The sequence below is a fragment of the Microcoleus sp. S28C3 genome (assembly GCF_036700785.1).
Taxonomy (GTDB): Bacteria; Cyanobacteriota; Cyanobacteriia; order Cyanobacteriales; family Microcoleaceae; genus Microcoleus; species Microcoleus asticus.
Window position 1 is genome coordinate 1 of the sequence record NZ_JAUBPO010000055.1, and the last position, 50284, is coordinate 50284.

41 protein-coding genes, 3 pseudogenes and 1 riboswitch are annotated in these 50284 nt (G+C 44.6%); of the genes and pseudogenes, 23 read left to right on the forward strand and 21 right to left on the reverse strand.

Annotated elements, in window-relative coordinates; genetic code table 11:
• Positions 1–688, forward strand: a 688-nt coding sequence (locus QUA13_RS17355) for a hypothetical protein (protein WP_333200417.1), incomplete at its 5' end; no start/stop codon positions are given.
• Positions 689–920: 232 nt separating this feature from the next.
• On the opposite strand, the gene hpsL is transcribed toward QUA13_RS17355, so the two are convergent.
• Positions 921–2585: a hormogonium polysaccharide biosynthesis protein HpsL gene (gene hpsL, locus QUA13_RS17360; RefSeq protein ID WP_333200481.1), complete on the reverse strand. Its 1665-nt coding sequence runs from the start codon at positions 2583–2585 to the stop codon at positions 921–923.
• Positions 2586–2829: 244 nt separating this feature from the next.
• On the opposite strand from hpsL, the gene QUA13_RS17365 reads away from it, so the two are divergent.
• The gene (locus QUA13_RS17365) at positions 2830–3537 is read left to right on the forward strand and encodes an alpha/beta hydrolase (protein WP_333200419.1); all 708 of its coding nucleotides are present in this window, start codon (positions 2830–2832) and stop codon (positions 3535–3537) included.
• A gap of 125 nt (positions 3538–3662) precedes the next feature.
• Here QUA13_RS17365 and QUA13_RS17370 read toward each other — a convergent pair whose 3' ends face one another.
• The 3 genes from QUA13_RS17370 to QUA13_RS17380 form a co-directional block, all read right to left on the reverse strand.
• Positions 3663–4559, reverse strand: coding sequence for a CoA-binding protein (locus QUA13_RS17370; protein ID WP_333200421.1), 897 nt, complete (start codon positions 4557–4559; stop codon positions 3663–3665).
• Positions 4560–4642: 83 nt separating this feature from the next.
• Positions 4643–5872 carry a succinate--CoA ligase subunit beta gene (locus tag QUA13_RS17375; RefSeq protein WP_333200423.1) on the reverse strand — a complete coding sequence of 410 codons (1230 nt, stop codon included), beginning with the start codon at positions 5870–5872 and terminating at the stop codon, positions 4643–4645.
• Between the two features lie 337 nt (positions 5873–6209).
• The gene (locus QUA13_RS17380) at positions 6210–7727 is read right to left on the reverse strand and encodes a glycosyltransferase family 2 protein (protein ID WP_333200425.1); all 1518 of its coding nucleotides are present in this window, start codon (positions 7725–7727) and stop codon (positions 6210–6212) included.
• Between the two features lie 245 nt (positions 7728–7972).
• On the opposite strand from QUA13_RS17380, the gene ebsA reads away from it, so the two are divergent.
• From ebsA to QUA13_RS17445, 13 genes are all read left to right on the forward strand, one after another.
• A complete protein-coding gene (gene ebsA, locus QUA13_RS17385; protein ID WP_172192244.1) occupies positions 7973–8347 on the forward strand; it encodes a type IV pilus biogenesis protein EbsA in 375 nt (124 codons plus the stop codon).
• A gap of 427 nt (positions 8348–8774) precedes the next feature.
• Positions 8775–9113, forward strand: coding sequence for a hypothetical protein (locus QUA13_RS17390; RefSeq protein WP_333200428.1), 339 nt, complete (start codon positions 8775–8777; stop codon positions 9111–9113).
• Positions 9114–9603: 490 nt separating this feature from the next.
• A complete protein-coding gene (locus tag QUA13_RS17395) occupies positions 9604–10701 on the forward strand; it encodes a phosphotransacetylase family protein (RefSeq protein WP_333200430.1) in 1098 nt (365 codons plus the stop codon).
• Between the two features lie 292 nt (positions 10702–10993).
• Complete coding sequence (locus QUA13_RS17400; RefSeq protein WP_039887610.1) at positions 10994–11497, forward strand: hypothetical protein; 504 nt, start codon at positions 10994–10996, stop codon at positions 11495–11497.
• Between the two features lie 15 nt (positions 11498–11512).
• A complete protein-coding gene (locus QUA13_RS17405; protein ID WP_333200483.1) occupies positions 11513–11929 on the forward strand; it encodes an MAPEG family protein in 417 nt (138 codons plus the stop codon).
• A 123-nt stretch (positions 11930–12052) separates the two neighbouring features.
• Entirely contained in the window at positions 12053–12544 is a 492-nt protein-coding gene (locus tag QUA13_RS17410) for a YajQ family cyclic di-GMP-binding protein (protein ID WP_172192240.1), read from the forward strand.
• Between the two features lie 4 nt (positions 12545–12548).
• Positions 12549–12671 (forward strand): hypothetical protein, encoded by a 123-nt coding sequence (locus QUA13_RS17415; RefSeq protein WP_333200432.1) that lies wholly within the window; start codon positions 12549–12551, stop codon positions 12669–12671.
• Positions 12672–12850: 179 nt separating this feature from the next.
• Positions 12851–13525: a hypothetical protein gene (locus QUA13_RS17420; protein WP_333200434.1), complete on the forward strand. Its 675-nt coding sequence runs from the start codon at positions 12851–12853 to the stop codon at positions 13523–13525.
• Positions 13526–13988: 463 nt separating this feature from the next.
• The gene (locus QUA13_RS17425) at positions 13989–14261 is read left to right on the forward strand and encodes a hypothetical protein (protein ID WP_333200436.1); all 273 of its coding nucleotides are present in this window, start codon (positions 13989–13991) and stop codon (positions 14259–14261) included.
• Between the two features lie 145 nt (positions 14262–14406).
• On the forward strand, positions 14407–14559 hold the full coding sequence (locus QUA13_RS17430; protein ID WP_333200438.1) for a hypothetical protein: 153 nt from the start codon (positions 14407–14409) through the stop codon (positions 14557–14559).
• Positions 14560–14597: 38 nt separating this feature from the next.
• On the forward strand, positions 14598–17060 hold the full coding sequence (locus QUA13_RS17435) for an ATP-binding protein (RefSeq protein ID WP_333200440.1): 2463 nt from the start codon (positions 14598–14600) through the stop codon (positions 17058–17060).
• On the forward strand, positions 17050–18747 hold the full coding sequence (locus QUA13_RS17440; protein WP_333200443.1) for a response regulator: 1698 nt from the start codon (positions 17050–17052) through the stop codon (positions 18745–18747). Before QUA13_RS17435 ends, QUA13_RS17440 begins: the two co-directional genes overlap by 11 nt.
• A gap of 59 nt (positions 18748–18806) precedes the next feature.
• Complete coding sequence (locus QUA13_RS17445) at positions 18807–20177, forward strand: diguanylate cyclase domain-containing protein (RefSeq protein ID WP_333200445.1); 1371 nt, start codon at positions 18807–18809, stop codon at positions 20175–20177.
• 306 nt (positions 20178–20483) lie between these two features.
• Here QUA13_RS17445 and QUA13_RS17450 read toward each other — a convergent pair whose 3' ends face one another.
• From QUA13_RS17450 to QUA13_RS17475, 6 genes are all read right to left on the reverse strand, one after another.
• On the reverse strand, positions 20484–22148 hold the full coding sequence (locus QUA13_RS17450; protein ID WP_333200447.1) for a mucoidy inhibitor MuiA family protein: 1665 nt from the start codon (positions 22146–22148) through the stop codon (positions 20484–20486).
• 63 nt (positions 22149–22211) lie between these two features.
• A complete protein-coding gene (locus QUA13_RS17455) occupies positions 22212–22616 on the reverse strand; it encodes a Uma2 family endonuclease (RefSeq protein WP_333200449.1) in 405 nt (134 codons plus the stop codon).
• On the reverse strand, positions 22616–22810 hold the full coding sequence (locus QUA13_RS17460) for a hypothetical protein (protein WP_246277014.1): 195 nt from the start codon (positions 22808–22810) through the stop codon (positions 22616–22618). Before QUA13_RS17460 ends, QUA13_RS17455 begins: the two co-directional genes overlap by 1 nt.
• A gap of 113 nt (positions 22811–22923) precedes the next feature.
• Positions 22924–23814, reverse strand: a complete 891-nt coding sequence (locus QUA13_RS17465; RefSeq protein WP_333200451.1) for a methylenetetrahydrofolate reductase — start codon at positions 23812–23814, stop codon at positions 22924–22926.
• A gap of 124 nt (positions 23815–23938) precedes the next feature.
• Positions 23939–24949, reverse strand: a complete 1011-nt coding sequence (gene trpS / locus QUA13_RS17470) for a tryptophan--tRNA ligase (RefSeq protein WP_333200453.1) — start codon at positions 24947–24949, stop codon at positions 23939–23941.
• 141 nt (positions 24950–25090) lie between these two features.
• The gene (locus QUA13_RS17475) at positions 25091–26206 is read right to left on the reverse strand and encodes an HlyD family efflux transporter periplasmic adaptor subunit (protein ID WP_333200455.1); all 1116 of its coding nucleotides are present in this window, start codon (positions 26204–26206) and stop codon (positions 25091–25093) included.
• 339 nt (positions 26207–26545) lie between these two features.
• Between QUA13_RS17475 and QUA13_RS17480 the strand changes: the two genes are divergently transcribed.
• On the forward strand, positions 26546–26773 hold the full coding sequence (locus QUA13_RS17480; protein ID WP_333200457.1) for a secretion protein HlyD: 228 nt from the start codon (positions 26546–26548) through the stop codon (positions 26771–26773).
• Positions 26774–27262: 489 nt separating this feature from the next.
• Complete coding sequence (locus QUA13_RS17485; protein ID WP_333200459.1) at positions 27263–29473, forward strand: peptidase domain-containing ABC transporter; 2211 nt, start codon at positions 27263–27265, stop codon at positions 29471–29473.
• Between the two features lie 100 nt (positions 29474–29573).
• Here QUA13_RS17485 and cimA read toward each other — a convergent pair whose 3' ends face one another.
• Positions 29574–31187 carry a citramalate synthase gene (gene cimA / locus QUA13_RS17490; protein ID WP_333200461.1) on the reverse strand — a complete coding sequence of 538 codons (1614 nt, stop codon included), beginning with the start codon at positions 31185–31187 and terminating at the stop codon, positions 29574–29576.
• A gap of 117 nt (positions 31188–31304) precedes the next feature.
• Here cimA and QUA13_RS17495 point away from each other — a divergent pair, with 117 nt between their 5' ends.
• The 4 genes from QUA13_RS17495 (at position 31305) to QUA13_RS17510 (ending at position 33493) form a co-directional block, all read left to right on the forward strand.
• The gene (locus QUA13_RS17495) at positions 31305–31643 is read left to right on the forward strand and encodes a 2Fe-2S iron-sulfur cluster-binding protein (protein WP_333200462.1); all 339 of its coding nucleotides are present in this window, start codon (positions 31305–31307) and stop codon (positions 31641–31643) included.
• Positions 31644–31794: 151 nt separating this feature from the next.
• A complete protein-coding gene (gene thiO / locus QUA13_RS17500) occupies positions 31795–32892 on the forward strand; it encodes a glycine oxidase ThiO (RefSeq protein WP_333200464.1) in 1098 nt (365 codons plus the stop codon).
• A gap of 125 nt (positions 32893–33017) precedes the next feature.
• Positions 33018–33224, forward strand: coding sequence for a hypothetical protein (locus QUA13_RS17505; protein WP_333189676.1), 207 nt, complete (start codon positions 33018–33020; stop codon positions 33222–33224).
• Between the two features lie 2 nt (positions 33225–33226).
• A complete protein-coding gene (locus QUA13_RS17510) occupies positions 33227–33493 on the forward strand; it encodes a type II toxin-antitoxin system YafQ family toxin (protein ID WP_333200466.1) in 267 nt (88 codons plus the stop codon).
• A 100-nt stretch (positions 33494–33593) separates the two neighbouring features.
• Here the strand turns inward: QUA13_RS17510 and QUA13_RS17515 are convergent, their stop codons facing one another.
• Together QUA13_RS17515 and QUA13_RS17520 are read right to left on the reverse strand one after the other, a co-directional pair.
• Positions 33594–34061 carry a hypothetical protein gene (locus tag QUA13_RS17515; RefSeq protein ID WP_333189678.1) on the reverse strand — a complete coding sequence of 156 codons (468 nt, stop codon included), beginning with the start codon at positions 34059–34061 and terminating at the stop codon, positions 33594–33596.
• An 87-nt stretch (positions 34062–34148) separates the two neighbouring features.
• Positions 34149–34340 carry a hypothetical protein gene (locus QUA13_RS17520; protein WP_333189679.1) on the reverse strand — a complete coding sequence of 64 codons (192 nt, stop codon included), beginning with the start codon at positions 34338–34340 and terminating at the stop codon, positions 34149–34151.
• A gap of 150 nt (positions 34341–34490) precedes the next feature.
• Positions 34491–34635, forward strand: a riboswitch (cobalamin riboswitch).
• A 796-nt stretch (positions 34636–35431) separates the two neighbouring features.
• Here QUA13_RS17520 and QUA13_RS17525 point away from each other — a divergent pair.
• On the forward strand, positions 35432–36547 hold the full coding sequence (locus QUA13_RS17525) for a fatty acid desaturase (RefSeq protein ID WP_333200468.1): 1116 nt from the start codon (positions 35432–35434) through the stop codon (positions 36545–36547).
• Positions 36548–36976: 429 nt separating this feature from the next.
• Here QUA13_RS17525 and QUA13_RS17530 read toward each other — a convergent pair.
• The 6 genes and pseudogenes from QUA13_RS17530 to QUA13_RS17555 form a co-directional block, all read right to left on the reverse strand.
• A pseudogene (locus tag QUA13_RS17530) lies at positions 36977–37249 on the reverse strand (helix-turn-helix domain-containing protein); the annotation flags it as partial.
• Between the two features lie 409 nt (positions 37250–37658).
• Positions 37659–42998, reverse strand: coding sequence for an AAA family ATPase (locus QUA13_RS17535; RefSeq protein WP_333200470.1), 5340 nt, complete (start codon positions 42996–42998; stop codon positions 37659–37661).
• A gap of 154 nt (positions 42999–43152) precedes the next feature.
• On the reverse strand, positions 43153–44247 hold the full coding sequence (locus tag QUA13_RS17540) for an amidohydrolase family protein (protein ID WP_333200472.1): 1095 nt from the start codon (positions 44245–44247) through the stop codon (positions 43153–43155).
• A 34-nt stretch (positions 44248–44281) separates the two neighbouring features.
• On the reverse strand, positions 44282–46537 hold the full coding sequence (locus QUA13_RS17545; protein WP_333200474.1) for a TOMM precursor leader peptide-binding protein: 2256 nt from the start codon (positions 46535–46537) through the stop codon (positions 44282–44284).
• Positions 46538–46873: 336 nt separating this feature from the next.
• Positions 46874–47200, reverse strand: coding sequence for a hypothetical protein (locus QUA13_RS17550; RefSeq protein ID WP_333200476.1), 327 nt, complete (start codon positions 47198–47200; stop codon positions 46874–46876).
• Between the two features lie 46 nt (positions 47201–47246).
• Positions 47247–47570: a hypothetical protein gene (locus tag QUA13_RS17555; protein ID WP_333107349.1), complete on the reverse strand. Its 324-nt coding sequence runs from the start codon at positions 47568–47570 to the stop codon at positions 47247–47249.
• A gap of 476 nt (positions 47571–48046) precedes the next feature.
• On the opposite strand from QUA13_RS17555, the gene QUA13_RS17560 reads away from it, so the two are divergent.
• Positions 48047–49519, forward strand: a complete 1473-nt coding sequence (locus QUA13_RS17560) for a Dyp-type peroxidase (RefSeq protein ID WP_333200478.1) — start codon at positions 48047–48049, stop codon at positions 49517–49519.
• A gap of 135 nt (positions 49520–49654) precedes the next feature.
• Here QUA13_RS17560 and QUA13_RS17565 read toward each other — a convergent pair.
• Positions 49655–49942: pseudogene (locus QUA13_RS17565) on the reverse strand (HNH endonuclease); the annotation flags it as partial.
• Between the two features lie 57 nt (positions 49943–49999).
• Positions 50000–50284, reverse strand: a pseudogene (locus QUA13_RS17570) (IS630 family transposase); the annotation flags it as partial.

The following is a 50284-nucleotide window of genomic DNA, read 5'->3' on the forward strand; positions in this document are numbered from 1 at the left end:
TGTTCCATGTCATTTAATTTACCAGATTTTGAACACCATTTTTTGCGTTCACTCTCCTACCCCCCCTGAACGGTTACAATATATCTCCGGCGGCAGTCAACTTGTTTGGTCGCCCGATCGCACAAAAATTGCTTTCCTATTCGGCGCTTATCCGAAACAGCAAATTTACACAATTAATGCCGAGGGAACAAACCTCAAAAATTTGACAAAAAACCCGCAACATGAGGTTTACAACGTCAAACTATTTTGGTCGCCCGACAGCAGCCGCATTGCTTACTATTACAATAAACCTGGCGATTCATCAGGCGAACAGCAAGATATCTACCTGCTCGACATTAAGCGGGGGACAGCCAAGAACCTCACCCAAAAACCCAGAAACTACGACGAACTTTCATGGTCGCCGGATGGCAAACTTATTGCCTTCGTCGCCGGAGACTTCAACAATCAAAAACTATACACAATTAATGCTGACGGGAACCAGCTAAATCAACTAGCTACCCGGCTAAAACCGTCGGGAATTTCAGAATTAGCTTGGTCTACTGACAGCCAGCAAATTGCTTTTATATATAATGAAATCCAAGGAGACAAAAGCAACTTGTATGTAATTAATCGGGACGGTTCGGTATTAACTAAATTAACAAATGACCAGGATTTGAATGCTAGCAATCCGGTTTGGCAACCGCAGTAAAGTTACGGGTTAATTAATACAGTCGTGGATACAAAAAGCAACGGAGGAGGACACGGCAATGCCGTTTCCCTACCCGAAAAAAATCGTAGCACGGGCGAAGACCCGCCCGCGATCGCGAGAGATGTAACTATCGCCTGATTAATTAATTGTAGGGAAACGGCACTGCCGTGTCCTGACTGTGGGTAATATTAATTCCCATGCCACCGGATTTAATATTCTGCATCCAAGACTGTCAAATTGGGGAAGATGCAATAATTTTTTTCTCCTTTAATTGCTGGTTAACTTGCAACTCATTTGACTCAAGTTCCTCATGTTTTTCATCCTGCACCTGTTTGTCAATTTTGGGCAACTTTAAAATCGCCCCAGCTAAAACCCAATAATACACGGACACTGGATCTACATCCAGTGGATAGTATTGAGGATTGATCGTAATAAATCCCACAAACACCCAAAAACTAGCTCCGTAACTCCGCAAACTTTTGTCTTTCACAGAACGGTAAGCTCTAAAACCTAGAAAAGCTAAGTGTAAAACCATGAGTTGAAAAGCAATCATTCCGGGATAACCTAGTTCGTACATCAACTTAGGTTGGAAAGTTTCAATTAGTTGCGGGTTGCCAAATATCCGCGTTGAATTAGTCGCTCGTCCCACACCTCTACCGAAAGGTCTGTCAATGATAAAATTGTTGCTCTGCTCGAACTGATTAAAAAGAAACTGCTGGGGCGGTGCAGCATTCCAGCGGCTAACAAAACTCTCCCACCGCTGCTCGATAATTCCCGGGTTAATTGCTGCACCGACAAACAGCAGAATCGCCAGTCCTGCACCGATGGGAATAAATCGTTTTAAATTAACTAATTGACCGGTGAGAACTAGCAGGATTGCCGTGGCAACTGGAACCATAACTAAAGCAGCTCTTTGACCGGAAATAACTGCATTGGCAAATACTAATGCCATGCCAAATAAACCGATAACTCGCCACCAGAATGAAGGGTCGCAAAAGGCAGAGGCAAAGGTTAGAAAAGCATTAGAAATTAAAAACCACGCCCACTGCCAAGGCGCTACAAAAGTTCCCGGTAAGCGGATAAACTTAACTTCTGGACTGAACACCAAAGAACCGCCGACAAAACATCTAGCTTGCAGTGTTGCTTTATATAATTCTTCTCCGGTCATTCCTCGGGTACCCGCGCATCTTCCACTTTGCAGCAACAGGTACTGAATCAAACCGAGAAGGCAGCAAACGATCGCCAAAATTAGGTGCATTCGACTAAAAAATACCAAATCCTTCTTAGTGCGGAGCAGATAATAGGTGCAAGCAATCAGCGGTATGTAACCTATCAATACTTTTAAGCCGAGAATTCCTTGGAGAATGGGTTTTTCGCCCTTCATAGGGTTGAGCTGCATTTCCCCGTTGACAAAAATTAAAGTCAGCATTGCCATCATCAACAGGATACTGAAGGTAGAAAGCATTTGTTTGGGAATGAACAGGGGCAACTGTTTCTTTTTGCAGCTTTGAATTAGGGCGATGAGAGCTGGTATGTAGAAAGCATCTTTGGCTACTTGAAATGCAGCATTCCCGCCGCCAATTGCGTAAGTAATTGTACCGCTGAAAGGCAGGTAAATTAGAAAAGCCCATAAAGCTTGACGGGGGTATTTGTAGGAAAGCAGCAAGATGGCTGCGGCTGCGCCTCCTGAAATAGCAATCTTAGGGCGGGCTACGAACAACAGGGGGATGCTGACAGCAAGGCTGACTAAGCAGCTTATGGCGATCGCCTGCACCAATTCATTGCGCTTTTGTGAAGTTTTGCGTTTTTGTGCTGCTACTTCTTTTTTGCTTAGCGCTGTTGTTTTTTCGCTATGCTTGTGTTTGGATTTCTTGGCTTTACGTTTGGTTTTCAACATAACTTCTAGAAGGCACTCAGATGTAGAAGGCACTCAGATGTAGAAGGTAGAAGGCAGAATGAATAGAAGCAAAAATATTGTTGCAGATGTGGTTACTTATTCTTAAAGTCAAGAACGAGAAAAAGTCTCGGTCGAGATTGTGGGTGTGACGCGGGCAAAAATTAGACAGGCGACCTTGTAGAATATAACTGCTGGATCTATAATGTACAAATCTCGAAAAAATAATTTTAATCGAGCGGTAAAAATGAATATGAAATTAACAAAATTTGTATCGATCGGCTTTGCCCTTCTTTTAGGAGCAAGCGCGAGCATATTATCTAGCAGCAGTACAGCATTAGCGGCCGAAAAAATTGTCCTTACATTTGGCCCGATCAGACAAACCATCAATATCACTGACTTAGAAGACTTTGCTAAAGATGGCACGACGACCCCAACCCTCCAACAAATTATCCGGTTTTCCAAAATGGACGCGCAAGTATTGCGCGGGTTCATGGGTCTAGAAATCGGTTTAAAGCCTGCTAATCTGGCCAGGGTAGTTTACAGCACCCCGGGAGAGAAAATTACTGACGAAATCGGTCAAGCAATTCGGACTCAGCGCCGCACAGAAAGCGGCAAAGCTCTGCGGGCGGCGATGATGCTGGCGGCCGGGGACGACGGTAAGGTTTCGCTGCTGGAAATCCTGAAAAAGTATCCTCTGACCGAGGTTTACGTAGATGTTGCCAGCATTAGCGCCGCTGTTGGGAAAGTTCAGAGTTTAGCCGGAAATATGCAAAGCCTGCTTCAAGATGTGATGCGATCGACAAGTCGCACAACTGAAACAACTCGCACCGAAAGTCCGATCGAACCTCGACGCAGCGTGCAGCCAACAACTCCGCCTCCAGCGCCGCGCCGCGCCGCCCCCTTGCCAGCACCAGCACCGCAGCCTGTGACGCCGGTGAGAGGGCTTTGGTAAAAAAATCATAAATGTGTCTTAGGGGCGGGTTTAGCCCGCATTTGTGGCATTCTGCAGACAATTTTGAGACAAAACCCGCCCTACCCCTATCCTAACCGCCAAGAGGGTTAGGACTCCCGAAGCAATCAATTTTTCTTGAGCAATTTTTTGAGCAACTTCGGAACCTCCGAAGGCCGAGCCGCCACAGGTATGCCCGCCTCTTCAAAAGCCGCCATTTTGTTTGGGGCCGTAACTCCAAAGGCTTTCTGGGCAGCAGCGCGAGAACTGATCAGGATGCCGGCATGGCCCAAAGACGGCCCTTTGGGAGCGTAGCGGCCCGCCAGATAAGCAACCACGGGTTTGTCGATCGCCGAGGCGATGTAAGAAGCAGCAGCTTGTTCGCTCCACCCGTCAACTTCCCCCACCAAAACCATCGCTTCCGTACTGTCGTCTTCGTCCAAAATTTGCAGCCACTGCATAAAAGAAGAACCGACAATCGCGTCGCAACCAATACAAACCGCCATCGACTGTCCCAACCCAGCCTCAGTCAGTTCTAGGGCAACTTCGTAAGTCAAAGTGCTGCTGCGGCTGATCACCCCCACCGAGCCGGGAGTGTAAAATTCCTTGGGGTGAGTTCCCAGCAGCAGTTTGTCGGGCACAATTATTCCCGGACCGTTAGGCCCGATTACCAAAGTTTCAGTAGCCTCTGCTTTTCTGACTAAGCGCACCATATCCAGAGGAGGCACTCCCCCTGTGACGATCGCGATTTGCCGAATTCCTCCCGCGATCGCTTCTAGAGCCGCATCCAGCACCGAGTAAGCGTCTACAAAAATTACCGCAGTGTCAACGTGACCCACTGCCGCCACTGCTTGTTCTACCAAATCAAAAATTGGAATTCCCTCCATTTCCAGCCCACCCCGACCGGGACTGACACCGGCGACTACATTTGTGCCGTATGCTTTCATCATCAGGGCGGCGCGGGTTGACGCGGGAGATTCTGTAATGCCCTGTACAAGGACTTTGCTTTCAGGAGTTAAATTCATTTTTTCCCACTTGACACTCGATCTGTAAAAAGCAGAAGGCCTTCATCTGTAGAGAAATCTCGTTTTTTGCCGATCGACTGCCGCTACTTGACGGAGGATACAGAAGCGGCTGCGGCCTCATCCAAAGTGCTAGCTAGCTGCACCGGCAACTGTCCCAAACGCTTTTTAACAGCATCAGCATCGATCTCTACCAGCCGCAGCACAACCTGGATGTGGCGGTTAGCGCGAGCTTTCCGTTCCAAATAGCCGGCTACTGCGGCGATTATTTCCTCGCTCTTGGAGGCGCTGCCCAAAATATTTACAAGTATCACCTTAACGCTTTTATCCTGAGCGACTAACTCCAGACCCAAATCTGCGCGATCGCGCAGGGCATTTGCTGCATCGTAGCGCTCTAGGGAACCCATATTCACAAAATTAGCTGGTTTTCCTCCTTGGTGGGTTACAGCATCCAGAGTTGCCATTGTCAGGCCCACTCCGTTGCATAAAATCCCGATATTCCCGTCTAGTTCGATTAATTGCAGGGATTCGGAATTCGAGATTGGGGATTGAGATTTGGGGTCAAACTCCGGCGATTGCTGAACCTTCGAGTTGGAATTAAGGCGATCGCCAGGGACATGGGGACTTCTCCTTTCCCGTGCCAGCCCGCCCAAGAGCCTATTCTCCGAGAGTGCTGCCAAATCTGGATGTCGCCCCAAGGCCTCGTTGTTGGCAGTGACTTTACCGTCTAAAGCCATTACCTCTCCCGTCGGACTGATGCCGAGAGGATTGATTTCTACTAAATCTAAATCTTTTTCGACAAACAGCCGGTACATTTTCTCGACAATGGTGCTCACGGATTGAATCAAGCCTCCCTGCAATCCCATTTTCAGCGTGAGACGCCTCGCGTAGAATGGGGAAAATTCCTGGTCTACAGCAACTTGCTGCATTTGCTCGATCGACCCTTCGACATCCATGCCTCCTTGTCTCGAACCCAGAAGAACCGGGCGTCGCGCTACGGGGTCTAGGAGTACCGCTAAGTACAATTCTTGGTCGGCGTTGTACTTTGCTTCTGCCAACAGGACTTGGGGATATTCATTCTCGATCGGCAAATTAAAAATTGTTTGGGCGGCAGCTACTGCATCGATCGTATTTTCCACAAACTTGATACCGCCCGCCCTGCCCCGTCCCCCAGCCCGCACTTGCGATTTGAGTACAACGGGGTAGGGAATTTTTAGTCCTTTGAGGTCGGCGGGATTGTCAATCCGCTGCGACGGCAAAATTGGAATTGCCATCTGGCGAAATAAAGATTTAGCTTGGTACTCTAACAAATCCATTATCAATTACGGGTGACGGGTAGTTGGCAACAAGCAATTCGTCCTAATTGGCAATTCATAATTAATAGATAGTAATTGGTTTTTTGTCAAGTTAAAAGTTAAAAAGTTTCGCTTTTATCTTTTAATTTTCGACTTTTGTATTGCCCATTACTTATTCGCTATTACCGCTCGCCGATTACCTATTACCTAAGCTGTTTCAAAGTGTTTTTTTCTCGGAATTGCCAAATTTTACTCTTAGGCTCTGGTGGGGACATATTTGGCGAGTTTTGGTGTTTTTTTGTCTCCGAAAATCTTCGGACTTTGGGCAATACTGTGCCGAGATATTTCTGCTAATTGTTTACTTGATGCTACTAGCAGCGCCTTGATGGACGGTTTTAACCCATTTGAGCCGCTTGGGCCGCACCGCAATCCGAGCCGTCACAGTCCCTACCAACAGCCAGTGGAACATATACACAGTACCCCGCAGCGTTTGCAGCAAGGTGACAAAAACTCGCCTTACCTCAAATTTGGTCTCTTTGCGAGTGCGGCGCAAACCGACAAACATTCCCACCACCGACAAAGTAAGGGTCATCACAGTTAGGGGACTGGCGATGGGCATCCGGCGCAGCACAATTGACATCAAAAAGTCGGGTAGCGCTACTGTGGGCAAGAAATATTGAGATACCCAAAATCCAAATAAATCCCAAGTTTTCCGAGTTCCCATGCGGTTGCGCACAATTAGCCGCCAGTAGTCAAGATAACGCTGATAGCCGCCTTCTGCCCAGCGATTGCGCTGATGCCACAGAGCGCGAGCGTTAGTGACTCCTTCTTCTGACACGGCTGGGAAAGCGAGAAATTCAATGTCCCATTGGTCTAGGTGCAGCCTCACCGTCAAATCCAGGTCGTCGGTAATCGTTTCCTCGTTCCAGCCGCCGCAGCGTTCCAAGGCGTTGCGACGCATGAATTGGCCGTTACCGCGCAATTCTCCAATGCCGCCGATCGCAATCCGCTGCTGTTGGAAAAAACTGTCGAGAGCCATTTCTGCTTCTTGGCCGCGAGTCCACAAATTTACCGCAGCATTGGCGATGGCTTTTCTGACTTGCACAGCCCCTACCTGTTCTCGATCGAACACCGGCAGCACGCGGCGCAGCAAATCCGGCGTTACTGTCGCGTCGGCGTCAAATATCCCCACAAATTCTCCGCGAGTCAGCGGCAACACTTGATTCAGGGCTCCCGACTTGCCGCCGCTGGCATTTGCTCCTCTGCGAAATACTTTGAGCTGGGGGTACTTTTTGGTGAGCTGTTCCAATACTAGCGGCGTGCCGTCGCTGCTGTGATCGTCGATCGCCCAAACTTCGTAGCGGTCGATCGGATAGTCTACATTGCAGATTGATTCTACGAATCTGGCAATCACCGCTTCCTCATTTTTCGCCGCCACCAGCAGCGACACGTAGGGCCAATCCTCTCGACTTTCATCGGCAAGAGGCGGCAGTGCGGGCTTGGGCGAAGCAAACAAAACTCGAAATGCGTGCATCCACAGCAGTCCTGTCAACCCCCACACTAACCACGCACCCCAAGAAATCAAGTGCAGGGCGATCGTGCCGCCCCAAATCGCAGTCAGCACCGCAGCGGCTTTTCCCCGGCGTCCCCGGTACAGATTTTGAGGAAAAGAGGGAGTTCCCGGCACAGACACCGCAACCGGGAGCTTTGCTTTTGTTTCCGCGTCAAACACCCTGTCGCCAATGTCTGGTATCGCAAATACTTTGCCGAGCTTCGAGTTCGAGGTCAAACTCTTGAGCTCTTCTTGAGCTAAATCAGAGATGTCCAAGTTAAGCTCGCTGCGAGCGTCGTTTTCTGGCCAAGAACTCTGCTGCATAGGTTACTTGATTCAACCACCAATAGTTTTTGATTTTAGAGATAAGTATTTACTGTACCAGTTTCTGGTCTTTTGTCGAAAGCACACGGGAGGACAAGCAGCGGCCTGGCTGCTTGTCCTCCCGTGTAAACGGGCATTGCAGAGATTATTTGGGATGACTTTTACTTGCGATCGACCAGGAATATCTGCTAGTTTTTTCTGGGGATCTCAACTATCTGTTAGTAATAATTGTCTGAGGTGGAAATATGTCTATTCCTCAACTCAAGCCAGCCGACGACAAAGAAGTGAAAGTCTACGCGCCTTTCTGTCAAGAGCCCAGGCGCAAGTTTTTACCGCACGCTATTGGCCTCTACAAGCTCAAAAGCTTGGAGGGGGCAAGAAAAATTGACGGCGGCGACGATGTGCCGTTTGTCGCTAGTTGGAATATCTCGTCGCTGCCGATCGACTTAACCCGCTGTCGGGTGTTGTTTGACGGCAATGCTGAACTCAGCTACGAAGTGACTATGCAAAGCTCTGAGTTTGTCAGTTGCTTAATTGAGGTACTCCTGACTTTTCAGCGGACTCGTACCGTCGATTTTTCTAAAACGTTTTACCGCAAGCTGATGCGCATGGATGAATAACTTTCACCGCAGCCGCCCTGCCGAAAGTTCGCAATTGACAATCAAGCAATTTAATCCGGGGCCCCCGGATTGATTCGTGGATCGAGAAAAAAGCTCCGAATCCCGATCGCCAGCCCCTGGATTTATCAGTGGGGTCGCTTTCTTCAATCTAAAATCTAAAATCTAAAATCTAAAATCGATTGACGGGCGCCATAACTGGCGTACCAATAGTGTAATGCCACCGGGACATTACATGATTGGTGCGCCAGTCCTATTTGAGAAGCCCAATAGTAACTGAGTTCTTGACATTATTTTCAAGAATCCCTTTGGGCGCGAACACTTATCCCCACCGCTTGCAGCAAATCTACAGCAGTTTTCCGTTGAGCGCGATACAGATTTCGCGTAGGGACTCAGGCTTTGTCTGAGTCCCTACCTGTATTTCATCCAATTGAAAACTGCTGTATTTGTTGTCGAACAAGCTCAAGAGCCTATTTCGGACATTCATTATTTGTGCAAGCAAGTGCGATCGCGCAATCTGATTTCGTTCAAATTTTGCGGCTCGGTAGCTGAGAGGAAAGCGCTGTATATCCGCCCAAGGAAACTCAATCTACAGCCCTTGAACTGCGATCGGGCTGGGATCGCAATCAGCCTTTGGACTGCTACCGAAATGCCAGCCCACCGCACCCGACAATTTATGTGTTTAGAAGCTAGAAGCCCGCTCCTAAACAGCTTATCGCTTGCAGTGCAAGATATCAGTTTGAACGAGGGCGATCGCACTAATAATTAATAACTAATAATAAATATCCCTTTTCAATTGTATGCAAAACTGACTAGGACACAGGCTATGCTCTCTCCCTACCGAATACTTGTATTTTATAGATATAAAACAGCCCTCAATTCCCCGGTAAAGGCTTTTGTAGGGATAAAAATTCCCACTTATACCGTGCTGCTTTTCTTTGATACGGCTCGTACTCACTGTTTAAAAAACGCAATTAAGTTTGCTGAATACTGTCATAGAATAAACATTTGACAAGGGTATTATTATCTCTCATAGAGTTATCAAACACTGCTAAAACAATCTGATAAAAGCGATTTTTACAAAAAAAATAGGTAAAAAAATCCCAAGAGAAGGGGTATCAACAGGTGAATAAAAGTTTCAATCAAAAAAACATTCTGCGCAAAAGCGACAAAATCGAGTATAATAGCATTGCCAAATTGAGTCGCAGTGCAGAAATACTGTTGAATAAACTAAAATTCTTGAAATAGACAGGTGCAAATTGAGGAGTGAAGGCGTACCCAAATTGACTAAATATTTGCTGATCGGTTCCACAAAAGCTTACAGCGGCAAGTCCGCGATCGCCCTGGGGATGGCACTCGGACTCCGGGCAAAAGGACTGGGCGTCGCCTACGGCAAACCTCTGGGAACCAGTTTCAGCTCCGAGGGAGCTGGGATCGAGGACGAAGACGTGCGGTTCGCGGTAGAGACGCTGAAGCTCTCAGAAAGTCAGATGCCGTCCACACTGCTGTATTTGGACGAAGAGACGGTTCACAAGCGTTTGCGGGGAGAAGACGAGACAGATTACCGCCAGTCTTTAGCGCAATATTTGCAAGCTCCCAGTGGAGATTTGGTGCTGTTAGAAGGCCCAGCTAATTTGGAGGAAGGCAGTCTGTTTGACTTGTCTTTAGCTCAAGTCGCTGAGGCAGTTGATGCCTCTGTGCTCTTGGTAGCCCGCCCGATCGATCTGTATATAGACGATTTGCTGTCGGCTAAGGGGCGTTTGGGTTCGCGCTTGGCTGGCGTGGTACTCAACGACGTTCCCTCGGACAAACTCGAAGCGGTAACGGCGACTGTGCGGCCTTTTCTGGAGGCACAGGGCATTCCTGTTTTGGGAATGCTGCCGAGAAGCGCTTTGCTGCGAAGTGTCAGTGTCAAAGAATTGGTACACCAATTGAAAGCTGACGTGCTCTGCCGTCGAGACCGTTTGGACTTGATGGTGGAAACCTTGACAATTGGCGCGATGAATGTTAGCTCTGCTCTTAAGTATTTCCGCAAAGCGAGAAATATGGCGGTGGTGACGGGGGGCGATCGCACGGACATTCAGTTAGCGGCTCTGGAAAGCTCGACTCAGTGCTTAATTTTGACAGGCCACTTGCCTCCTTCTCCCCTAGTGATCGGCAGGGCAGAAGAAATGGAAATTCCAGTTTTGTCTGTTGATTTGGATACTTTAACCACGGTAGAAATTATCGACAGCACCTTTGGCAGCGTGCGACTGCACGAACCGATCAAGGTGGAATGCGTTACTCAGCTAATGGCAGAACATTTTGACCTGGAGCGTCTGATGGCATCTTTGAGCCTGGGCGATCGAGTCCATTAATAAGGCTGCCGGATCTCAGGCAAGAAGGTATTCGGCAGTAGGCATTCGGCAGAGAGAATTTTTTGTTTAAATAAATAAAAAGCCAAAATTCTTAAATTCTCAATTTTTCTTGAATTCTACTTTGAGCTCCGGCTGCCGAATGCCTTCAGACATTCTGCCTTCTGGCTTCCTCAAATCTCCCCATCTTCTCGTCAAATCTCGTCAATCAGCAATTCTTAACTTCTTTTTGGCGGCAATGGCTAGTGAGTCTGCTAAAATCCACAACGTAGTTTTATTTAATTTAATAAATTCTTTGAGTCAATCAATTGAGCTACCCAGAGTAGATGATTTTTTACAAGAACTTGCGGCGATCCAGCAAACCAGCTCCAAGCGGATTGCTCTTTTGGGTTCTCGCCACGTTCCTATTACCCACCAGCAGCTAATTGAGATGCTGAGCTACGCCATAGTTCTGGGAGGCAATCAGCTCATCACTTCTGGCGCTACAGGCACCAATTCAGCCGCAATTCGGGGGGCAATGCGAGCAGATCCTAATCTGCTGACGGTGATTTTGCCGCAAAGCATGAGCCGCCAGCCCCGGGAGTCTCGCGACCAACTCGAACAAGTGATACATTTGGTAGAAAATCCCAAAAATGACAGTTTGTCTCTCCCGGAAGCAAGCGCCATGTGCAATCAGGAGATTATTTCTCGGTGTCAGCAACTGATCTGTTTTGCTTTTCACGAAAGCCACACTTTGCTGAAAACTTGCCAGGATGCGGAGGAACAGCGCAAAGTGGTTACTCTGTTCTATTTTGATTGAACTGCGAGGCGGATGATGCTGTTGGGATTGCCTGTGCCTGTTATTCTGCTTGATTGTATTGCTGCTGCTGCTGCGCTGGTTTACGCACCGTTTTTGGTGGTTGCGTTCGCCCGCTTGCAGCTAGGCTACGACCAAGCAGCCCCTCGCGCTATGTTTGAGAAGTTGCCTGCTTACGCTCAGCGGGCAACTTGGGCTCACCAAAATTCGTTTGAGACGTTTATGCTGTTTTCAGCGGCGGCTTTGATGGCTTTTGTGACGGGGGTAGATTCAGAGGCGGCGGGCTGGGCTGCGATCGCTTTTACGATCGCCCGGTTGTTGTTTTCGGTTTTCTATATTCTGAATGTGCCGCTGGGGCGATCGCTCATGTTTGCGATTAGTTCTTCTTGCACAGCTACTTTATTCTATTTCAGTTTAATGGCTGTTAATGGCTAATTGTTATTAGTCACTGGTAATTAGTCATTAGTCATTAGTTAAGAGACACTTAATTAATGACTAATTACCAACTACCAATTACCCATTACCAACTACCAATTACCCATTACCAATTACTAATTTATGGCTGCTAGTTATTCATTTGATATTGTCAGCGATTTCGATCGGCAAGAGTTAGTTAATGCTGTTGACCAAACAGTGCGGGAAATTCAAAGCCGATACGACTTGAAAGATACCAAAACAACCGTGGAATTGGGCGCTGAATCCATTACTGTCAATACGGACAGCGAATTTACTCTCGACGCGATTCACACTGTTTTGCAAACTAAAGCCGCCAAGCGGAATTTATCTTTGAAAATTTTTGATTACGGCAAAGCTGAACCGGCTAGTGGCAGTCGGGTGCGCCAAGAAATCAAACTCAAAAAAGGGATTGACCAGGAAATTGCCAAAAAAATCACTAAATTAATTCGAGATGAGTTTAAAAAGATTCAAGGATCGATTCAAGGTGATGCAGTGCGCGTTTCTGCCAAGGATAAAGATGATTTGCAGTTGGTGATTCAACGCTTGAAGCAAGAAGATTATCCGGTGGCTTTGCAGTTTACAAATTACAGGTAAATTTTTGAAAGCTAAGTATGGGATTCCCAGTTGTGCGATCGCCTCTTTGAGTGCGATAGAAATTGCGTTGCGCTTGCTGGAATTCGGAAATTTTGCTTTGTTGCAAGCTGATGCTGATGCTGACTAGATATTTGCACCAAATCAACTTGTATATCGGTTTGGCAATAGACTTCAGTACAATCAGTTTTCTCAACGGTCTGAACAAATCGATTCAGCCAAGCCTGAAGCTACTATGAGAATTTTGATGACAGGAGATTCGGTGCTCAATGGGAATAATACGGCGGATCGGATAGAAACTTTACAGAATTGTTCGCACCGCGTTTGTTGGGCATCAAAAAGCAGGTTCAGGTGCTAAATGCTTCTGCGGGCTTTTGGGAAATTGGCAATCAATTGGGATATATTTGCAAGTTTGGCACTTTTGAAAGCGATGCTGTGATATTGCAAATTGGTAGTCACGATTTGCAACAACATCCAACTAGCAGCGCGGGGTTGAAAAATAACCCCCTGATGCCGAATCGCCAACCGTTATTGGCAATGCAAGAAGAGTTTGACAGATACGTTATGCTCCGATTTTCCAGTGTTTTTGTGCCGAATTCCCCTGTGGCTAATGTGCCGGTGGCCGAAGCGCAACGGTTTAGGGAAAATATGCAGCGATCGCAAATAGTGGCTTTGGTTCGAGAGCGGAATATTCCGTTGTTTGTGTTGTATACTTGCGATCGCTCCGATTTACTGCCGATACCGAATCAGCCAAGGTTTAAATCTGAGCTTGTCGATCGGCTAAAAGCTTTGAAAATTCCAGTCACAGACACTCACGCAGCCTGGTCAAAATTGCCGAAAACCACGGTAGAAAGTTATTTTCGGGATGGCGTACACTCGACAGCCCCAGCCTATGAATCAATCGCAGATTTAGTCTTTCAGCAGTTGCGTACTGAGAAAAAATTAGCTGCTTGCTCATTAACTAATACCAACTCTGAAAGGTAGTGCCACACATATATTTTACGCGATCGTCTGTAAGGAAACGGTATTGCCCTTTCCCGATCCGGCTCGGCGAATTTCAATAATTGGTAGAAAATTTAATTGTGTAGCAATATCCGATCGAAATTGATATTAAATATCTAAACTCATGACAAGAATTTCTTGATGATACAAGCCCCCGGATTTATCCGTGGAATCAATCCAAAATCTCAAATCTAAAATCCTCAAGCCCCGAATTTGTCCGTGGGGTAAATCCAAAATCCAAAATCTAAAATATAAAATCGAATGACTCTTTTAGTCTCAATTTTATCGGCACTTGCTGCAAGTTGGTCACACTTAACCGACGTAAATCCTGCGGCGCTGACTGCTGATGGAAAACCCGGTTTCTGCATCCACGACTATATTTTACGTTGTTTTAACTGGATCTATTTAGCTGCCGAAAGATGGGATGGACATCAGGATGTCTGTGATGGATGGCGGCGAAGCCACAAAATATGTCAAATATATCACCAAAGCCAATGCTACAGCTTTAATTGCTTTAACGACGAGTGTTGTGGAAGAAGAAAGAGCGATTCCTCTTTCAGCAGGTTGTAAAGAACATATAATTTTTGCAACATTAACTAAACATTTAGGGGGAAAATATATTTATGAGGCAATGCAATCCCATAATGGTGATAATCTAACGAAAGCAGAAGCAACATCAGAAACATTTAAAGTAAGTAGGTCGGCGGGATTAAACTGAACTATGTAACTTTATGTAAACAGGGTCTCCTAGTGCTGCTTTCTTGGGATTTTGATACTTGACGATCGTTTACATAGTTGCGTTTTGTTTTACAGCGCCGACCTAGTTAAGGCCCCATGAATGGATGATAAGCTTATCTAAAGCTGTGTTAGAAGCTAACACACAAAATGTGATGAAAGTAATGCAGGAAATTCCTGAAACTGAACTATTTTTAATCAAAAGCCTGACTGAATTAGCACGTGAATTTCAATTTGAGCAAATTCTTGATTTAATTGAACCTTTAATGGTTCATAATTGAGATTTGACAGTTTTTGTAAAGCAAGTTGATACTAAAAAATGATCGCAAAAAAACAGTTTTTTAACCTTTTAAATGGTCTCGGATTAGAAATAAAAAATCCCCACTGGTGGCTTCAAGTTCTGATTATTTCCATTGTTTATCCTTTGATTTGTTGGCTGCTCACGAATAATCATAAAATATCCAGTATTACGATTATTCCACCATATCTTTCACCTGTTTGGCCCGGAACAGGATGGATGTTCGCCACTTTATTGGAGTGGGGTTATTCTCGTTGGTTAGGTATCTTTATGGGTCAATTGATTGCGACCTTAATCATGTGGCCGATATCCCCAAGCTTATTATGGAGTGCTATTTTCAATAGTATTAGTGTAACGATTTGGAATTTATTGGCAGTATTTGTGATTAGACGGTTAACTCGCACAAAATTTCCTTTTAATGAAGTCAGTCATGTAGTAATTTTTATCGCCGTTAGTTTTTTGGGAGTTAGTTTACCCAACGCTTTTATCGGGACTTGTTCATTCACTTATCAAAAATTTGTCCCTTTGTCTGACTTTATAAAAACTTTCACTGGTTGGTGGATTGGTGATAGTATAGGTATCTTACTTTTGACCCCTTTCTTGTTAATTTGTTGTTTAAAAAAACAGAAGTTTTATGCCCCGCAGTCTTGGCTTAGTGGAGAATTTATGATTATTGCTATTCTTTTGGGAATAGTCATTAAATTTGCTTTATTTGAGAGTCAACCTGTAGAATATTTACTTTTACCCCCTCTATTATGGTCTGTTTTTCGTTTTAGTCAGAAAGTTACTACTATTTTAGTCACCGCCATTTGTAGTATGGCTTTTATCACTACGGCTTATAAAATTAGTGTTTTTTATAAGGCGGCCTTGGCTAGTAATTCCCTTTTGTTACTACTTTTATTTGTGGGGGTACTTTCCCTTACGACGATGGTGACATCTGCGATTGTTTCGGAAAATCGTCAAGCGGCTTTGAAATTACAACAAGCTAATGCGGAATTAGAAGAAAGAGTGATTCAGCGTACTATGGCTTTGCAGGAAAGTGAGAAGATTTCCCGAGAGTTGGCAGTGAAAGCAGAAACCGCTAATCAAGCCAAAAGTACATTTATTGCCAATATGAGCCACGAATTGCGATCGCCCCTCAATGCTATTCTCGGCTTTTCGCAATTGATGGTACGCGCCACAAATATGCCCCCTGAACAATACGAGAATGCCGGAATTATCTATCGCAGCGGTGATTATCTGTTAACGCTAATTAATAATGTACTCGATTTATCAAAAATCGAAGCAGGTAAAACCACGCTTAATCTTACAGACTTTGACCTACATATCTTGCTGAATGATTTAGAAGATATGTTGCATCTGCGGGCTAATAATGCCGGAGTGAATTTGGTATTCCAGCGAACAGAAAATGTGCCGCGCTATATCTGTACCGATCAAGTAAAACTGCGTCAGGTTTTAATTAATTTACTCAGCAATGCCATCAAATTTACTTCCCAGGGTCAAATCACTTTGAATGTCTTTCTGGGAGAACAAGAAACCACAGATGTTTTTAATTTGCATTTCCGTATTCGCGATACTGGGGTGGGTATTGCAGCAGCAGAACTGCCAAAACTATTTGATGCCTTTAGTCAAGCTCAAGCTGGAAAAGATCTGCAGGAAGGAACGGGTTTAGGTTTAGCAATTAGCCGGAAATTTGTGCAATTGATGGGTGGGGATATTTCTGTAGAAAGCGAATTAGGAAAAGGTACAAGTTTCCAATTGTATATTCAGACCAAGTTGGGTCAAAAAACAAACATCGAGAGTACAGGAGAATATCCAATAGTTCTGGGACTGATGCCCGGTCAACTTAGCTACAAAATTCTCACAGTCGATGATAAATCTATTAATCGACAATTACTAATTAAGTTGTTGACTCCCTTGGGATTTGAGGTGAAAGAAGCTAGTAACGGACAAGAGGCGATCGCCATTTGGGATGAATGGGAACCCCACCTAATCTGGATGGATATGAGGATGCCAGTTATGGATGGCTACGAAGCGACAAAATACATCAAATCTACCACCAAAGGCAATGCTACGGCTGTAATCGCATTAACGGCGAGTGTGTTGGAAGAAGAAAAGGCGATCGTGCTTTCGGCTGGATGTGATGACTTTGTTCGCAAACCCTTCGTTGAACACACCATTTTTGACGCACTAGCTAAGCATTTGGGAGTCAAATATATCTATGCAGAAACAATATCTCCTGTCTTGGATGATACAGAAACACGTCCCTTGACATCGGAAGATTTAACCTGTATGACTCAAGAATGGATTACTCAATTATACGAAGCTGCACTTGAGGCAAATACTAACCTCGTGTTACAAGTCGTAGGAGAAATTCCCCAAACAGAAACTCGTTTGATAAAATCCCTTACAAAACTTGCCAGTCAATTTAAGTTTGAGCAGATTCTTGATTTAGTAGAACCCCGGAGTGGCAATGAATCTTAATTCTCAAATCGAAAATAAAGGTAATATTTTAATTGTAGACGATCTTCTAGAAAATCTACAATTACTAAGCGAGGCGCTCCTCAAACTCGGCTACACTGTTCGCAGCGTTACCAGTGGGCGGATGGCACTGAAAACGGTGAAGGTAAAGCGACCAGATGTGATTCTTTTAGATGTTAAGATGCCGGAAATGGATGGTTATCAAGTCTGTAGAACTCTCAAAGCGGATGCAGATTTTAGCCACATTCCAGTAATTTTCATTAGTGCTTTAGATGATGTCTTCGACAAAGTAACCGCTTTTAATTCAGGGGCTATAGACTACATCACCAAACCATTTCAAATCGAAGAAGTAGTGGCGCGTCTGGAAAATCAGTTAACCATTCAACGGCAGCAACAGCTTCTGGAACAAGAAAACATTAAGCGCCGGGAAGCAGAAGAGGTACTTTATCAATCGAGGGCTTTACTGGCTAGTGTTTTGAATAGTTCCCTTGATGGTATTGCAGCAATGCAGGCTGTTCGTAACACCGAAACAGGCGAGATTGAGGATTTTCGGTGTTTAGTCGTCAACCCCGTGATTGCTAGAGCTTTTAAAAGCAGTCGTGAAGAGATGATTGGCAAATTGGTACTAAAAAAGTTGTTGACTAATATCGATCCAAAACTATTTAATTGCTTCGTTAATATTGTCGAGACGGGAAAATCTTTAGAACAGGATTTTTACTATGAATCAGAAAAATCTTGCTGGTTGCACTTCGCAGCAGTCAAGCTAGGAGATGGTTTCTCCGTTACTATCCGTGATATCACCGCCCGCAAACAAGCCGAATTTGAATTACAACAACAAGCTAAAAATTTAGAACTTACTCTGCGCGAACTAAAGCGCACCCAAGCCCAACTCATCCAGAGTGAGAAAATGTCTTCTATTGGGAATCTGGTTGCAGGGGTAGCCCATGAAATTAACAATCCGGTGAATTTTATTCACGCCAATCTGATTCCTGCTACTGAATATTTCAAAGATTTATTGTATTTGGTAAAACTATATCAACAACACTTTCCCGATCCCCCGATACAAATTAAAGTAGAAATTGAGGCTATTAACCTAGATTTTATGCAAGAAGACTTGCTCAAACTTCTGAATTCTATGCAGCTAGGAACCGATCGCATTCAGCGAATAGTTTTGTCCTTGCGGAATTTCTCCCATCACGATGAGGCTGAATACAAACGAGTGGATATTCATCAAGGTATCGACAGTACGCTGATGCTCCTCCAAAATCGCCTGAAAGGCACAGCAGAACATCCAGAAATTATCGTGATTAAAGATTATGCTCAATTGCCCAGAATTCAGTGTTATTCTGGTCAACTAAATCAGGTATTTATGAATCTTCTGGATAATGCTATTGATTCTATTTACACCCTATGTATCGGCGCTCAAGGACAAATAAAAATTAAAACTATGTTTGTGAACAAAAATCAAATATTAATTAAAATATCCGATAATGGTGTAGGAGTTTCTGAGGAATTACAATCACAATTATTCGATCCATTTTTTACTACTAAACCCGTGGGAAAAGGTACGGGACTAGGACTGTTTATCTGTCACAAAATTGTGGTAGAGCAACATGGTGGCAATTTATATTGTAACTCGAATTTCGGAAAAGGAGCCGAATTTGTCGTTGAAATTCCCATTGCCAAATAATTGTGAATTGAGGATGCTGAATAAGCACTTACAACTAACTAACTAAAATTGAGAAAGATATGAATAATGATTGTCAAGTTGAAAATAAAGGTAATATTTTAATTGTAGACGATCTTCTAGAAAATCTACAATTACTAAGCGAGGCGCTCCTCAAACTCGGCTACACTGTTCGCAGCGTTACCAGTGGGCGGATGGCACTGAAAACGGTGAAGGTAAAGCGACCAGATGTGATTCTTTTAGATGTTAAGATGCCGGAAATGGATGGTTATCAAGTCTGTAGAACTCTCAAAGCGGATGCAAATTTTAGCCACATTCCAGTAATTTTCATTAGTGCTTTAGATGATCTCTTCGACAAAGTAACCGCCTTTGAGTCTGGGGCTATAGACTACATCACTAAACCATTTCAAATCGAAGAAGTAGTGGCGCGTCTGGAAAATCAGTTAACCATTCAACGGCAGCAACAGCTTCTGGAACAAGAAAACATTAAGCGCCGGGAAGCAGAAGAGGTACTTTATCAATCGAGGGCTTTACTGGCTAGTGTTTTGAATAGTTCCCTTGATGGTATTGCGGCAATGCAGGCTGTTCATAACACCGAAACAGGGGAGATTGAGGATTTTCGGTGTTTAGTCGTCAACCCCGTGATTGCTAGAGCTTTTAAAAGCAGTCGTGAAGAGATAATTGGCAAATTGGTACTAAAAAAGTTGTTGACTAATATTGATCCAAAACTATTTAATTGCTTCGTTAATATTGTCGAGACGGGGGAATCTTTAGAACAGGATTTTTACTATGAATCAGAAAAATCTTGCTGGTTGCACTTCGCAGCAGTCAAGCTAGGAGATGGTTTTTCCGTTACTATCCGTGATATTACCGCCCGCAAACAAATAGAATTGGCTCTCCAAGATGCCAATCAAAAATTAAACGAACTGGCAAATCTAGATGGTTTGACTCAGGTGGCTAACCGTCGCTGTTTCAACAATCGCCTTCAAAGTGAATGGCAACGCCTAGCGCCAGAAAAGCAGCCACTGTCTCTAATTTTATTTGACGTTGATAAATTCAAATCCTATAACGACTACTACGGTCATCTGGCTGGGGATGATTGCTTAATTAGAATAGGGCAAACATTACAAAAAGTAGTCCGTCGTCCCACCGATTTAGCAGCGCGTTACGGTGGAGAAGAATTTGTGGTACTTCTGGCGAATACGGATTTAAAAGGAGGGATTAAAGTGGCACAAAACATTCAGCAAGGAATTCACGATCTGGCGATTCCCCATGCAGAGTCTGACGTGAAGGAGATCGTCACAGTCAGTTTGGGTATTGCCTCACTCATACCCACCTTGGAAGTTCAACCAGATACACTGGTAGCCTATGCAGACAAAGCTTTGTACGATGCTAAACAACAGGGGCGCGATCGCTGGAGTACAAATTGTTGAAAAATCGGGGCGTTTTTTTGAGGAAGGGAGAATTATACCGTTAGACAAGACTTTTCGCCAGTTGTAATTCATCCTGGTTTTTTGTTGATAGTCAGATCGTCAAATTTTTGATAAGTAATACCAATTGGAAATAGTCTTGCTGCAATTACCAATTTTATACAAATTATCTTTAATTTGCACAAACCCCCGCCGGACACGGCAATACCGTTTCCCTACAGATGCTCGTCTCTAATTGATATGTAGCAATATTTTTCATAATTAGTATAAGCTGTAGCTGGCGTTACAGATTGAGAGTGTAAATCCTAATTAAATATCTAAACCCGTGACTGCTAAATCTGGAGGATGTTCGACAACAAACTGATAATATAACTCTTGCTTTGCTTGCGGGGGCAGAGACATTATCCATTCTAGCAGTCCCATTTCACCGGCTACTATCTTCGGATTAGTGAGAGTCGATCGCACTTTAATTTGTTCATTGCGGCTTACTGGCAATTGCTCTTTTAGTGTCAGGTGTACCTGCACCTGATGCAAGTTTGTCACATTTAAACGATAAGCGTAACTCATGCGCCGCTGCTGGCCGATCAGTTTTTTATCTACTTGTCTTTCAACTAATTCCCGCTCTATTTTTAACCGTTCATCTATTCCTAAATTAACTTTATATTCTTGCCCGGGGGAAACATTTTCTAACTGCACAGTACCGACAAAAGTGTTGTCGCGAAAGATATTTGCTTTACCGGGAAGCAGAGTTGCGCCTGTCAGCGGATTCACAACAACTGCTTGCAAATAGGCAAAACTGACTAATCGCGGGACGGCTATATATTCAGGTTTAAACGGATAATTTTCGCTGAAAATAGTCACTTTGTGCGGTGTACCGTCGCTGGGAATATTAGTATTTCCCCCTACTTGAAATGAGACGGTGCCGCCTTCTTTAGATACTTGTGCTGTCGCGGTTTGAGCCGCTATGGATTCGGGTGCGGCAGCAGCACCGTCCCCAGCCATCATTGCAAATTGTGCCTCGCTTTCCATCTCTAATTCCATATAGTCTCTTTCCATTTCTGGTTCCGCAGTCGGTCGGGTGTGTTTCATCAAAATTTGTCGGGATCTAGCAGATTTTGGGTGAACAATATCGATAAACCAGGGTTGTAGTTTTGGTGGCAAAGTTCCCATTCCGGGTTTTGCTGTAGATAAAGTCACCGCTACTCCGGTCCAATCTTCGCCTGTATTTTGATTGACTTCGGCTAGGTAATTGAGATTAATTTGGTTGTTAGTAGTGTTTACTCGCAAGTCGTAAAGAGGAGTCCAACGGGCTCGCATTACTACATAGGAAACTTCTAGTTCAAAATTGCCGCTGCCGCTGGCTTCTATGGCGACAATGATGTTAAAACTTTGCTGGGAATGGGGAGTGTGTACTTGCCACAACTGTTGCTGCAAAGCTTCTATTTGCTTGTCTAATTCGTGCTGTTGTCTTTCGTGATGAGCGATCGCGCTTACGTATTTTAGGTAATGGGTTCCTAAAAAGTTGAGCAATTCGCCTGTTTCGTTTAAACCTACCTGCTGTTTGGCAATGCTGCTGGAAAAGAAACCGACGCTTTTTTCGCTCAAACCTTCAACAAATTTGAGCTGAATTTTTCTGGCGGTTATTTTGTCGTTAATTGCCCGTTTTTGAGTTTCTAACTCTTGGATTTGTTGGGTTAATTCGGCCGTGCGATCGCCCACTGGTTCACTGCTAAACACTGTTTCGCTTCGCACTCCCAAAAGTCGCACAGCAACTGTACCCGCACCCGTAGCCCTGACTGACTCTGTGTCGAGGGTTGCGGGGAGAGAGGCGATCGCCAATTCTCGCTCGTTTCCCGTCAAAGCCACGGTGCCGCGGCGCGTCACCAGCGCGCGATCGGTGTAAACAGTAACTTCTGATATGCTGGTATCTAGTGTTTTGATGGTATCAGAATTAAGGATTTCTGAGTCAGTCATTGCCAGTTGCTCCTATTTAATAACCGTTTAGTCGATCGAGCATTGTTCAAAGTAGTTTATCGATCAATTTTCCCGATCGCCCATTCCTCTAGAAAACTCCTCAAGCGCATCCAAAGGCGAAGCAAACAAAATGCAGCGTTGAAGCAAAGACAAGTCTAACTCCGGCAGTATTTCACTGCTAGCAATGCGATCGTAACCTTCATCTCGCAGATAGTAAAGCTCTAGAGTGCCATCTTCCCAAAACCAGACTTCCGGGACTCCCATCAGTCGGTATTTCTGAAGCTTAATCGGACTAGCGCTAGTGATAACAATCTCAATACATAAATCTGGAACATTTTTAATAGTTCCGGAACAATAAGACAAATCTGTCTGATACTCGACTCGATCTTCGACAATCCGACTATAAGTACCGCTAGGAAAAAATACAATTCTTCTTTGCAGAAAATACTGTCCCTTTAGCAAGCCCATCAAACACATAATTGCTTCATGCAACCTTCCAGTACCACAATTTCTAAAACTCCATCGCAATAAAATAAGCGTACATTCGGCACGTCTTCAAAACCAGCTTGAATGGTCTTGAATCGATGCCATGTAAAACCGCGCCAAGTGAAACGTTGTTCGACTGCGGGAGAAGTGGTTGGATTGTCTGCAGTTTGAAGCATGATTGTTTTATTGATGTTCAAAATGGTAGCGCGGGAGTGGGCGGGTTTACGAGTTTACGAAATCCTTAGTTTTAGGAATTGATAATTGGTAAAACCCGCCCCTACGGTTAATTTTAGCTCACTGGATCGATTCCTGCCAAATCCAAAATTTGAGGAATTAAATCTTCTCGTTTGACGGCCATCATGTGAACTCCTTGACAAATCTGCCGCGCTAGCTTGACTTGTTCGGCAGCAATTTTTATGCCTTCCTGCAATGGTTCTGGAGCTTTAGCCAAACGGTCGATCGTCTCTTGCGGAATATGAACTCCCGGCACGTATTTTTTAATAAATTCAGCATTTTTAGCTGATTTAAATAGAAAGATTCCTGCTAAAATGGGTTTGTTGCAGCCAGCAGCAATATTGTGCATAAACTTATCTAAAAGTTCAAAGTCTGTAATTAATTGACTTTGAAAAAATTGCGCTCCTGCTTCTAATTTTTTCTCAAATCGACTTTGCAAACCAGACAAACTGGGGCATTGCGGATCGACGGCAGCACCGACAAATAAATCGGTAACTCCGTCTGTTAAAGGTTTGTCATTCCAGTCTTGGCCGCCGTTCATTTTTTGAATAACTTGCAACAGCCGAACTGATTCCAAATCGAATACACTTTTTGCTTTAGGATGGTCGCCCGCTTTTACGGGATCGCCTGTAAGTGCTAATACATTGCGAATGCCTAAAGCGTGGGCTCCCATGAGATCCGCTTGCAAGCCAATTAGATTGCGATCGCGACAAGCAACTTGACAAATTGGCTCAATTCCGTGCTGCACTAAAATCGCCGAAACTGCTAGGGGGCACATTCGCAACACTGCGCGACTCCCGTCTGTGACATTAATTGCATGAACTCTGTTTTTGAGGCGTTCAGCCATTTGAATTGTGTGAGTTATGTCGCCGCCTTTTGGCGGGGCAACTTCGGCAGTAATTATAAATTCTCCGGGGGTGGTGCAGGCTGTGCGCAAACGGTTCATGATTATTTGTCTGTTATTGGTTATTTGTTATTTGAGAGTTGAGAGTTGACAGTTGGCAGTTGTTAGTGGGCAGTTGGCAGTTGTCATTCTTAACCAGTAACCAATAACAACTCACAACTAACAACTAAACAGGTAAAGAATAACCGAAAGCTGTCTTAACCTTAGTGAGTGTTTGATTAGCAATAGCTTCTGCTTGTTCTCTTCCGCGACGCAGTACAGACTCTAAATATCCCGGATCGTCCATTATTTCCTTGTATTTATCCTGAATTGGTTTGAGGGCACTAATTGTAGTCTCTGTCAGCAAGGGTTTAAAATCTCCCCAACCCATGTTTTCACACTCTGTTGCTACTTCTTCCTTAGATTGGCCGGAAAGCAGGAGATAAAGTGTCAGCAAATTTCTAGCTTCGGGGCGCTCGGGGTCGTCAAAAGTCAAACCCCGCACGGCATCTGTTTTGCAGCGCTTGATTTTTTTGGCGATCGTATCTGGCGAATCCAATAAATTAATTCGACTTTGTTCGGAAGGGTCAGATTTCGACATTTTGCGCGTGCCGTCAGTCAAACTCATCACCCTCGCACCGTCAGTCCGAATTAACGGTTCGGGAAGTTTCAATACTGGCTTTTCGGGTGTGCCAAATTGGTGATTTAATCTGATGACAATATCGCGGGTGAGTTCCAAATGCTGTTTTTGGTCTTCTCCCACTGGCACTTTGTCGGCATCGTAAAGCAAAATGTCTGCTGCCATTAACACGGGATAATTTAGCAAGCCTGCGTTAACATTTTCGCCTTGTTTAACTGCTTTTTCTTTAAACTGAATCATATCTTCGAGCCAGTTAATCGGCGTAATACAGTTGAGCAGCCATGCTAGTTCTGTGTGCGCCGAGACGTGGGATTGCACGAAAATAGTAGAATATTCTAAGTCGATGCCGCAAGCTAAATAGAGTGCGGCGATCGTGTAAGTGTCGGAGGCTAGAGTTGCTGGATTGTGCGGGGCCGTAATTGCGTGCAAATCGACTACGCAGAAATAATTTTCGTACTGACTTTGACCTTCTACCCAGTTGCGAATGGCACCGAGATAATTACCGAGGTGAAGGTTGCCTGTTGGCTGAACTCCTGAAAGAACGCGCTGTTTGCCCATGAGGAAAGAATAGAATTGAACTCACATTTCTATATTGACACGTTATTTCAATTTCAGAGCCTATAATTTTCTGGCGGTTGACTGCTGACTGTTGACTGCTGACTGCTGACAACTGACAACTGACAACTGACAACTGACTAATTACCAATCTGTGAGCAACCTTGCTTTGCGCAAAACAAATGTCAGAACAGTTTCTTCGCCGGTAATAATATCGGCTCTGCCCTCCATTCCCGATTGAATCGAATACTGGCGGGGGACGTTGGCTTGAGGGGTTCCGAAGAATTGGCCGCTGGTAGATTTGAGTTTTGTTAAATAAGTTTGTTCTGGCTTAATTGCTACTTCGTAATAAGCTGTACCTAAATTATTAGTGGGATTTTGAGTGGCGATCGCATCTGGGGCGATTTCGCTGACAGTTCCTTTTAATGTACCGTAATCGGGGAAAGGCAAAGCCGAAATCCTGATCTGTACGGGTTGGCCGATTTGGATGCGGGCGATGTCTTGGGATGTCACCTTGGCTTTGACTACCAGGGGTACGTCGCTGGGGACGATTTGGGCGATCGCGCTGCCGGCTTGTACGGTTTGACCCGTATTTCGTACTTCCAATCTGAGAATTGTACCATCCGTGGGCGTGCGGATCACGCTATTTTCGAGTTTTAACTCAATTTGATTGAGTTCTTTTTTAGCTTGAATTAGTTGTTGTTGAATGGACGATCGCTTGACTAGCAAAACCCGCCGACTTCTGCCCAGTCTTTCGGCGACATCCGGCAGCGAGGTGGCGAATTTTACTAGAGCGGATTCGATTAATTCCTGTTGGGCGGAACTGTCACTTTGGATGGTTTTAAATTGGGCGCTGGCCAAAATTTGATTTTCTAAGTCGCGCAATTGCTGGTTGATTTGCTGTGCTGCTGTTTGAGACTGATTAATTATTTCTTGTAACTGCTTTTTTTGAGCGTCCAAACGCGAAGCGTCTACAACTGCGATCGCATCTCCTTCTTTTACTGTCTGATTCTCGCTGACAGCAATGCTTTCGACGCTTCCTTCGGTGGCTGCTTGCACGACGCGCACTTCTCCGGCTGGACGGACGATCGCGTCTGCTTTGACTGTAGCGCTGTATTTGGTGACGCTAGCGAGGGCGATCGCCCCGCCAAATGTCGCCACCATCAAAATGCCCCCCAAAGTCGTCCAGCGGCTGACAGGGGGCAAAAACTGGTCGTTATCAAAGGTTTCAGCGGGTGTGGCTTCGGGAGTGAGAGACATGGCGGCAAGGGGGAGAGGGGAATACTTTGGAGTTTTGAGTTTTGAGTTAGGGGAGAGGCAGAGATCGATCGCTTATTTCTTTTGTCACCTTTACGATCGGCTTTCCGGAAACCAAGAATAGGTTTAGAAGTCTAAATCAAAATTCACAGGGTCAATGTAAAAATCCGCACAGCTTTGCCGTCTCTACCCACAAACTTCGCCAAACATCAATAGGAGTGAAGCCAGCGGGCAAGACTTATGAAATTATGGCTTTTCAGCAATAAGTTTTGGCGCTGTTACCGGGTTTTTCATATATCCGTAGGTAGTAAGTAAGTACATAGGTACTAATAGGAGTTCTTTATGTCAGAAAATCAACAACATTCACTCTTGACCGAACTCACCGATCGAGAATCTGCTACTGTCAGCGGTGGCAGCATTACCAGCGGTGTCAGCGGCGCTAACAGCAGCAGCCAAACCGATAACAGCCGCAGCAATAGCCTCAATATGCTGTTTTTCCTGCCGCCGCCTAGCCAGCTTTATCTGTACGATCCTCGCCGCGATCGCCCTTTCAAAACCCTTGTGGTTTAGATAGCTGAGTCAGGTTGTGCGATCGGCTAAACTTTGAAAGTTTATCCGTAATATTCCGGAGAACGACCGGCATTTGAGAAATATAGATTAGTAGTTAAACGATACTAGAAAAATTCAATAGTTTCTAGTTTGTATTCACTCAATTTCATCAACCAAACGGAGTCTATCATGCAAAAAACTACAGACACCTCACTGTTTACTGAAGTCACCCCTGAAGAATCTGCCAGCGTCAACGGTGGCTACTATTATTCGACGAGATACAACGACAACTGTTACCGTGGTGCGACACGTCACATTGTGTACCGCCGGAATTGTGATGGTACTTTCAGAGCAGTAGCTCGCTACTGGTAAAGTTCAGTTGTGTAAAATTCGATCGATCTATTGATGTGAATTAATAAAGCACCCATAAACTTATGGGTGCTTTGTTCTGATTGGGTACTCGGTGAGGGGTAATGTTCATTAGGCTCTACTCATTATTCATTTTGCCAAATGTTAAAGAACATTCCTTTTATCCGAGAAATGCCTTTCTCCGGACGAGTAAATAGGTTGATGAAATATCAGGTTGTGCTCCAGCAGAGCGAAGAAGATTGTGGCGCGGCTTGTCTGGCTTCGATCGCCAAATTTTACGGACAGAATTTTACAATTAGCCGTTTGCGAGAATTTGTCGGCACTGGGCAACAAGGGACGACTTTACTGGGCTTGAAACAAGGTGCTGAGGCGATCGGCTTTAATGCGCGATCTGTGCGAGCGGCCGCTGCAATTTTAGACAAGCTCGATGATGCCCCTCTACCGATGATTATTCACTGGAACGGCTATCACTGGGTTGTTTTGTACGGCAAACAGGGCAACAAATATGCGATCGGCGATCCGGCTGTCGGTATGCGCTATGTTTCTAAAGCAGAATTAGCAGCAGCTTGGACAGATTGGCTGTGCTTGCTAGTAGAACCCGATCCGCAACGGTTTTTTGCCGCAGCAGACGGTCAACCCCCCGCCAATTCCTTACAAAAATGGATGCGCCGGATTGGGATTTACCGCCAGATTTTAATGGAAGCATTTTTGCTGAATGCAGTGTTGGGTTTGCTGTCGATTTCTTCGCCTTTTCTAGTTCAACTGCTCACCGACGACATCCTGGTGCGGGGCGACAGACAACTCCTGGGGAGTGTGGCGATCGCAGTTATAGTTATGAACCTGTTTAGCAGCAGTTTAGGATTGGTACAGTCCAACTTGATCGCTCAGTTCTCCCAACGTTTAGAGTTGGGATTAGTGATGGAATTCGCGCGCAAATTCCTGCGATTGCCTTTGAGTTTTTACGAAACCAGACGCAGCGGCGAAATCGTCAGTAGATTACAAGATATCCAAGAAATAAATAAATTAGTTTCTCAAGTCGCTATCAGCTTGCCCAGTCAATTTTTTATAGCTATAGTTTCTTTTATTTTTATGCTGTTTTACAGCAAGGAATTGACGCTGGCAGCTACAGTGATTGCTGTGTTAATGACTGCCTCTACAGTGGTGTTTCTGCCCGTTTTGCAGCACAAAACGCGCAGCTTATTTGTGCTGGAAGCAGAAACTCAAGGCGTTTTAGTAGAAACTTTTAAAGGCGCACTGACTGTCAAAACTACTAGCAGTACCCAGGAACTTTGGGAAGAATTTCAAAGCCGCTTCGGCCGCTTAGCAAATCTCACTTTCCGCACTACGCAAATCGGCATTCTCAACAATATATTTTCCGGTTTTATTGCCTCGGCGGGCAGCATTACTCTGCTGTGGTTGGGCAGCGGTTTGGTGATTGACAAGGTATTGAGTATCGGCCAGTTGCTAGCGTTTATTAGCATGAATCAAAACGTTACTACTTGGGTGACTTCCTTAGTCGGATTTTCGGATGAAATCACTCGCGTCCAGACAGCAACTCAACGGCTTTCGGAAGTCATCGACGCTGAACAGGAAACTAAAAACGATAGTAATAAACCTTTTGTAACCATTCAGGATCGCGACGGTATTGTTTGCAAGGGTGTTAGTTTTCACTACCCCGGCAGACTTGACTTGCTGGAAAATTTTTCCGTCACGTTTCCCGGCGGTCAAGCAATTGCTTTGATCGGCTATTCCGGCTGCGGAAAAAGTACGCTAGCTAAAGTAATTGCTGGTCTGTATCCGCTGCAATCGGGTAATATTAGAATTGGCGGTTACAACTTGCAGGATTTCTCTCTCGACAGTCTGAGACAGCAGGTAGTATTGGTTCCTCAAGAAGCGCATTTTTGGAGCCGTTCGATTCTCGAAAATTTTCGTTTGGGAAGTCCAGAAATTAGCTTTGAAGAGATTGTGAAAGCGTGTAAAATTGCGGGTGCGGATGAATTTATCAGCCAATTGCCTGATAAATATCAAACAGTTTTAGGGGAGTTTGGAGCGAATATTTCTGGCGGACAAAGACAGAGATTGGCGATCGCCCGCGCCATTCTCAACAACCCGCCCGTATTGATTTTAGACGAATCTACCGCAGGGCTTGACCCCGCAAGCGAAGCGGAAGTCTTGGAAAATTTGTTGATGTACCGGCACGGGAAAACGACGATTTTTATCAGTCACAGACCACGAGTGATCGATCGCGCCGATTGGATTATCATGTTAGAGCGCGGCAGGTTGAAACTGCAAGGATCGGCTGCAAAATTGCGATCGATTCCCGGAGATCATTTAGAGTTTTTGGAACCTTGAAAACTTGTAGGGTGCGTCAGCATATAATCTCTCAATTTATAGATTAAATAATCCTAACTCCCTAGGGACACGGCATTGCCGTGTCCCTACAAGGGCTTGGTTAATGTACCCGGCAAACTAGGGCGATCGCCTCTTGATTTTCTAGCACCAAACCGTACTCCAAACCTTCAACAACAGCCTGACAAGAAGCATCCAAAATATTACCAGAAACCCCAACAGTCGTCCAGCGGTCTTGACCGTTACTAAACTCAGCCAATACGCGAGTTTTAGCAGAAGTTCCCGCACCGCCGTCAAGAATCCGTACCTTGTAATCTGTCAAGTAAAAATGGGCGATGGCGGGATAAAAATTCACCAAAGCTTTCCGCAAAGCCGCATCCAAAGCCGAAACCGGGCCGTTTCCTTCCGCAGCTTCTAAAATATTTGTACCGTTTACTGACAATTTCACCGTTGCCAAAGCCATACAGTCTTCGCCAATCTTATCGCAATGGACTTGAAATCCCTTAATTTCAAACCACGGCGGCCGTTGCTCCAAGGCTTCTCGCATTAACAATTCAAAAGACGCCTCAGCACCCTCAAATTGATATCCCTGGCTTTCCAAATCTTTCAATTTTTCCAAAATTTGGCGGCAAGCAGGATTTTTGCGATCGAGTTCAATGCCAAAAGTCCGAGCCTTCGCCAAAACATTGCTCAAACCTGCTTGATCGGAAATCACAATGCGGCGACTGTTGCCGATTTTTTCTGGTTCCAAGTGTTCGTAAGTCAGCGGATTTTTCTCAACCGCCGATACGTGAATTCCGCCCTTGTGAGCAAAAGCGGAAAGGCCAACAAAAGGAGCACGGTCATCGGGAGCAAGATTGACAATTTCGCTGACAGATCGGCTTACTTGAGTTAATCTAACTAATTGCTCGTCTTGAATGCAATCATAACCCAACTTGAGCTGAAAATTAGGAATCAACGAACATAAATTAGCATTGCCGCAGCGTTCGCCGTAACCGTTAATAGTTCCCTGTACCATCGTCACTCCTTCCCGCACAGCAGCCAAAGCATTAGCAACCGCAACTCCCGAGTCGTTGTGAGTGTGAACTCCTAACTGTAAAGATTTTTCGCTATTGCTTCCTAAAGCTTCTAGAACCTCGCGAACAACCTGACTGACTTCGTGAGGCAAAGTACCGCCATTAGTATCGCAAAGCACCAGCCATTCTGCACCGGCATCGGCCGCCACTTCTAAAGTTTTAATAGCATAATCTCGATTGTGCTTGTAGCCGTCAAACCAGTGTTCGGCATCGTAAATAACGCGCCTTCCCTGACTCCGCAAATATTCAATTGTATCTCGAATCATTGCCAGATTTTCTTCTAGCGTCGTCTTCAAACTTTCAATAACGTGCAAATCCCACGACTTACCAAACAGTGTCACCCAGCGAGTACCGGCGGACAAAATAGCCTGCAACATTTCATCATTTGCTGCCGTTGTTCCCGGCCGCCTTGTCGAACAAAAAGCGACAACTTCGGCTTGAGTTAGCGGCTGTTCTTTGAGCCGCCAAAAAAATTGTACGTCTTTAGGATTTGCCCCCGGCCAGCCGCCTTCAATAAAGGGAATTCCTAAACCGTCTAATTGCCGAGCAATTCGCAGTTTATCTTCGAGAGATAAGCAGAGTCCCTCGCACTGAGCACCGTCTCGCAGCGTGGTATCGTAGATCCAGAGCCGATTTGTCATGGGAAATTGCGATCGAGAAATTGGTAATATATCACTTACTATATTAGATGAATTTATTTGTAATTAATGCGATAATATATATGAAAATTAACATAAATCTAACCGGGGTAAATTACTGTGGTCAAGGTACAAGCGCAAGGAAAAACATTTGAGTGCGATCGCGGAGCCAATCTCCGTGAAGTTTTGCTCAAAAACGGCATCGATCTCTACAATGGCAACGCCAAAGTCATCAACTGCCACGGCCTCGGCACTTGCGGCACCTGCGCCGTCACCGTCGAAGGCGAAGTTTCCGAGTCCCAGTGGCGCGAAAAAGCCCGACTTTCGGTTCCTCCGCATTCTCGCGCATCCAACCGCCGTTTGTCCTGCCAAACCAAGGTTTTAGGCGATATTAAGGTGACAAAATATGACGGTTTCTGGGGCCAGGGTTCTGAAACTGTCTGGAAACCCCAAGGATAGATTTTTTGTTAAGGAAGGCAGATAGGACGATCGCCTTGCAAGATAATATGTAAGACTTGCGCAATAATTCTAACTGTAAGGTGCACACTCGGCACCTTACCATCAAGAAACCCCAGAGGTCAAAAAAGCCAGAAAGTCCATATAAAAGTTAATGAATTCATCTAAAGATATTCTGATTATTGGCGGTGGAATAATCGGTCTTTCGCTAGCAGTTGAACTGAAATTGCGAGGGGCATCTGTCGCTGTTCTCACAGCCGATTCTAAACAACCAACCGCCCGGGCTGCTGCCGGAATGCTTGCCCCACAAGCCGAACGAATTCCTCCCAGTCCGATGCTGGATTTGTGCTTGCAAAGTCGCGCACTGTATGCTGCCTGGGTGGAACGGCTAGAAGATATTACCGGATTGAAAACGGGATATTGGCGATCGGGAATTCTCGCGCCCGTGTGTCAAAATGAGCTTCAAGAAAAGCCGCTTTTGTCAAACCTTAATTATCAATGGTTGGACAGAGACTCTGTTCACCAGCACCAGTTTGGATTGGGTCAAGAAGTAATGGGCGGTTGGTGGTATCCTGACGACGCTCAAGTTGACAACCGCGCTTTATTTCGGACGCTTCAAGTTGCAAGTAAAGAATTAAAAATTGATATTATTCAAGGCAGTGCCGAGGAAATTATTCGGCAGGGAAACGGAGTTTGTGGAGTAGAAACAACGGCAGGAAAATTACAAGCTGACCGTTATATTTTGGCGGCAGGTGCTTGGTCTGAGAAATTATTGAATATTCCTGTTTATCCAATAAAGGGGCAAATGCTGTCAGTATGCGTACCAGAAAATAGTGGAGTGATGCAGCCGCTGCAAACAGTTTTATTCGGGACTGGAATTTATATTGTGCCGCGTCAAGATGGCAGAATTATTATAGGCGCTACTAGCGAAAATGTGGATTTTACGCCTGGAAATACGCCTGCGGGAATGCAAAGTTTGCTAGCAGGAGCTATTAAGTTATATCCAGAATTACAAAATTATCCGATTCTGGAGTTTTGGTGGGGATTTCGGCCGGCTACTCCTGATGAGTTGCCGATTTTGGGTGCTAGTGCTTGGGAGAATTTGACGCTGGCTGCGGGGCATTACCGCAATGGCATTTTGTTGGCTCCGGTGACGGCTAAATTGTTGGCTGATTTAATTTGCGATCGGAAATCCGATCCGTTATTGGCTGCTTTTCATTATTCGAGGTTTCCTGAATCTTGGAAGTTTTAAAATGGTAAATAGTGAGATTTTTGGCTTTTTAAAAGACGAGGCAGAGTCGCGTAACGAGAAACGAAAGTCAACTAAAAGGATATTTTTTGCTATAATCTAATCAGCACAATAGGGTTTTTTAAGTTATGACTTTCAGTGATGTGGTCGAGACGATCAAGAATCTTTCTACTGACGAAAAGCAAGAGCTTCAACTGTTGTTGAAGCAATATCTCCGGGAAGAACGTCGCGAAGAGATGTATCAAAACTTTAAGTCAGCGCAGATTGAACAACAAAAAGGTGAACTGAAATTTTTCGCTAACATCAATGAACTCAGACTAATGATAGAGGAATAATCGTGGAAGTCAGTTTCAGTTCTTCATTCAAGCGTGCTTTCAAAAAGCGGATCAAAGGCGATGCTGATTTGGAGGCTAGGTTTTGGCAAAAGCTGGAACAGTTCATCAGAGAGCCGTTTGAACCAAGCTTAAAAACTCATAAATTGTCCGGTAGGCTCAAGGAGTTTTGGAGCTTTAGCGTAGATTACGACGAAAGGGTACTTTTCTACTTTACAGAAGACGGAAAAGCCGTGTTTGTAGATTTGGGAAGTCATGATGAAGTATATTAATCGACAGAACAGTTGCTAGAGTAATCTGTATCTGTAGCGTGCGCAGTCCGCACCTTACCGCTGTAAGTAGCGCGCCAAACCATTTTTTGGTAAGTCCTGATTAGTTCGCATCCTGTTTTTTAGGTTGGTTCAATTCTCTGCATTTAGCGGCAGCCAAATCGTAAGCATTTTGGTAATCGCTACCGCCTAACATCAAATCACCGTAATATTCATAAGGTTGATTGCCATAAACTGGCAGCGGGTCGTCTTCAGGATAATCTTCTTTTGATTCTTCTAGGATTGCTTTGAGTTTCTTGACGCTGAAGCGCTGTACAGGGAAGTAATGAATGTCTTGAGCGATTAAACCGAGATGGGGAAAGGTTGGGTCAACAATTCGTTCGTCGAGTTCAATCCAGCTATACTCGATGGGTTTATACGGTGCTCCGGGCACAGCTAAAAATCCTTGAACATAAATTGCCCCCTCGGTAGCTAATGCAGCTTTACAAGCGTTGTCAAAGCAGTTTTTACGGTTGCTTTTGATGCGCGCCGCTATTTCAATAGAAAGCGTCTCATCTAATAGTTCGGTCATAATCCCTTTTAGTCGCGTGTGCGATTAGATTGTAGCAAGTTAGAGCTCCGAGCACAAAAAACGATCGCCAGCAAGTGCGATTATTTCTCAAATTCCCGTCTTCAGGAGTAGATACAGAATCAAGCAAAAAGTTGTGGATGTTTTGTCAGCTTTGGTTTCCAGGGCGGGCTGTTTGTCGATCGCCCCTATCGCCCGCAAATCACAAGTTTTCGGGAGTAGCCCAACTTTTGAACCTGCGATCGAGTTGGGCGTAGAGCCTGGAAGGGTAAAGTGCGCCACAGACGATACAAGCAACAATACTGGCTTACATAACCGAACGCCGATCGTGCAACCAACCAATCATATTAATGCCTTCCGGTGCAGCGATTTGTTCGGCTGCTGGCACGCTTCACAGTTTTTTCTGCAAACAAACCAGAGTTGTGATAACCTCATAAATGTGCAAAAATCGGTTCCAACGAAAAAAAACCGTTGGAAGAAACGGCGAAAGTCCGGCGTAGATCCGGCGCTGTCCCGCAAATGTGATGAGATTATACAGTCTCTTAGTCAGAATGCCCGCCGATATCCCAAACCTGTTCTTTTTCGTCTAAGAGGCATAGATGATCGTTAATTCAGCATTCTCAAAATTAATGTATTATGGCGAGCGGTCTATTCACTTAGAAAGATATTGATTAGATTTCACTTATTCCTGATAGCTTTTTAGTCAAGTAATAGTTTATTCATGACTATGAATACTAGGCTATCGTCCCCCAATTGCTAAGCTAATCAGCATTTAAGTTGCACATCAACAAATAATTAAACCATGAGTATGCCATTGCCCCGACGCCGCCCCAAATATGCAATTTAAATGTGCAATATCTGAATTATTTCACTGTAGTTTGGCGCTACTTTTTGCAAATAATACCCTGTAATGATCTCAACTCAGTCTCAGTATATTTTCGCTGTCAATACGGTTCCGCATCACTTGCAATTCCTAACTGAATTATCGCTAACAGATTATCTGTAACGACCGTCAAGAGAGGCATCCGCTATCTCAATTTTGCTTGAAATCATTGCGACCTACAATACCACCCAATAAATTATTATTCTGCTAATAGGTCACGGTTAAATAGAAATCGATTTACTGCAACGATTAGCAATTACTCTTGCCGTTTGTTATGAGCAAGTACGTCAACGTTGGGATGAATTTCAGCTTTGCGACACAACTCAAAGGAGGAGCGAATGAACTAAATATTATCAGCAGGTTGGTCAAGCATGGGCTGAAATTCAACTGCTGCAATTCACCCAATAACCTGCAACAAAACAATGCCCAAAATAGCCATCATATCCTGATGCTAAGCTAAGCACTTATCCACACACCATAGACATACTGAATGAAAAGCGCGATCAAAAAGTCCGATTTTGTGCTAGCTCCTTATATGAAGAGCAACAATTTCAAAGCTACTTGCCAAATACTCAATACAGTGATTCCTTATACATTCTTATGGTTTTTAGCATTTAAAGCGGCTGCCATTTCTGTATTCCTTCTTCCGCCGATAATGGTGTTGATGACACTTTTTTCAGGACGTTGTTTCTCTTTGATGCACGATTGCGGGCATTATTCTCTTTTTAGCTCCAAAAAAGTCAATCGCATTATGGGTTTTATCCTAGGTATCATCAATGCGATTCCTCAGTACCCCTGGTCGAGGGGACACGCTTATCACCACAAACATAATGGTAATTGGGATATGTACCGAGGCCCTTCGGCGTTGATATCCACCGAAAAATTTGCGGCGCTAAGTCCATTTAGTCAAAAGATGTATCAGTTTCTCAGACACCCATTGATGCTGTTTCCCGGTGGTTTTTTCTATCTAATTATTAAGCCAAGACTAGCGCTGATATTGGGAACTACGGGTTTTATCCGACATATTTTTGCTTGTCTCACTCAAGATTTTGGCATGGGTTTATCTGCAATGATTGCTTCTTATAAATCCAAACATTGGTATACGACGGCTGAGTTTTGGGATTTACTGTTCAACAATATTTGTGTTGTGGGTAGCTGGATTTATCTGAGCAACTTACTTGGGTTTGGCTTTTTCTGGAGTGTTTACTCAATTGTCATGACCTGTTCAGCAGCGATATTTATCTGTATTTTCTTTGTTCAGCATAATTTTGACGGTTCCTACGCTCATAAAGCCGAGGGTTGGGACTATCTTCTTGGGGCAATTGAAGGCAGTAGTTACCTAAAATTACCAACTATTCTCAATTGGTTTTCGGCTGATATTGCTTACCACAATATTCATCATCTCTCTGAGCGAATACCTAACTATAATCTTCTGGCTTGTCACAATGCTAATATTCACTTGCTGGCTAATTCAAAATTACTGACTATTCGCGATATTCCTGACTGCTTCCAATTCATTCTTTGGGATGCTGCTTCAGATAGTCTGCAATCGATTAAATTATTTCAAGAAGCCGAAGAAATTCCCTTCAGTAATGTAGCTAATTAAAATCGGTTGGCAATGAATTTGGTTGCTTTTTTATAACCACAATCCTATGATTATGGATGCAGCTAGTGGGATAAATTTTAACAGTAACTTTCCTAGTTAAGTAGGTGGTTACAAATAAACATTAGATGGGTCTGGCGGGTTTAACCGGGAGCTATGCTAGCAGCCTGTTATTCTGACAAAACCCGCCCTCCTCGTGACCAGTTTATTTGCACCAACAGGACTTACGCAATGACGCTATATATAGCGCATTAAGGATCTGGCGATCACCAACAGTCTGACTCAGGCGATCACTAGATAAAAAGAGAATCAATGTGTGTTTGAATTGAGGAGTCAACTAAATAAATTTCAGCTTAAGAGAGGCCTGTTTAAGCTCTTGGCTGAGGTAATCTGCTAACAAACTAGCTTTTAACTGATACCAATTTTCAAAAATCATGCAACAGTAGCTAGGGCTGACAAGTTGTTTTCCACCCATTTCGCAATTTGCTTATAACTCTTGAAGTCACAGGACTCATCACTTAAATTTTTTGACAATCCAGCTATTACGCCCAAGGGAATTACTCGCGGTCTACCCGTTGATTGCCGTATTTCTAACAATCTTGATAGACCGCCAATACTATATTTTTTTAACCATCTATGTACAGTAACTCTATGTACCCCTAAACGTTCAGCTACATCTGTCAGACTTAGACTATAGCCAGCTTTTAAGCAATAAAGTGCTTAAATTTTTTGTCGATTAATTACAGTTCGTTGTTGTGACAAAATTATTTTCAACTCCTTGACTGTTGCATCAATTCTTTCTTGATAGTTGACATTCCTAAAAAATCCCTTAATTTTCTGACATTGGAGCACTTATTTGGCAAAATGGTATTAATTCACTTGTGTCATGTGAATAGGGCATTGAGCCGAGATATGTCTACAAAAGTGCAACATTAATCGCAATGCCTTATCAGGTAAGGGTTTGAAGTGCTACTTTGCGGTTGATGACAGCTTCGCTATTTTTAGGCCTTCTTGGCTCGCATTTTCAATCACCCAATCTGTACGGTAAGGAATAGCTGCCTCCCTGACTTGATGAATGAGCCGAGAATGAAACAGCCCAGTCTCCCCGCCGAGGCTACTTCTGCTTAAGTATCACTAAGGTAATATCATCAAACACTTTTTGTTCGCCGATGTAATAGCGCAAGTCATCAATCGCAGCTTGGCGGATTTCTTCAGCAGTGCGATCGCGATTTCGGCAGATGGATTCTATCAGTGGTTCCACACCGTATAACAAGCCTTGTTCATTTTTCGCTTCTGTAATTCCGTCAGTGTAAAGCACCACCACATCTCCCGGAGTTAAGTGGACTTCAGTTGATAGAATGAAATCGGCAATGTCTGAGTCTAAAGCGATCGGGAAGCCTAAATCCATCGTATCGATTCGTTCCACTTCGCCGCTAGACCGCACTACAATCACCTCTTCGTGCTGTCCGCTCAAGCGCAGAGTTCCCTCCTCATAGTCTAGCAAACAAAGGCTGAGGTTTCTGTCGCAATTCATGCGGTTTACATTGTCATAAAGAGTGCAATTGATGGCATTTAAAAATCGCACGGGGTCAGTTTCATTGTTCACCATTAGCGTTCGCACGGCAGTTTGCGCCATAATCATTAAAACGCCGCTTTCTAATCCGTGTCCCGTTACGTCGCCGATGCCAATTTTGATGCGATCGCCGTATTGTAGTACATCGTAGTAATCGCCACCTACCTCGTCGGCGGGTTCCATAAAACCAGCAATATCAAGTCCGGGAATATTACTGAGTTCGCCCTCTTTCGGCAAAATCATTTGTTGCAGTCGGCGCGTTACGTCTAGCTCAGCACTCATTCGGATATTGTCAGCTTTCAGACGCTCGTTAAGCACCGTAATTTCTTGGTTGGCTGATGCTAATTGGGCAGTGCGTTCATCGACTTTTTGTTCTAGAGTGCGATAGAGAAGGGCGTTTTCAAGGGAGATAGCAGCTTGAGAAGAAAGGATGTTGACAACTTCCAGGCGTTCTGGTGTAAAAGCACCGATCGCAATGTTATTTTCTAAGTAAAGAATGCCGATGAGTTTGCCTTGATTAACGATGGCGCTACACAAGATTGACTTAGGTTGGTGAGCGATAATGTAAGGATCGTTGGTAAAAATCCCTTCCCGCGTGGCTTCGCTTAAAACCACATTTTCTTGAGTGCGAGCGACGTAATTGACGATTGCCAAGGGGAGATTTTGACTGCTAGAAACTGGAAGAGATTGCAGCACTTGGACTTCGCGCTCGATTTCTCCTTGTGCTTGAATTTTTAAAAGTCCGTTGTCGGATAGAATGAGGAAGCCTTTTTGCGCCCCGGCATTTTCGAGGATGAGGTTCGTCAATTTAGCGAGCAATTGATCTAAGACAATTTCCCCTGCAATAGCTTGAGAAGCTTTCACGACTGTGGCTAAATCTAGCCCTTCGCCGGAACTGCTGCCTGTAGTGGAAATGGTTGTTTGGGTGACTTTCGTAGAGCTAGTTGTTGAGGTGAGAAACTGAGGATATCGCGCTTCTAAGTCTTTGACTTTGGCAAGGGCACCCCAAGTCTGGTAAGCGTAGCGAGCATCTTGGAGATAGTGACCAGCAACGTGGCTTTGGTTGCGGGAGAGGTAAAATCGTCCCCCGAGTTCGTAGGCGAGAGCTTCTTCGTTGAGATATTCATTTTCGCGGGCGCAGGAGATAGCAGAGTCATAATATTCTCTGGCATCTTTATAATTGCCCAGAACTCGGGCGCGTTCCGCTTCGACTAGGTAATATTTGTGCAGGTAATTCATAGGAGCGTAACTCGCCCACATTTTCATTTTTTCCTGGTTGGCAGCAACCTTTTCAAGAAAAGCCTCTTTTTCGGACTCTGGAGTATCAGCAAATACTGCCAGCAGTGCTAGAGAATAATAGAAATGGAAAATAGCGACAGATGACGTAGCTAACATAGCATCTAAATAATTTTCTGCAATTGCCGCATTTTCCAGGGCTTCGCCGTAGTTTCCAAATAAATAACAGAGGATAAGTTTGTGTAAATGCAAGTCACCAATTCCGTATCTGTCTTGGTTTTCCTGCATCCTTGGCAACATCTTTACTTCGTCATAACTTTCGCCAATTAATCGACAGGTGTTTTCTGATTTTCCACTCAAATTTAAGACGACTTGCCAATATCTGTTGAGATAAGTCAGAGTTAGATTCTGATTGATATTGGATATTGCCTGACTGTATTTGCCCATTTCCCGTTCGACCTCGACCAGTTCCTTGCCAATCCAGTATAAATGACAAGAATAGCCGTAAGCATTAAAGGCAGCCAGTAGCAAGTCTCCAGTTTCTAAGCCACTTTGGTATCCTTCTAAAAAAGGTTTAAGTATTTCTCTGAAGTGTTCTTTCCAAATTACCGAAAAATAATAAACTAAGAATATCACCGCCGATTTGATTTTTTTGCTATTGAATTTCTCTACCAGCTTCAATGCAAGTTTCGCAAATTGATAGCCAGACTCTATATCGAAGACGACACCACACAGAACTATTCCGTAAGATCCATAACCTTGAGCTGATAGAGGCGTATTGCCATATTTGACCGATAAAGTGACCATTTGCAGGGCGCACAGTGTGAAGAGTCCGGGGTTGCCGTCATAGGCTGGATGTATGACATCAAACAGGAGATCCATTGCTGCCAGCTTTTCAGGAGCAGTCATCTCTGGCAGGTCAATGAGATCCTCAATTTGCTTGCCTAGCCAAGCCGCTTTTGTTTCTTCTATAGCTTGTCCGATGTCTGCTAAACTTGGGTTTTCCGGTAGCGCGATCCCCAACTGAGCTAAAATTTCGAGTCCGCTACGCATTGCTTCTGGTAGTTGATGCTGGTTTGCATAACCCAGTACGGTTACTCTGTAGATTCTTACTTTGTCGAGTACAGTTTTGGCGCGATTTTTCACTACAGAAGCTAATCGTTCCATCTGCTGGAAGTTGTCGCTGAGATAAGCTGCTTCTGCGGCTTCTACGTGCAGCGCTAGAATCAATTCATACTGGCATTCCCAGCTATTTTCTTCTAATAAGCTCAAGCCAACTTGCAAGTAATTGAAGGCGGGTTGATAGGCTGCTGATGCCTTGGCTTTTTTGCCTGCTGTCAGGTTAAGCTGAGCTAGCTCGTCTTGCTCGGCTTGACAGGAAATGCGATCGCCCCCTTGATTTAGTTGGTTGACGATATCAAATATTTTTTGCTCTCGCTTCTCTAGCGGTGTATTCCGTAGCAGCAGTTGCCCTACTTGCCAATGCACAACTTTTTTGTCTGCTTCGGGAATGAGGGAATAGGTGGCTTGCTGAATGCGATCGTGGGCAAATTTATACTCAACTTCTATCTCTTCTGCTAACCCCTGCACGTCAAGTTCTATCAACTTGTAGGCATCGCTGAGAGGTAAGATCAGACCTTCTGCGATCGCTTCCCACAAATCAATCGCTATTTCTCGCGGCGATTTTTCAGAGACAATTGCCAACGTTTGGAGATCGAACTGGTTGCCAATACAGGCAGCTAGCTTCAAAGCTTGCTGCGTTGAAAGCGGTAACTTCTGCACCTTGCCCGCCATCAACTCTACGACATTATCGGTGATGTTCTGCGCTTGAATCTGCTGCAAGTCCCACTGCCAGCCACCAAGCTGAAAATCAAACTTCAGCAGTCCTTCGCTGTACAGAGATTTCAAAAACTCATTAATGAAGAAGGGATTGCCATTGGTTTTGGTCTGCACCAATTCTGCCAAAGGCAGAATTGGTGCTAAGTCATAGTTGAAAGAGTCGGCAATCAACTGACTGACATGAGATAACTCCAATGGTTTTAAGGTTATTTGACTAACAATTCCCTCAGCTTGACGAATCTCATCCAGTGTCAGCATTAGGGGATGAGCATCGCTCACTTCGTTATCCCGATACGCGCCAATAATAAACAAATATTGACTTTCTGAGCCTGTCATCAGCCGTTGAATTAATTTTAAAGAACCGCCATCACTCCATTGCAAATCGTCCAGAAACATCACCATTGGATGTTCCGGCTGAGTAAACACCCGAATGAAGTTTTGAAACACTAAATTAAAGCGATTTTGGGCTTCTGCTGGAGCCAGTTCGGGGACGGCTGGTTGAGTGCCAATAATCAATTCCAATTCGGGAATGACCGCAACGATTAACTGACCGTTCTCACCAATAGCTGCTAACAATTTTTCGCGCCACGCTACTATCTGAGATTCGCTTTCGGTCAGCAATTGCGCCACTAAAGAGCGAAAGGCTTGTACCAGCGAGGCATAGGGAATATCTTTCTGATATTGGTCGAATTTTCCAGAGATAAAATACCCGGTTTGCCGCGTAATTGGCTTGTAAACTTCCTGTACCAAAGCCGACTTGCCGATACCAGAATATCCCGCTACCAGCATCATTTCAATTGGGGATTTGCGTTTGGGGATTTGCGATTGGGGATTTTCATTTTTTTGTATGCCTGCGACTCGATCGAAGGCGGCGAGTAGCATTTCGACTTCTCGCTCTCGTCCGTATAACCTTTGCGAAAGTTGGAATTTGCTGGAAAAATCCTGCTGACCTAGAGGGAAAGGCTCGATGCGCTGCGATCGCTTCCATTGCCTATAACATTCCTCTAAATCTGCCTTAACGCCATAAGCCGATTGATAGCGGTCTTCGGCATTTTTAGCCATCAGCTTGATGACAATTTCTGACAGAGGTTGGGGAATATCTGCGTTGAGTTGGTGAGGTGGGGTAGGGTGTTTAGCAATGTGCGAATGCACCAACTCCATCGCATCGTCAATCTGGAAAGGCAATTGCCCTGTTAGCAACTCGTAGAAAGTTGCTCCGAGCGAATAAAAATCTGTACGATAATCGAGCGCTCGGTTCATTCGCCCTGTTTGTTCAGGCGAGATATAGGCGAGCGTTCCTTCTAAAACATTCGGGTTTCGCAGCGTTGGATTTTCTCGCGAGAGAACTGTAGAAATACCAAAATCAATAATTTTTAATTGTCCAGTTTTGGGATTAAAGACAATGTTAGAAGGGTTAATATCTTTGTGTATAACTTGCTGCTGATGCACTTGAGCAAGGATGTCTGCAATCTGAAGGGCAAGAGACAAAAACTCGCTCAGCGTGAAGGGCTGACTCTTTATTAACTGCTGGAGGGATTCGCCGCCAAAATCTTCCAGTACGATTACCCAGCGATTTTGGTAGCTTTCCAGGTTTAAGGGATTTACGACTCCCGCCAAATTCAATTTTTGGAGGATTTCATATTCCCGCTTGAACCAGGCTATTTTTTCCGGCGGCGCATAGGCTTGTTTGAGCACTTTGAGGATAACGGGCTGGTTATCTGTTGGGCTGCATCCGCGATAGATTAGTGAGTTGGCAGTTTCGTAAATTTCTTGGGTAATTTGGTAGCCGGAAATTGTGAGCGTCATTAATTTGTTCCTTACTTCATTATCCGTATAGAGACATCTGTTTCATTCTCAGGAAAATGAGGATTTTGTATGGTTGTGCCCCCGTGCCGACTCCGCTTGACTAACGGAGGAAATAGGCGTTTTCGGCATTGGGGCAACTACGGGCGGTTTGGCCCTACAAATTTTGACCATCAAGTCCGTAAAAGCGAAAGGGGTTGTCCCAGAGGATTTTTTTTACGGTTTTTTCGGATAGGCGATCGCTCAACGCTACAACTTCCCCGATAATGTCTGGGTGGTGATCGATGTGAGGAAAATCAGAACCGAAGATCAGATTATCCGTGCCGATGTAGTCAATTGTCTCAGCTAAATAAGGCTCAGAAGGTTCAAATGAGATGAAGCACTGACGGCGAAAATATTCTGAGGGTTTCATTTTAACATTGTCTTTGACTTCCCAGCCTAAGTCGCAATACTCGCGATCGAGCCGCCACAACCAGTAGGGTAGCCAGCCGCAACCCGACTCTAGAAAGCCTACTCTGAGTTGGGGATGGCGTTCCAACACTCCTCCTTCGATGAGGGCCAACAGGGCCATCATCTGTTCCATTGGATGCGAACAGGCGTGCATGGCAAATCGGGTGTTAAACCGATCCGATCCGGTGGTTGGCAGGTGGGAATGAGTCCCTTCGTGGAGGCTGACGGCAATCCCCAACTGCTCACATTCGCTCCAAAATGGCTCGTAAGCGGGGTCAGAAAGCAGCCGTCCCTTGACTGGGTTGGGGCGCAAAAACACGGCTTTCCATCCAAATTCTGCGATGCGACGCAGTTCTGGCACCATTTCTTCGGGAGCGTGGAGATTAATCGCACCGACTCCTCTAAGAATCTGGGGGTCATAGCTGCAAAAGTCTCGCAGCCAATTGTTGTAGGCGCGGGTAAATGCGCCTGCTAGTTGTGCATCCATTGTATCGACGGCAAGCAGCCACAGTCCCATTGTGGGATACAAAAATGCGATATCAGCTCCCATTTTCGCGATCGCCTTTACCTGAGAACAGGCATCGTAGCGATCGATTCCGTAGCTGGTGAAATCCCGGATTGCCACTTTCAGCCCTTCCTCTTGGTGTTGGCGGGTTATCTTCTGATAAATCGGTTGACCATCAACTTTTAGATCGAGCGATGGTGCCCGGTTTTTAAAGGCTGGTTCGAGGTAGTTTTTCCACAGGTCAATTGGCTCTAAAACGTGGCAATCTGCATCGATAATTTGATAGGGCTTCAACATAAGATTATTGAGATTTTTTAAATTTGACAAACTTTCAGAAAAAAGCTGGTAGGGGATTCAATTGTTCCTCAGTCAAAGGCTCAGCTAGCCAACCCATTTTAACGGGTACATCGTAGAGCCTACCAGGGGCAAATCTCGGCCAAAAATGCCGCAGTCCGGGTACAATTACTTTAACAACGGACAAGCCTAAATCAGGGCGGCATAGGTCTAAAACAATTGTTTCTAATCCGTTTGTTCGGGCAATTTCTACGCAGTTCATTACGTCTGTATAAAGATCGTCGCTCCACTGTTTGAGATAGTCTGCGGGTGTTTTTGAGGGGGCTGTTTTGTCTGGCAATAAATAGGGGTGTTGAGCGACTGTTGCGCTCTTCCACCATTCGATCGCTTCTCTGTCGCGATCGCGATCGGCACTCTTTGGATCGAGTATGCCAAAAAACGCAGCAGGCAAGGATTGATTCAGTTCGGTTAAGGCCCGTAGCAGGGCTATTTGCGGGTCAAAATGTGCCCCGAAACCCATAATAATATTCTCTTCTTCACGGTCATTGCGGCGCGAAATAGCGGCAAATACGGGAATGTTTAAATCGCTGGTAAGGTCGAGTACCCAGAGGTCGCGCTGAAACGTTTTGTAATGCGCCTCTATTTCCTGAAAATACGGCTCGTCAAAGCTGGAAATATCTACTATTGGTTTTTTTAATTGATTATACCACCACAGGGCAATACTGTCTCGTTCTACTAATTCCATGAAGCCTTGCATGATTGCTTCTTCTAAGTAGTTTCCGGCGGCGCATCCATTGGAGTTGGCAACAGCAAAGGGGGCATAATATTTTTGGGAATAACCGCTGTAACAGTAGGCAGTGGGGATGTATCGAGGCGCGTTGTGAGTTAACGACCAAGCTGGACTCCACTCGATTTCCACCTCTTCGTTGAATGGTTCTGGAATCCAGTTAAATCTGATGCGATCGCTATTCAATTGCTCGCGATTTGAAAACTGCTTTTCGCTATAAAGCATACAAGTGTTTGGGTGAATTGCGATACTCCCCAAGTCTTTTAACTTGGCTCGGATTCTGGCTTCATCTCCTTGAAATGCGATGGAGTAGCGCTCGATTGCTTCGCTCAAGGCGCTGACTTTTGCCTGAGTGTCGCTTTTTCCCTTACCGTAAGATTCGCTACGCAGGCTTTCTTGCAATTCATTTAAGTCTGCGATCGCGCCGACTAAGCCGTAACCGGCACGGTAGGAAGTTGTCAGTCCGTTTTCTTCCTCCCAGGTAGAAATTCGCTGAAGAATGCTGATAATGCCAGTAATGGGGCTGACGTGATGCTCTAAGTTTTTCAAGGTTTGTTGTGGCGAGATGCAGCGGTGTCCGCCATCGCGAGTAAAAGATTTCTTACGACTAGAAAGAGCAATGGGTGCTGATTGTTTAGCTGCGAAATCTTGCGGGTTTCCGCAGCACGGACATTGGGGACGCTGCACGAGAAAGTGATGGCGTTTTTCCAGAGAAAGCGCGTTTAAGGTGATGATATTGCTTTCGAGAGATTCGCTGCGCTCGCAGGCGATCCATTTAGCAATTTCGGTGGCGGCGATGCCGTAGGCTGTAGCTAGGGTTGATGGCAATGCAGATAAAGAAGTAGGAAAGGATGCGGTGTTTTTTTGGTTTTGCAGGTAATTTTCTACTTGGCGGTGCGATCGTAGTCGGTGCGCTAAACATTCCCAGCAGCCAGTTTTGCCGGGGATAAAAATCGGGCCGATCCAAATTTCTATTCCTAATGGTTTAACGAGCATCCAGGGGCGATCGTTCTGCAAGGCTTTTTGATTAATTTCTTCTAAATCTTCTTGCAGATAATCGTCAGTTAGCACCACCGAGCAAGCGCTATTTTCGCCGAGTTTAACTCCCACTGATGCGAGCATTGCTTTGAATGGTTCGGTGTCGATTTCACCCAAGGAAACTACAGAAACAGTCGTTTCCTTGAGGCATTTTTCAGCTATCTCTGGCTCTACCTTTAGCATTTCCCAAAAAGCTGCTTTTTCGGCGGGCACGGAGGGCTCGGCATCTGTAATATAGCCTTGACTTTGCAGGCGATCGAGCAGATAGAATATTTCGACAAAAGAGAGTCTATCTTGCAGAGTATCTATAATTTCTTCTAAGGTGTGTTTACCGTCTAGAAGCGGTGCAAGCTGAATGTAGGCATCTCCCCGTAACAGAAAATGATCTTTTTCGGCAAGTAAAAATACGCCTTCAGAAGGGACAATTTCGCAGCGAAAACATGGTTTAAACCTCGGCTGACGCATCATTGTTTAAATAACTATTGTTTAAATATAGCAACCGCCAAGAGGGTTAGGACGTTTTTGATTGCTGAAACCCTTGCTATTCTTCCCTCATCCTTCTTCCTTCTTCCTTCTTCCTTCTGCTATAACTCATGTCAGAGATTAGCGCAAATTTTTTATATTTTATTTCCGCCAAAAGACTTTCTCTTCTTTTCGTGCTTTAGGCTCTAGGGCGCATAGCTATGCGCCCCTATGGAGAAGGTATATCTGGTAGGAGTAAGTCAAGGCTAATTTTACGCGCGCTCTCGCTAATTCAAAAAATATGTCTTGAGAATTAGCGTTTTAAAACACCAGATACGATCTTCAACATACTCTGAGAATTCCGTACAATCCGTCTTGCTTGGCATAGCCATAGAGCTGTTCCTCGCTTAAATCCCCCGTTAAACTTTCTGGCAGGGGAGGAAGGGCCAAAAAACCCTCTTCCGAGTCAGGGGCATCTACATAGTTGAGGATAGTCTGGCAAGCTTCTGCTAGCTTTTCAGGTGAGCGAGAGTTGGCGATTTGACTAATTGTTTGTCTCGGATCTTTGTTCAGTTCTCGCAGAAATTGTTTATTGTCGTGTTGCCAAGCATGAGCAAAAACCCGTGCCCAGGCATCTCGCAACTCTGGCGGACAAGGAGTGTTAATCATTATTTTTCTCTTTTCATAATTAGGTAGTGCAAAATTTTTAGGCCATTCAAGTATGTCTCATAATTCCGTACAACTCGCTTTGATTGGCATAAGCATAGAGTTGTTCTTCGCTCAATCCTTCTAATCCCTCTGGTAGAGTCGGCAGCGATATGAAACCATACTCACAGTAGTCGTCATTTACATATTCTAGAATCGTCGCACATGACCCTAATATACTTTCAGGTTTACCAGAGTTTACAACCTCACCAATTGTTTGCCTTGGATCTTTCCTCAGTTGGTGCAGAAATTCCTTATTATCCTTATGCCAAGCATGACCAAAAAGACGGTTCCATGCTTCAGCTAAGTCTGGAGGATACAGGGGTTTGTCCATAATTTACCTCTCAGCTAATGGTCAAATAGAGCACTTGTCGATAAAACCTATCGGCTGATGACAGCCTAGTACGGAAATATCTTTAAGTCAAGATACAATTTACATAAATTTACGCCAACTGCACGTTATGAACCCGGAAATAAATTTCCGGGCTGGCTATAGAGCGGATCGAGAATTCTACAAGATATCCGATTTAAGTGAATCTCATAAGCCCAAATAATCCACCTTGATTGGCATATCCATAGAGTTGGTCATCGCTTAAAGTATCTAGCTCCTCCGGTAGATTGGGAAGCGGGAGAAAACTCTCTTCTGAGTCTGGCAAATTTAATAGCTTGACAGGACACTTACAACCTGGTAATTTTGATAAATCAAAGCCAAAATCCGCTAAGCAACAAAGCTGTTAACTATCTTACAGTTTGCAAAACTGAGAAACGGCCAAAGCCAAAACCTCAAAAATAGAGTGCTGCAAAAAAGCTGTGACCATAGACTTAAACCAAACCCATATCGATCCTAACAATCCACAGTATCAAAATATGTTAGAGGATTTGCAGGGAAATATCCTCAAAAGTCACGAACGAGACTATTCAACCCATATTTTGATTAAATTCAAGTCAGACCCCGACGCAGTTAAAAAATGGATCGGCTACTTTACCGAAAAGTTTGTTATGTCCGCTAAGAAACAGTGGGACGATCATGCTAAGTTTAGAAGCAACTGTCAAGAAATCGAAGGTTTGTTTGCCAACTTTTTTCTATCTTATAACGGTTATAAAGTGCTCGACTTCGAGTTAGATGCCGGGGGAAGCGGCAAATTTCCAAGTCCAGCTTTCAAAGTCGGACTTCGGCAATTCAGGACGATTCTGTTCGACCCTCCAGTTGAAGAATGGGAAAAAAGTTTCCAAAATGAAATTCATGCTTTCATTCTCCTGGCTGATAACGATCGCGACAACCTGGAAAAACAGGCAAAACAGGTCATAGAAGAAGTTGGGCTCGTCGCAGAGATTGTTCATACAGAAGTAGGCATTGTCCTCAAAAATAAAAAAGGGCAGACTATTGAACATTTTGGGTTCCGAGATGGTGTCAGCCAGCCTCTATTTTTAAAAGAAGATATTGAGCTAGCAAAAGAACAAGGTACTGATTTGTGGGATGCTTCTGCACCTTTAGAATTAGTGCTTGTAAAAGATCCTTTCGGTGAAGGAGAGCATAGCTTTGGCAGCTATTGCGTCTACCGAAAGCTCGAACAAGATGTGCGAGGGTTCAGAGAAGCAGAGAGAGAACTGGCTAAAAAGCTGCGATTGTCAGATCAAGATGTAGAAAGGGCAGGTGCTTTAGTTGTGGGGCGGTTCAGAGACGGAACGCCAGTGACGCTTTCTCCATCAAAACAAAATTCCGATACAGTTCCTAATAATTTCAATTATGATGGCGATCGCGACGGAATGAAATGTCCCTTTCACGCACACATCCGCAAAGCAAATCCGCGCGGCGACAAAAACGACAAATACCGAACCTTAGAAGAACACCGCCAGCATCGAATTGTTCGTCGAGCAGTTAGCTATGGCGAGATGCCGAATGCACGGGATAACTCCCTGTCAAAACTCTCGCGATTTGAAAATCAACTGGAACATTTAAAAGAGCTGAAGGTTCAGCCAGCGTCAGGCGAAAAAGTAGGATTGCTGTTTCTATGTTTTCAGCGCGACATTTTCAACCAGTTTATGTTTATGCAAAAAAACTGGGCGAATAATCAGCATTTTGTCAACTATACAACAGGCTTGGACGGCATTGCAGGTCAAGGAAAAAAACAAATTGAAGGGCAAGCGTGGCCGAAAGAGTGGGGGAAGGACGAGAAAGTACCGTTCGATTTTTATAATTTTGTCACGATGAAAGGAGGCGAATTCTTTTTTGCTCCTAGCATTAGTTTTCTGAAAAATATTTCAGCGATCGCCGTGAAATAAAACACGCGGTTATACCAAATCCGGCTTAAATATCCCCTTTAGGGGTAAAGCCGGGAGGTAGAGTCGAGGGGAATGTTGCCATTCCACCCCTCTCTTCCGAAACCGTGCGTGCGATTATTCACCGCACACGGCTACTCAATGTGCAATCCCTTTGTCATTAACAGACTTCTGACTGCCGTCAGCAGCAGTCTTTTCATCGTGGCAATGTCGATGTAATAGCTGAAGATTAACCCACTCGTCTTTTCCTCCTTGAGAAAGTGGGATTTTATGGTCAACCTCCATTACATTTCCTGAAAGAAAGTGTAGTCCGCACCAAGCGCACTTACCTTGTTGTTGTTTTAAAAGTATCGCTTGTCTGTTAGGTAATTCAGGATGTCTGCCTAACCTTCTACTCCAATAAACTAAGTCGCCATCATAGGGGCTTCTATAGCGATCGCAAATCATTCATAAATCGATCGAGGGTTCGATCGAGCAGTAGTTTCATGAGAATGTTGGCTCAAAATCACCAAACTTGTGTAGCTTGGGAAAGTCAAAGCTTTGCTGCTGTATGGTAAAATTGAAGAACCATTTAACCAAGGAAAAAGAACCGATCCGATTCCCAAATTTTCTCACCCAAGTTTTGGCATGGAGCCAAATATCCTCTACGGGATTCTGCTCGGGAGCATTGGGAGCAAACAGGACACAAGTCAAAGGCCATTCATCCTTCTGTTTGCCTCGATTAACTTCTTCTAGGTAAGCCTTCATCTCTTTATATTTGTGGTAACT

Coding starts and splice junctions, on each gene's coding strand:
- hpsL (WP_333200481.1), bottom strand. CDS start 2,585: ATGTTGAAAACCAAACGTAAAGCCAAGAAATCCAAACACAAGCATAGC.
- QUA13_RS17365 (WP_333200419.1), top strand. CDS start 2,830: ATGAATATGAAATTAACAAAATTTGTATCGATCGGCTTTGCCCTTCTT.
- QUA13_RS17370 (WP_333200421.1), bottom strand. CDS start 4,559: ATGAATTTAACTCCTGAAAGCAAAGTCCTTGTACAGGGCATTACAGAA.
- QUA13_RS17375 (WP_333200423.1), bottom strand. CDS start 5,872: ATGGATTTGTTAGAGTACCAAGCTAAATCTTTATTTCGCCAGATGGCA.
- QUA13_RS17380 (WP_333200425.1), bottom strand. CDS start 7,727: ATGCAGCAGAGTTCTTGGCCAGAAAACGACGCTCGCAGCGAGCTTAAC.
- ebsA (WP_172192244.1), top strand. CDS start 7,973: ATGTCTATTCCTCAACTCAAGCCAGCCGACGACAAAGAAGTGAAAGTC.
- QUA13_RS17405 (WP_333200483.1), top strand. CDS start 11,513: ATGCTGTTGGGATTGCCTGTGCCTGTTATTCTGCTTGATTGTATTGCT.
- QUA13_RS17410 (WP_172192240.1), top strand. CDS start 12,053: ATGGCTGCTAGTTATTCATTTGATATTGTCAGCGATTTCGATCGGCAA.
- QUA13_RS17425 (WP_333200436.1), top strand. CDS start 13,989: ATGGATGGCGGCGAAGCCACAAAATATGTCAAATATATCACCAAAGCC.
- QUA13_RS17435 (WP_333200440.1), top strand. CDS start 14,598: ATGATCGCAAAAAAACAGTTTTTTAACCTTTTAAATGGTCTCGGATTA.
- QUA13_RS17440 (WP_333200443.1), top strand. CDS start 17,050: ATGAATCTTAATTCTCAAATCGAAAATAAAGGTAATATTTTAATTGTA.
- QUA13_RS17445 (WP_333200445.1), top strand. CDS start 18,807: ATGAATAATGATTGTCAAGTTGAAAATAAAGGTAATATTTTAATTGTA.
- QUA13_RS17450 (WP_333200447.1), bottom strand. CDS start 22,148: ATGACTGACTCAGAAATCCTTAATTCTGATACCATCAAAACACTAGAT.
- QUA13_RS17455 (WP_333200449.1), bottom strand. CDS start 22,616: ATGGGCTTGCTAAAGGGACAGTATTTTCTGCAAAGAAGAATTGTATTT.
- QUA13_RS17460 (WP_246277014.1), bottom strand. CDS start 22,810: ATGCTTCAAACTGCAGACAATCCAACCACTTCTCCCGCAGTCGAACAA.
- QUA13_RS17465 (WP_333200451.1), bottom strand. CDS start 23,814: ATGAACCGTTTGCGCACAGCCTGCACCACCCCCGGAGAATTTATAATT.
- trpS (WP_333200453.1), bottom strand. CDS start 24,949: ATGGGCAAACAGCGCGTTCTTTCAGGAGTTCAGCCAACAGGCAACCTT.
- QUA13_RS17475 (WP_333200455.1), bottom strand. CDS start 26,206: ATGTCTCTCACTCCCGAAGCCACACCCGCTGAAACCTTTGATAACGAC.
- QUA13_RS17480 (WP_333200457.1), top strand. CDS start 26,546: ATGTCAGAAAATCAACAACATTCACTCTTGACCGAACTCACCGATCGA.
- QUA13_RS17485 (WP_333200459.1), top strand. CDS start 27,263: ATGTTAAAGAACATTCCTTTTATCCGAGAAATGCCTTTCTCCGGACGA.
- cimA (WP_333200461.1), bottom strand. CDS start 31,187: ATGACAAATCGGCTCTGGATCTACGATACCACGCTGCGAGACGGTGCT.
- thiO (WP_333200464.1), top strand. CDS start 31,795: ATGAATTCATCTAAAGATATTCTGATTATTGGCGGTGGAATAATCGGT.
- QUA13_RS17505 (WP_333189676.1), top strand. CDS start 33,018: ATGACTTTCAGTGATGTGGTCGAGACGATCAAGAATCTTTCTACTGAC.
- QUA13_RS17515 (WP_333189678.1), bottom strand. CDS start 34,061: ATGACCGAACTATTAGATGAGACGCTTTCTATTGAAATAGCGGCGCGC.
- QUA13_RS17525 (WP_333200468.1), top strand. CDS start 35,432: ATGAAAAGCGCGATCAAAAAGTCCGATTTTGTGCTAGCTCCTTATATG.
- QUA13_RS17535 (WP_333200470.1), bottom strand. CDS start 42,998: ATGACGCTCACAATTTCCGGCTACCAAATTACCCAAGAAATTTACGAA.
- QUA13_RS17540 (WP_333200472.1), bottom strand. CDS start 44,247: ATGTTGAAGCCCTATCAAATTATCGATGCAGATTGCCACGTTTTAGAG.
- QUA13_RS17545 (WP_333200474.1), bottom strand. CDS start 46,537: ATGATGCGTCAGCCGAGGTTTAAACCATGTTTTCGCTGCGAAATTGTC.
- QUA13_RS17550 (WP_333200476.1), bottom strand. CDS start 47,200: ATGATTAACACTCCTTGTCCGCCAGAGTTGCGAGATGCCTGGGCACGG.
- QUA13_RS17555 (WP_333107349.1), bottom strand. CDS start 47,570: ATGGACAAACCCCTGTATCCTCCAGACTTAGCTGAAGCATGGAACCGT.